Source organism: Chryseobacterium rhizosphaerae, from assembly GCF_003385455.1.
GTDB lineage: Bacteria > Bacteroidota > Bacteroidia > Flavobacteriales > Weeksellaceae > Chryseobacterium > Chryseobacterium rhizosphaerae.
This window is the reverse complement of record NZ_QNUF01000019.1, coordinates 1-57671: the sequence shown is the minus strand read 5'-3', so window position 1 is coordinate 57671 and position 57671 is coordinate 1. Positions and strand designations below refer to the sequence as shown.

Genomic DNA, 57671 nt, shown 5'->3' with positions numbered 1-57671 from the left:
GGCAGACATGGATCATGATGGGGATAATGATGTTGTATTTATGGGAGAGGCAGATCCTTCCATTACTTATAGGTATGCCTGGCTTGAAAACGATGGAGCAGGAAACTTTGCGATTGAGCATCCGATTGTCAATCTGGGAATGGAGCCCACCTATAGGAATACAATAGGTGATTTCAATGGAGATGGCAAAAAAGATATTGCTTTCATGGCCTCTTCTACTAAGCTGAAAGTTGCATTTAATACAGGAAACGGAAATTTTTCAGCCCCTCAGGAATTTTTAAATCCTGCTATAGGCTCCGTTGGGATACTACAGAATGAAGATGTGGATGGAGACGGTGATCAGGATATTATTATTACTAATGATGGGAAAATTAAATGGTACGAAAATACAGACGGTTTAGGTAATTTTACAGCAGAACATGTGGTAGCAAGTTCTTCCAATGGTTTTACAAAACTTTATTTTGCTGATCTGGATGGAGACGGAGACCGTGATATTTCCTTTGTGAATGCTAACGGAAATAAAATAGGATGGTTTGAAAATATAAACGCACAAGGATCGTTCGGACCTGAAAAAGTGATTAGTACCGGGACCGCAGTGTCTCCTTATGCTATTGTAGCTATGGATATTGATGGAGACGGGCGCAAAGATATTGTCACCAATTCCCAAACCCAACCCAAATTAAGATGGTATAAGAACAACGGAAACGGAGTTTTTGATGCGACTCCTCAATTGATTACCAATAATACGGGAAGTGTCGTATCTTTATTAAGTGCCGATTTAAATGGAGATGGAATTCCAGAACTCATTTCTGGGTCCACTTACATTGATAATTATAAAGAAGATATGATCTCCTGGTTTGGAACCACAGAATCATTTCAAAACAAAACAAAAGGAAAAATAAAGTTAGACATTGATAATAACGGGTGTGATGCCAATGATACCTCTGCATCTATGATGATGGTTTCTACACAAAATTCAGCCGGTAAATTCTCTACGTTTACAGATGCAAGCGGAAACTATTCCATATTATCAGGACAGGGGCAGCATACTACTTTTATAGATGCTTCTCTTCCCAATTATACGGTGAATCCTCAGAATCATACTTTTAATTTTGCTTCTGCAGGTGTAACTGATACCGCAGATTTCTGTATTGCACCTAATCAGGTGTATAAAGACCTTGACGTAAGTATCTATCCGGTTCTGACTGCAAGACCGGGCTTTGATACCAAATACAGAATGGTTGTCCGCAATACAGGAACTCAAAAACTAAGTGGGGAAATTTCATTTACGTACAACGGGTCAAAGATGAATTTTCTGCAGGCTTCTTCCCCGGTTGTATCCCAAACCAACGGAAATATACGTTTCAATTATCAGGATTTTGCTCCCCTGCAGACTAAAACCATCGATTTAAAATTCAATGTCCTCCCAATGCCGGTAAACAGTATTGGCGGACAACTTAGCATTAATGGAATCGCAAATGTTGCCGGTGATGCCACCCCTTCAGATAACGAGTTTGCTTTAAACCATACTATTGTAGGTTCTTATGATCCGAATGATATCACGGTATTGGAAGGTTCTCAGATTCTTTTACAGGATGCAGACGAATACCTGCATTATATCATCCGTTTCCAGAACACAGGAAATCATTTTGCTGAAAAAGTAAGGATTCATAATGTCTTAGACAGTAAACTGGATTGGTCTACATTGAGTTTAGAATCTTACAGCCATCCCAGCGAAGTGAAAGTTGCCAATGGAAATGATGTAACATTTAATTTTAATGCGATCTACCTTCCGGGAAGCAGTGATGAACCCAATTCTCACGGATTCATAGCATATAAAATTAAGCCTAAAGCCAATGTCCAGATGAATGATATTGTGAATAATGTGGCGGATATTTATTTTGATTATAATCCGGCAGTACATACCAATACTGTTTCTACGAAGATTGTTGATCAGTTTTTAGGAACAAAAGAACAGGTAAAAGCTACGGTACATATTTATCCTAATCCCACTACGGGAATTATTTATCTGAATGCTCAGTCAGTTCCTGAAAAAGTAGAGGTATATAATGCTTTGGGACAAAAAATAAGAACATCTCAAAATGTAAGTAGAATTGATATTTCTGATTTGGCCACCGGAACCTATATTTTGAATATAACTTCAAAAGCAGAAGGTGTGAGCACATTTAAAGTGATCAAGAAATAAAACTGATATCCGGTAAAAAAAATGCACCTCCTTACATGATAAGGAGGTGTCTTTTTTTATGGTATTGCATACCCCGTTATTTTTTCTTGTAGGGATACGCCGCTAAAATTGCAATTCCTACCAAAACGAAGGTGATGATTGAAATGGTTTCCATTGAAATTCCGCTTTTATTTTCTGATGTATGTTCTGGGGAACACGAAAAAAGAAGAGATACTGTGATTAACAGATATCCCAATAAGGTCTTTTCATTCATAAGTGTATTTCTTTGAGTATTAGTGTTTTGGAATCAACAATTGTACCGGATTTGTGCTGTTTGAAAATTGATTTATTTTAATTGTATAATGGTTTTTTTTATATTTATATGTAAGAAAATAACCATAATAATTTCGTTAAAATATTCCTTATTAAGTTGAATTTTAATGCTGCTTTTTTCAAATAGAAATGCTGCCATACTCTGGATTCCGGCTCAAGATATCATTACTGCTATGACAACAATAAAGCACCTGTCTGTTTTGAGAGGTGCCCTTAAGGTATTGTAGTCTGTTATGTAATTATCTTCTTCTATAGCTGTATGCAACTAATATAGCAACACCCATAGTAAGGCAGGTTATGATTGAAATAGTTTCAATTGAGATTTCACTTTTCATCTGTGTGTTTTCCTTTTCACATGAAAAAAAGAATAATACTGTCATCAGCAGACAGCCCGAGAGTAATTTTTTAATCATAAATGCATTTGTTTGGTTATTAATGTTTTATGAATCAAAAAGTATACCGAATTTGTAGACTTTAAAAACCTTTTGTTTTAAAGCTTTTTTGCACATATTGATTGGTTGGCGAGAAATGATTTAGCGTATACAATTAAGACAAATAGTTAATCTCATGCGTGATTTCTTTTATCAATCCTTGACTTCCAAAATAACAAAACAAATGATTGACGATAAGTCCAAAAAGAGGAAGCAGTTTTCCAAATAAACCTTCAAAATAAATTAGCGTAATAATAAGAAATGCAAGAGCAAATAAGTTAAATTTCCATAGTTTAACTTTATAAGTCAATACTTTGCTTTTTTCATTATACGTGAATTTTCCATCATCAATGAAAGATAAATAGTCCCAATTGGATCTTTCTTTCAAAAAACCTTCATTGAAAGAAACAAATCCCGGCCCGTAAAGAATATTTTTAATTTTTTTCTCTCTCAATATTTCACGAGCTGTATAAATTACATTCTCAGATGTTTTATCGTTAATAATTTCTCTTTCAAAAGTATAAGTAAATGGGAACATATAATTTTAAGCTTTATTATTTGTTTTTCCTTAATTCCAATAATAGCTGTCCGGATAGATTCTGGCTCCAAAAACAGCCGTTCCTACACGCACAATTGTAGCACCTTCTTCAATGGCTGTTTCCAAATCTCCGCTCATGCCCATAGACAGTTCCTTCATTTCCACATGGGGAATGTTTTCCCTTATGATTTCCTGTTGCAGGTTTTTGAGTATTTTAAAACACGTTCTTATTTTTTCTGTCTCGGCACTGAACAGACCTATGGTCATTAAACCTTTGATTTTTAAAGTGGAAAATTCAGAAACTTTGGTAACCAGTTCAATGGCTTTATCGGGAGGAATACCAAATTTACTTTCCTCATGGGAGGTGTTCACCTGGATCAGTACCTCAATGGTTTTATTTTCTGCTGAAAACTTTTGATGAAGTTTTTCTGCCAGTTCCAAACGGTCAAGAGATTGAATGCAGGTGACCCCGAGTTTGAGGATCTCTTTAATTTTATTGGTCTGAAGATGCCCGATAAAATGATTCTCGTGTGGGGTAGCTTTCAAATCTTCATATTTCTCCTTCAGTTCCTGTACTTTGTTTTCTCCAATTAAGTGGTATCCGTTTTCCAAAGCTACTTTGATGTGTTCCGGGGAAACCGTTTTTGTAGCCAGTAAAAGCTTTACTTCATCGGGATTTCTTCCTGATTTTTCACAGGCATCTTTTATCCTTTTATTGATGATACTGAGGTTGTGGAGAATATCTTCTTTCATGACTGAAGGGTTTCTTTGGCTTCCAGTTTTTTGATTAATGCAGACTTTACAGCGGTGAGGGCATGGTCTTTGGCTTCAGCAAAAGAAATTCCGTATTTTCGCTCAATATGATTCAGATCTTCAGGAAATGAAGCCAGCAACTGATCATAGAACGTATCCAGAAATTCTGCAGAAGGCATTTCATAATTGATCTTCAGCTGAAAACGCCGCAATATGGCAGTATCTATTATTTCAGGATGGTTCGTTGCGCAAAGAAGCAGTGCATTTTCAGGATAATAGTCAATCAGCTGGATGAGGGTGTTTACAAGTCTTCTCATCTCGCCGACATCTTTGTCATCGCTACCTCTTGCTTTTCCGATCTGATCCAGTTCATCAAGAAAAAGGACAGACCTTTCCCTTGCGGCTTTATCAAATATCATTTTAATATTTTGGGAAGTTTCCCCGATACGTGACGAAACGATATTACTCAGGTTTAAAATAATAATGTTTTTACCTAAAGCATGGGCTATTGCTTTTGCCGTCATTGTTTTCCCGCATCCTGAACTTCCCTGGAGCAGGATCTTATTATTCACAGGAAGGCCATACTCCTGTAACTCTTTTACATAGGTGTTTTCCTTGATGAGCTGTATCAATAAGCCTTTATTGGTTTCATTGAGGAATACATCATTGAGATTTATTTGTTCTTTGTCCTGAATAATAAGGTTGTACAGATTCATGATGGCAATTCAAATAGTTAATGCTTAAGGAGTACAAAGATAAAACTTTATTGAATGAAGTTTCATCCTGAAAAAGAATAAATAGATAGGCCAGGAGTATCGGAATGTTTCAGATAAAAGCAACCGGGGTCTGCAAGATGTATGAATCCGGTAAAGTTCTGGTATCCTCTAAAACAAAGAAAAGCCAAACATACGTTCAGCTTTTCTTTTGGATATTAAAATGTGTTATGAAACTAAGATCTTTTTGTTATGTTTTTGGGCCCTTTTACCCTGTTGAGTAAAAGAGCGAGGCCTGATTTTCAGACTAAAAACATAAAACAATATAATTAGTATAGATATTCTATAGGCTTACTGTGTTTTTAGAATTAGTTTCTTTCTCTTCTTACTGTCATAAAATATGATGTGAACACTACTAAACATGTTGCGATACCGATATAAGTTACCATTTTGTATTATTTTTAATTATTTGACTTTTTTTTATCAATCTTTCAATTGCAATATTACAGTTTTCAAATCACGTGCCAAAGTAAAACATTATGATGTATATCAGTGTATTACGGAGGTTTTTGTTCATCTATTGGTTAATTTTTGTTTACAAAAAATTAATGCGTTATTGAGAATTTATTAATACATTTATTGTTCTCTCTGTAAAATTATGTGAAAGTGTTAAGCGTTTAAAGCTTTCTATATTGGACTTGATAAAACAAATAATAAATAATGCAATGCATAATATCGTGTGTTTGCTCTCTTTTTGAATGTGAAATTTGTGTGTAAAAAAGATTTATGTGTTAAGAAAAATTATTTTTACCGTTGATTTTTGTGTAGTGATTTTTTGTCAGCTGTCAGGTTTTATGACACCTTAGACTATGTTTTTATGTCAATGAGGAGAGAAATAATATGACATCATAAATCTTTATCAGTAGAATTATTATAAAATCAACCTTGCTTTTCGATGCAGTAAAATGCTTCATTCTAGCTGCTTATCAAAAGGTATTGAAGCCTGTCGGCGGAATTATCCTGGCAGAAATTATTGCTTGCATTCTTTCATAGGAGCAACATATTTGATTGAGGGCTTGGCTAATCTTTATATAGTAAGGCTTTCTCTTGCGAAAGAAGTTGAAAGAATACCTATCAGTTTTTATTACATTTGTATAAAGAACAATGATGGGACGAAGTTATATTTTTCTTGCATTAGCAATTGTATTTGAGATCATAGCCACTACTTTTCTGAAAAAATCAGAAGAATTTTCCAAACTATGGCCTTCCGTTGTCACGGTAATAGGGTATGCTTCTGCTTTTTACTGCCTGAGCCTTACCCTTCGTGAGATTCCTGTAGGAATTACCTATGCTATCTGGTCGGGAGTGGGGATTGTGTTTATCACCATGATTGGAGTCATTGCCTTTAAACAGGTACCGGATCTTCCTGCTATTATTGGGATTGTGCTTATTGTACTGGGAGTTATTATTATCAATGTATTTTCAAAAATGGGAACACATTGAGTTTTATATCCTGAAGCTCTTCCGGATTTGCCGGAAACCGGAGGTTATTTTACTCTGGGTTTTCCAAAAGGATTATAAGATACTCCGACATTGAAATAGAAGGACGGTTTATAGCTGGCTTCAAAAATGTAATCTTTAAAAGATTCCTCTTTATCAAAAGCTCTCGCTTGTGGAACGGCCCTGATTCCGGTTTTAAATGTCCCTGTTAAATTATGGCCGAGGTTGTGTTCGTAAATAACCCCTGAATTGATCTCCAGCTGGCGAAACTCATAGGTTTTGCTGTTCTTATACATATAAAAGGAAGTATTATCCATTTCCGTTCCCAAAGAAAGTCTTCCATTGGCAAGGATGTTTTTTCGGACCAATACTTTTTTGGGAAGAAGAATATCCAGTACCCAGCCGTTGTTGAATTTGTTTTCATAAGTGAATATCGGAAGTATGGGGATCTGAGAACTGGGATCAATGATACCTGCAAGGCCTATCAGCATCTTTGTTTTGGGAGTGGCCTTTAAAACAACTGAGGCCGTCAGCATTCCTCTGACTCTTTCAAAATGCTGATCACTTCCATCCACAGAAGCTGTGGCTGTATATATTGCCACTTTATTAAACAGTTTGGAAAAATAGTTGAAATTGAGTGCTTCAGAGTGATAATGATAATGATTTTGTCTGTCCGCTCCCAAGATAACAGGTTCTTCCGTATTCATTGAAGTGTAGCGATAATTAAGTGCCGTACTTAATAGCCATTTTTTCTTTTTAACAAAATAAATATTAGCTTCAGCTCTTACCTGCTGAAAGTTTTTCACCTTATTCTCCGGGAGGTCTGCTCCCTGAAGCTTGGAAGAAAATGAGTAAGGTGTGGTTTGGGTAAATTCAATATTAAGGTCACGGGTCTGGGGAATTTTATCGGCAAAAAATGCACGCACTTTCAACGGAATACTGTCTTTTTTTTGAGCGTAAATACTATTGTTAAATGGCAGCAGGGCGAGTGGCAACAATGCTCTTCTCAATGTTTTCATGGTTTTATTTTAAAGGATGAATAATAGATTGAAAGAAATTGAATAAGAAAATCTTTTCATAGAAAATATCCAGGCTGTTTTCGATGATGAGATCGGTATGGGTAGCCGTTTCAAGGCAGAACTCTTCTTCTACAAATACAAACCAGAGCGCTGACAGGTTATGTCTTCTTCTAAACGCTTCAGAATCGTTACAGTCTGGCAGTGATGAACGCTTCATATCATAAAATAAGATGCCTATAGTAAGGTCATCTTGCTTTACAATATTGATAGGGTGGCGAAGGTAGCTGACAACCTCCAGTTTCATAGGGGAACACTCTATAAAATGATGAAGATCGATGAGCTGTATTACTTTTTCTTCCTGCTGGGATGGGGTCATAAAAAAACATTCTGATGTTATTTCCTGGGTGAGTTCATGAAAAGTGGTAAGTTCCATACATAGTAAATTAAACAGGACAAAGAAATGAAGAAAGGGATTTCGTAAATTTGTTTTTATACAAAACAGCTGGTATTTTATACGAAATCCGAAGCGGTAATTGGTATAATAAAATGAAGGTTTTGTATAATATTGCAAGGATACATTGTGGTATTACCTATTTTTGTTACCATTAAAAATGGTCAGGTTGCTATGAAATACAGCTCGTTAAAATTTAAAGAAAGCTTTGTCATGGATTTTCTGATAGAAAGTCGATACAAATTTCGCAGGCATCTGTTGTTTCTCATCTTCTTTTTCTTACTTCTGTACAGTTCCAGTTTCTGGCATTCATACTCAGGAATATATCAGTATTATGCTTTGCTTTTTGTGTATGTCATCTTGATTTCGATGGTGTATATCAATATCTATGTTCTGGTACCCCGGTTTTTCTTTAAAACAAAATACATCAGCTACTTGATTCTACTGGTTCTTATGGGAATCATCGGACTGAATATTATTGGCTATAGTTTCAATTCATTTCTTGCAGATTTCAAAGTCAAAAATTTTCACAGAAATGGAGAGAAGGGAGGAATTTATGAGGGAATCCTGATGAGTATTCCTATTATTCTGACTACAACTACCGTAAAGCTTCTGCAGAAATGGATCAATGATAATAAAAGGATCAATGAACTGAACAATCTGACATTAAATATGGAACTTAATGAGCTCAGAAACCAGATCAATCCTCATTTTTTATTCAATATGCTGAATAATGTAAAAGCACTGATCAGGACAGACCCTGAGAAAGCCTCGGTAGTGATTGTAAAGTTTTCGGAATTTTTAAGATATCAGCTTTACGAAAGCGGTGAGGAAAAAACCTTGCTGACCTCTGAAATTGATTTTCTGTCCAATTTTTTAAATCTCGAAAAAATAAGGCGTGAAAATTTTTCATTCGATATTCAGACTGAGGGGGATAAAAGAGTAATAGGTACAAGTTTTATTCCTCCCAATCTATTCACAACTTTTGTAGAAAATGCAGTAAAACACAGCATAGATATTACCGGCAAGGAATCTTACATTAAAATATATATTGGTGTTGAAAACAAAGAACTTTATTTTAGATGTATCAACACCCGAAATCTAAACTATTCTGTTCAGAATAAAAAGAACAGCGGACTGGGACTTGCCAATATTACCCGAAGGCTGGAACTTCTTTACAATACTACTTTTAATTTGAAAATAGAACCCGAAGATCGGGAGTATACCGTACATTTAAAAATTCCTATATCATGAATTGCATCATAGTGGATGACGAACCTCTGGCAAGGGCAGAAATGAGGTCTCTGATCAGCGAAACATCAAAGATCGAAATCCTTGGTGAGTTTTCCAATGCCCTTTCTGCATTGGATTTTCTTAAAAACAATGATATAGACCTTATTTTTCTGGATATTGAGATGCCTATGGTAACGGGGCTGGAGTTTGCTGAGATGCTGCCTCAAAGGTCTTTGATTATTTTTACTACTGCTTACGCCCAATACGCATTGAAAAGCTATGAACTGGAGGCCGTAGATTACCTGTTGAAACCTATTGATCCCGAAAGACTGAAAAAAGCCATTGATAAAGCAGTACTGTATACCGAGCTTCTGTCTAAAGAAACGGTTAAAAATACAGTGGAATCTAATACCGCAGACTTTTTATTTATAAAGGCAGACCGGCGCTTTTACAAAATAAGCTTTTCAGAGATTAAATTTATAGAAGGATTGAAGGATTATGTGGTTATTCACACCAGGCAAAAGAAACTTATTACAGCCATGAATCTGAAAACCATCCATCAGAAAATCTCAGGGGAAACTTTTATAAGGGTCAGTAAATCATATGTTGTTAATATAGATTATATTGACTCCTTTGATAATCATAATATATACATTGATGTTTCTGAAATTCCGATAGGGGAAGTATACAGGAGTGAATTTTTCACAAAATATGCCGGTGGATTTTTAAATTCTGATTAATGGTTAATCATACAGTTTTTGGTCTTTTTCGCAATAGAAACTTCGTCTTTTGCCTAATCCGGTTTGTTTCCTGATCAATTTTAACCCACATATGGGGCATACTGTTTTTGTATGGACCAGCCAGTGTTTCTTCAGCGTAAATTCTCTTTTCCATTCCAGAAAATCGAAGCTGTAATTCCTGGCTTCTGCAATAAGTTCTTTTAACTTTTTGTCTGGGAGACTTCCAAGTAAACTTTCGGGCTGAACTCCTATTCTGAAAAGCACTTCATTCTTAATAATATTGCCCACCCCCGAAAATATATTCTGATCCATCAGGGCATCGCAAACCATCATTCCAGGGTTTGACTTCAGTTTCTTTTTTGTTTTTGCAGGATTCCAGCGGTCACTCAGTACATCGGCTTCCCAGTCGATTGAATAAAGATGCTCCATCTCAACAGATTTTACAGAACAGGTGTAAAAGTACATTCCACCTGTTGAAAACAATAAAGCTAAACGTAAGCTTTTGTCCGGTTTTGTCTGCTCGTCAATACTGTAAGAACCAAACATCAGCAAGTGGATGCGAATAGCTGCTTTCTCAAAAACCAGATAAGTCTGTTTTCCAAAAGTGCGGATTTCAAGAAGGGACTGACCCACAAATGGTTCTTTGTCAAATTTTGCATTACCTGAAGCTTCTGTTACTTTTTGACCAACAAACTGCAGCAGGTTTTCTTTCATTAGAATTATAGATGGACCTTCAGGCATAACTTTCTTTTTTATGGAAAGTCCAAATCCTGTTCCGTTTGTTGATCCGTAATTGTCTTATACAAGACTGAGACAGGTCAGAATGTCGGTTGGATATTCTGACCTGTAGTTATAATTATTGTTTCCTTCCCACAAACCTGATCACAGAGCCGGTTCCGTTATGAAATAAACCTTCTTTAAGTTCTATTTCAGTTTCTGTCAGTTCCACAATATCATATCCCGGAAAATCAGCTTTGATTTCATCAATAGAGAATAAAGATTCTATATCCTTCGGACCTCCTACATTGGGGTTTCTTGCGATATAGTCCAGATGATTCTTACTGAAAGCTTCGAAAATAATGAAGCCTCCTTTGCGGAGATATGCGTTAAGCATTCTATGGATTGATGATTTTATTTCAGCAGGAAAATGAGCATAGATAAGAGCAATGGCATCGAACTGCTCCTCCCGGTAGCCTAAAGTTGACAATTCACCTACCTGATAATCAATACTAATCCGGTGCTGTTCTGCGAGCTGTAGTGCTTTCTTTTGCCCTTCAGTACTGATGTCAAATGCTGATGATTCCCATCCCTGAAGTGCGGCGTACACCGAATTCCTTCCCTCACCGTCGGCAGGGAAGAGGATAGAACCGGGCTTCAGCTGTTTCAATTGTGCTTGTAAGTAAAGATTAGGATCCGTTCCGTATACAAATTCCTCATTCGTATATCTTTCATCCCATTTCTGAAGCCATGTGTTATTTTCCATTTTTAAAATTTTTGTATTGAATTTTTAGGTTATTAGCGGTTAAAACCTGGTTTCTTTTAGTCTTCTCAAATGTAAAACGTTTTAGGCTGTTTCTTTCAATGGAAAAAACAGTGCTTGTTATAGATTTTTCTAATGGGATTTTTTTGGAGGAGTGAACCTGTTTATTGTATCTGTTCCACAAGTTCCAGTCTTTTTACAATACTGTTGCCGGAGAGTATGGTTCCTGGTGATAAGACTGCATTCGCCCCAATTTTAGAATCATCACCTACTAAAGAACCGAATTTATGAGTACCGGTTTTAATAACTTCAGCATTAAAAAGAACAGAGATTTCTTTATCTTTTCTTTCATTGTAATGATTGGCACAAATGGAGCCTGCCTCAAAATTTACCCTGCTTCCAATAATACTGTTTCCTATATAATTAAAATGGGCAACGGCGGTTTCACTACAGATAATACTTTGTTTTACTTCACTTCCGGGACCTATCTTCACCTGCTTCCCAATATAAACGGGACCTCTTACGTAGGCATTAGCTCCAATAAAAGCATCAGCTTCAACAATGACTCTTCCTTTAAATACTACATTTTGTTCCACAACGGCTGTTTTATGGATAGCACAGGAACCAGTTATTATATAATCATCATGTAAGTTTTTAGACTTTTTGTCCAATATATCTTCCAGCCTGTTAATAATTTCCCATGGGAGATTATTTTCGTTTAAATCAGGGAAAGGAAAATCTTTGATAAAATGGAAAATGCTGATCATTTGAGAATATATAAAGTTGCTGTGCATTTCAAATTTATATAAAAAGCAGCTTTAATAAAAATCTAAATAGTATTCCGTAAAACTAAAATTTGAAGTAATTTTGAAAAATGATGAATTTAAACCAGATTTTCACCAATCAACGTACAGGAAATAATCCGCATACCAAAGCTTCAAGGACTGATTTTCAAAGGGATTTCGATAGAATTATCTTCTCTTCTGCCTTCAGAAGGCTGCAGAATAAAACCCAGGTTTTCCCTCTTCCCGGAAGTGTTTTTGTACATAACAGGCTTACGCACTCCTTAGAAGTCTCGTCGGTAGGACGAAGCTTAGGAAGTATTATTGGTGAATTTATTGCTGAAGATTTTAAAAATGAACTTAGTGAAGATTCGAAGAATTTTTATCTCTATAATTTAGGAAATGTAATTGCTGCCGGATGTTTGTGTCATGATGTAGGAAACCCTGCTTTTGGTCACTCCGGTGAAGATGCTATTGCAAGTTATTTTGAAAGGAATGAGAAAGATCTGAAATCAAAATTTAATGAAAAGGAATGGGCAGATCTGGTTAATTTTGAAGGAAATGCAAATGCTATAAGGGTATTGGCTCAGCAGCAGCAGGGAAAAGATGCCGGAGGTATTCAGCTTACTTTTTCCACACTGGCAAGTATCGCCAAGTACCCATGTGAAGCGGTTGCTAAGAAAAAAGGGGTCATCCACAGAAAGAAATTCGGATTTTTCCAGAATGAAAAAGATATATTCCTGGAGATTGCGAAAGGAACTCATCTGATTCCTGAAAGTGAGGAGCCTTATATTTTCAAAAGACACCCATTTGTATGGCTGGTAGAGGCTGCTGATGACATCTGCTATAATATTATCGATATGGAAGATGCTCACAGGCTGGGAATTGTATCAACTGCCGAGTGTGAGAACCTGTTTTTTGAACTGGTGAAGTCTGAAAGTAATGATATCAACAAAGTGAAAGATAAGCTGGTTACCATTTCTAATGAAAATGAAAAAATCTCTTACCTGAGAGCAAAAGCAATCAATGCATTGATCAATAAATCACTTGAAATCTATAAACAGAATTTTGAAACGATCCTTAAGGGCGGACTGGATAACGGATTGCTGGATATTTACAAATCTGAAAATAAAGCTTTACAGGATATAGAATCCTTCTCTATAGAAAAGATCTACAATCATAAAGCAGTGGTAGAAATTGAAAATGCAGGATATAATGTAATGTATGAATTGCTGGACCATTTTATTCCTTCTATCCTGAAATCTGAGGACGAAAGAAAATCATATGATAAAAAAGCATTGAAGCTACTTCCAAGGCAGTTTGTATATGAAACCGGAACAGATTATCAGAAAGTTCTTGGAATTATTGATTTCGTTTCAGGAATGACAGATAATTACGCTACGGATCTCTATAGAAAGATTAAAGGAATCGACATCGGAATGACCGTTTAGTTTGAAAATAAGTAGTATATTTATAGGAGGTGTTTACAGTTGTTGAAAAAACAATCACAACGTTTTCTGATATGGGCTGGCCTGAAAGTAATCTCATTCTGAAAAATCAAAAATAAATTTTAGTGATTTCTTTAACAAAACATCAATTATTACTACTTATTATAAAAACTTAAACTATGGGTATTTATCTTGCACCCGTTATTTTCTTCGGGCTTATTATTTTATTTGCATCTTTTTTTGTTGTTAAACAGGAAACCGCTGCAATTATAGAACGTTTTGGAAAATTCCAGGCAGTAAAACATTCAGGGCTTCACCTTAAGCTTCCTATCATTGATCAGATTGCTAAAAGACTTAATCTTAGAATTCAGCAGCTGGATGTTATGATTGACACAAAAACACTGGACAATGTATTTATCAAAATGAAAATCTCTGTCCAGTATCAGGTTATCAGAAATCAGGTAGGAGACGCTTATTATCGTTTGGAAAATCCTGAAAACCAAATTACTTCTTTTGTTTTTGACGTGGTACGTGCTGAGGTACCCAAAATGAAACTGGATGATGTCTTTGTAAGAAAAGACGACATTGCAGTAGCTGTAAAAGGAGAGCTTCAGGAAGCTATGAACAGTTATGGATATGATATTATCAAAGCTTTGGTAACGGATATAGATCCTGATGAACAGGTGAAACATGCCATGAACAGGATTAATGCCGCAGAAAGAGAGAAAACAGCTGCCGAATATGAGTCAGAAGCACAGAGAATACGAATTGTAGCCGTAGCAAAAGCTGAAGCTGAATCTAAAAAACTACAGGGGCAGGGGATTGCAGATCAAAGAAGAGAAATTGCAAAAGGTCTTGAAGAATCTGTAAGAATGCTGAACAATGTAGAGATTAATTCACATGAGGCATCTGCTCTGATCGTGGTAACCCAACACTATGATACGTTACATTCTATAGGAGCCAGCAACCGTAGTAACCTTGTCCTTCTTCCCAATTCACCTACTGCAGCAAGCAGCATGCTGAATGATCTGGTGGTGGCTATGACAACAGCAAATACTGTAGGAGAGGCCAGTAAAGGTAAGTATCCGGAGCCTCCTCAAAAAGAATCAGGATATTAAAAACAGAAGCTAAGTATTGATTTCTCTTTTGAAAAGATAATCAAATAGATAACCGCAAAGTAATTATGTTATAGAAGCTTTCAAGCTGCTTGACAATAAAAAACTCCCGAATTTTTCGGGAGTTTTTTATTATTATTTCTTCGTTTTAGAAACCTGCTTGATCAATGTGTACTTTATAGAAGACGCATCTGCCGGTGGGTTATCTATTTTTTCAGTTTTTACTTTTAATACATATTCATACCCCGGTTCATACGTAAACCCTTCAATATTGCTGTAGAAATTTGTCCAGCTTTCAGAAGCATTTTCTTTTACCTGTAAACACTTCATACGTCCTGCACCTGCTGAACAGTCTACAGTCTGTGCTCCTATTATAAGTGTTTTTTCGTTTGCTGCCACTGCTTCTTTTTTTGTTTTAGAAACTTGTTTCACCAATGTGTATTTTACGGAAGATCCGTCAGCTGGTGGATTGGCAATTTTTTCAGTTTTTACTTTTAATACATATTCATACCCCGGTTCATACGTAAACCCTTCAATATTGCTGTAGAAATTTGTCCAGCTTTCAGAAGTTTTTTCTTTTACCTGCAGACATTTCATAGGAGCCACTCCTGTACAATCTGCTGTTTGTGGTCCTACGATGAATGTTTTTTCATCAGCTGCGGATGCACCTGCGGTGGTTGTACATTGTGTCATTGCGAATAATGCTAACGCGGGAACTGCCCCTTTTAGAATTGTTGCTATACTTTTCATAAAACTTGATTTTACAACCTTACTCGCAATTACCATGCCGAAATTCCAGCCTGAATTGTCGCAGTTCTTCTATTGTTTTTTGTTTTTTTAATCATTTAATTTGAACTTCATAATAATTACACCCAAAAACAGAATTATTAAATAGAAATATGGATAATCAAATGCAAGTTGAAAATTATAAGATTCAAAAACCTGAAGTGTGGGCAGGAAATATTGGAGACCAGGAAATCATAGACAGAATCAAGGACTCTGAATTTTCCAGGAAACAAATTGAAGAGGGTAAAGATTACTGCTATTTTTTAGATAAAAAATATTATACAAGCAATAACGAAAACAGTGAATATGTCTGCATGGCTTATACACTGAATGAGCCCGGAAATTTAGAACGAGCCTCAGTTTCTGATGTTGTGGTAGAAGAAAATGAAGTCTATCAGATTCATAGAATCAGTGTTTTAAGAGATGGTGTTTTGATAGACAAAATTCCTGATACCAGGATTAAAGTATTGGATAGTGAAAACCAGAGCAGTGGAGGAGTGCTGAGCAGCAATAAAAAAATCAATATTACGATCAAAGATCTGAGGCTATATGATGTATTGGTCCTGGAAGATTCACGGATTAAAGAATTTACAGACCGTGATTTCCTGAGAAAGGAATTTTCAAAATATGTGTGGGTAAGTCCCGATAATTACTGGGCTTACGGTCATTTTAAATTTACCTTTATCAATGCCCGTGAGCAGACTATAGCGTATAAAAAAACCTTCTTCCGGAATGAAAAGGGGGAAGTGCTGGAGCCAGAAATCAAATTCCTGAAACAGGGGCAATGCTTTGTGATTGAGGAACCCAATTATATCAACACTGTAGATTCAGGACGTGAAATTTTTCCTTATGTAGATTTTGCAACGGAAAGCAGCTGGAAAGATCTTTCCAATTATATTGCTCCCCTTTATGAGGAAGTTTCTAATAAAGCTTCTTTACAAGACTTTGCTCCCAATCTTATTGAAAAACTGGAGGCTATTGCAGATCAGGGCGAAAAAATTCAGTTGGCCATAGAATATGTTCAGAATCATATTTACTATATTTTCGATGCAGATGAAATGAATGGTCATAAACCCCAGGAACCATCAGTAACCTATGAAAATAAGCAAGGGGACTGCAAAGCGAAATCACTTTTATTAAAAGTAATTCTTGAATATATTGGAGTGGAAGCATCCGTAGTATTGGTGAATTTTAATACGGATTATTATATTAAATACTACCTGCCTTCCTTATTAAGTTTCAATCATGCAGTCGTGAAAATCAAGTACAAAGGGGAAGAATATTTTGTAGATGCTACTACACGTGATGAGTTTGGACTGATTGAAAACAGAGGGTTTATGTATTTTATACATTATCTGGAGACAAAGAAAGACCAGGAATTGCAAGTCAGAAAGCCGCATAAATTCCCCTATTACTGTGTGGATGAAAAGGTAGATTTCAATGTAAAAGGCAATATTGGAAAGCTTAATCTGGTTACTACCTATAAAGGGAATCGGGCAAATGCCATGAGGAGGTATTTTAAAAGTACCCATAAAAGAGAGATTATAGACAGCTGGAACAGCTTCCTTTTTTATGGTTTCAATTATTCCAATGACAGAAACGGAACAGATATCAGAAATGTATTCAAAGATGCGGAAATTGATGTGGTAAGTGATGATAAAAAATTGAATGAAATGAAAATTCAATATACTGCGACAGTAGACAATCCTTATTATGTAGACCCACAGAATAACCGTTTTCTGATGTATTTTGACCGGAATGTAATAAAGGCCAGTGCACGGGATTTTATGCATAAAGATCTCCCTTTCTGGCATAGTTTCGACAGTGAAAAATATGAAGTCAATTTGTATACAGATCAGAAAATCGATACCGGAGAAAAATATACCGTTCAGGAAAGTACGATAAAAAACCCTTATTTCGAATATAGCAGCCGTAAGAAAGTGACTAAAAATGGAGCAAGTGTCTATATTGAATCCAATCCTTTAGTGAATATTGAAATTCCACAAAAAGACTTTGAACAGTTTAGAACGGATCACCATACGGTTGCGGACAGTAATTTCGGACTGGGGATTGATATCATAGAACCCGGATTAATGAACAGTCTTAAATTCAGTTTTAAGAAAAGATTTAAATAGAGATGTAAATTTCTTGGGGCAGCAAAGCTGCCCCAAGAAACCATTTTCAGGATTCTTTTATTTCAATTATTGTATCTTCGTTGAGATAACACAAACCTATTCTTTCAATGATTGATAAACTATTGCCGGTTGCTTTTCTTATGGCAGCCTATTTATCTGTAAACGCCCAAAAATTAGCAAAAGAAAATGTGATTGGATTCTGGAAGTTAAAAGAAGCCGGATTTTATGAAAATAAAGAGAAAACAGTGAAAGACTTTGATAACTGTCGTCTCATGAGGAATTATGCAATAAGGGAAGATGGCTTTGCTGTTTACAATTATACGGAAGGTAGCGTAGGAGATTGTATGCCCTCCGAACCCAGGCTTTCATTTTGGAGAATTGTAGAAAACAGAATTCAGTTTTATGTGGATGATAAAAATATCCTGGAAGAAGTAACTGTCACTTTGAATAAAGATAAAACAATGACTTTTTCAAGCTATATACCTGAACAGATCAAAGTGAAAGGAGATCCTGCAACTGAGAAAATCATCAATATCATTCATTATGATATTCTTGAGAAACAATACTGATAGCAAGCTTTAGATTTTACGTACGGATTAGCGATTCAGTTCAATCCAATATAGATCCTGTATTTATTGGTAAAGAATCAATGAATATACTCCCTTATAATGGTAAGGCAGTCCATATAATGTTATAGTGTTTCTAAAGAAAACCTGATTTTAAAGTGAGCCTTCCGGGTGTTGAGATTCTTTCGGCTGAACAGGAGTTATAAATTTTTGTTTTCCAATCAGCAATTCAAAGAATAGTCTGAAATCCGAGATCAAAGACCATAAAGGATACTTAAAAGTTGCAGGCTTATTTCTTTCGATCACCGCATGGCTGAACCACGCAAAACCATATCCGAAAATCGGAATATACCATAGAAATCTTTCTTTTCCCGAATTGATCACATATGCAATCACTGCAAAGACGAGTAGGGTTCCTATGAAGTGGAAGATCCGCGTCCCTGTTTTACTATGCTCGGTAAGGTAAAACTGATAAAATTCTCTGTATGTTTTTATTCTCTCAGACATGGCAGATTAGTTTGATGGTTCTGTTAAAATGATAGCAATAATGCTGCCGATTTTTAAAAGATATTGAAACTAAGGTAGTGAAAGGCAAAAAGTTAAACAATAAAAAAAGGCGAACGTGCAGTGTTGCCCGTTCGCCTTTATATATATTAATTATTCATTATTTTTTCCTTAACTCTTTTCCAAGTTTACTGTTCTTGTAGCCGTAGCAGAAATAAATAACCATTCCTACAAGGAACCACATTCCGAACCAGAACCAGTTTTCATGGCTCATACCGGTAAGAAGGTAGAGGCAAGAACTTAGACCCACTAATGGAATGAGCGAGAGATTCTTCACAAAAGTCAAAATACATAACGCTATATTAATCAGAATGAAGAAGAAGATAGAAGCTCTGAATTCCCCTTCTTTAGGATCTTTCCAGTCCATTAAAGTCTGGAAAAATTCTGGCTGCCAGTAGTAGAATGCAATCAGCCCACCTATGAAAACAATAGGGAAGATGATTTTACCATTAATATAAGGGAGATGGAATCTTCCCTTTATTTTTTCCTTAGCCGGAAGCATAAGAACCCCTGCACAAACTAATACGAAGGCGAAGATAGTACCGATACTGGTAAAGTCCAGGATAAATGTTTTATCTGTAAATAAAATAGGAATCCCTACGACAATTCCGGTAACAACAGTTGCATAAGAAGGTGTTTTATATTTAGGGTGTACCTTTTGAAATCTTTGAGGCATTAATCCGTCACGGCTCATCGCATACCAGATTCTTGGCTGTCCCATCTGGAAAACCAATAATACGGTTGTAATAGCAACGATAGCAACAAAAGAAACAACAAGTTCCATCCATGCGACATTAGCATTGGTTTTTTCAAAGATAAACGATAGCGGATCACCAACACCGTCAAACTTTTTATAGTCTACCATACCTGTTAATACTAATGTAAGGGCAATATAAATTACCGTACATAAAACAAGCGAGATGATCATTCCTTTTGGTAAGGTTTTTTGCGGATCTTTAGTTTCCTCCGAAAGAACACTTAAAGCATCAAACCCGATATAGGCAAAGAATACTCCCGATACGGCACTCATTACTCCTGCAAAACCATTAGGCATGAAGGAAGGGCTTCCTGTTACCGGGCTTATGGGAGTCCAGTTATCTGTATTGATATAGGAAAAACCAACCAGAATTACCAATATAATTACACCCAGTTTTAAAATAACAAGGGAGTTATTGAAGTTTTTACTTTCTTTTACTCCTACATAACAAAGCCAGGTGATCAAACCGTTAATCACCAGTGCAGGAATATCTACGATAAATTTTAAACTTCCAAGTAATGGAGCTGTTTTCCATGCATTCAGTAATTCTTTATTTTCTGAGCCGTTTTTAAAGGCTTTGCTGGCCTCTGTATAACTGCAGGTAAGATAATCAGGAATATGCATTCCGAGACGGCCTAAAAAGCTGGTGAAATAATCCGACCAGGAGAAAGCAACATAAATGTTTCCAAAGGAATATTCCATAATCAGTGCCCATCCGATAATCCAGGCAATTAATTCTCCAAAACTGGCATAGGCATACGTGTAAGCAGAGCCTGCCGTAGGTATTCTGCTGGCAAATTCAGCATAACATAAAGCGGTAAACCCACAGGCAAACCCACAAATCAAATATAGAAGAATAACACCGGGACCGCCTCTGAAAACGGCTTCTCCTAAACTGCTGAAACTTCCGGCTCCAATAATGGCTGCTATCCCAAAAAATACAATGTCCCATACACCTAAGACCCTTAAAAGCCCCGTTGAAGTATCTGTATCTGAATAGATTTTTCTTCTAAAAAGTTGACTCATTCAATAACTATATTTGATTTGAAAAAAAGCAAATGTAATGATTTTTTATTTTGATGTTAACAGTTGTTAAGAACATTTAGGTAAAAATGCTCAATCAAAAGCTGTTAGTCTTTATAAACAGGTATTTCAACATAGCTGTCATTATACCATTTTATTTCCAAAGGTTCCCCGGAATCCTTTATCGTTTCATCACTTACATCTTTTCCTGATCCATAATTGATCTGCCAGTTAGGATTTTTATTAATACCGACCAATAAAAGTAATTTGCTTCCTTTTTCTATCTTTTTACTCATAAAATAGGAATTATTAATCGGGATTTGTTCCGTTTTATTCGGTTCAAGAAGCTGTCGCTTTTCATTATTCTTTGCATAGCTGGCTCTCACAATATGAGTGGATAGTAACGAAGACTTCCCGTCCGATTGAATCTGGTACAGATAAGTATCCGTATCAAAATCTTTTTTGTTGATGGAAACATTGAAGAATCCTGAAAGATTTCCGCTGATGATCATGTCCTTATCCAATACTTCACTTTCAAAAGCAATTGAAGTAGTCATTTTTATGCTGTCTTTTTTGCTGACTTTGTAGTAAATGTCTTTCTGATCTCTGTTTTTAAAATCAACAACTTGAGTTGTGAAGCTTTTAGTCTCAGGTTTATTAAATACCGAAGAGGTGTTTTTCTTGTCCTGAAGATAAAATTTTAGGGTAGAAGTATGCATTTTGTCAAGATCAGCTACATGTTTCCAGGTATTGGTGTTCATTACCTGAAAATTGATTCTGTCTTTTAAAATTTCAGGTTTTTTACCGCCTTTAAGAATATAGTCAAACCATGAGAAAGCGAGATCATCAATGCTTATTCTGGCTACCGGATCAATAGGGTTTCCATTCACATAAGTAAACCCGAAACTTTGGGCTCCTCCATGATTATAAGGGCCTATCACCAGATAATGATCTGCATTTTTATTGTACAGATGATGCTGTTTAAAATAATACAGCGCACCAATCTGATCATCGTCATAATATCCTGTTGTCGTGAGAATAGGAATATTGATTTTAGAAAAATCCTCTTTGTAAGGAACCATTTTCTGCCAGTACTGATCATATCCCGGATGATCCAGCCATCGTTGAAATATTTTGCTCGGTTTACCGCTTATCGTGTCCAAAGACCTGAATGCTTTTCCGCTTTTGTACCATTTTGTATAGATAGAATCCCATTTTACTGCATTGGCGAAATCAGCCTCGTCCGTAAGTTTGTTATTGGTCACATACTGTATCCACTGAAGCATATAGCTCATGAAGATGTTATTCTGAGCAGGATAATCGATCCCGATTCCTACGGCTACCTGAGGAACAATTGTCTTTAATGCCGGATGCAGTTTTTTTACGGCTGCCCACTGACTGAAACCTAGGTAGCTTCCACCGATCATTCCCACTTTTCCATCACACCAAGGCTGTTTGCTTACCCAGTCGATTACTTCATAAATATCTTCTGATTCATGCTCAAAAGGATTATTTATATTGTTACTGTTTCTCTTACCCCGGGTATTAACAACAGCTCCTACATAATTATAAACAGCGGCTCTTTTTCCGAAGAATTCATCAAATGAACCTGCATAAATATTGCTGGTAAGAATAACAGGAAGTGGGGACGTATTCCCTTTTTTCCGAACAATAGTGATCGTTAAGGTAGCTCCGTTTTTTATGGTAAGATCTTTGGTTTCAATAATGAATCTTTCCTTGTCTTTTGAAGTCAGAAGCTGCATCACCTGAGGTTTTATACCGGAATAGGTTTTATAACTTAAATAGCTTTTACATAGAGCAAGAGCTGTTCTGTAATCAATACTGTCTTTGTCTTTTTGTTTGTCAAGTATTTTTTTCAGCTGCTTTCTGGATTCTTTTACATCACCGTCAAGAGCTAGCCTAAGTCTGGGAATCAATTTTTCCGGAAGACTTCTGTATTTTTGATTAAACACTTTCTGAAGTGCATTGGAAAATGAAGTGTTGCTTTCTTTTTGTGCTATTTTCGAAAGGCTGTACATTTCAAATCCAATATATCTGTACCCTCCCATATTGTTATCAGCGAACAGATTACGGTTTTCAGAAAGAGAAACCAGTGAATTTTTATAATCCTGAGCCACCATCTGTAAACGGAAAAGATTGTCCATAAGGTCAACGGTGTTTTCCGGTTTGTACTTTGCTGACTGAAGGTGAGGAATCACTTGCAGAGCAAGGTTAGGGATCTGTTTTTCCATTATAACAGAGTCAGTTACAGCTGTCTTTGGAAAGTAAAATTTTTGTGCCTGCAGGAGATTTACAAAAATTAATGCTAAAAGAATCTTAAATTTCATGGAATGGTGTGTTTATGGTATGTTTTTAGCTGTTGTTGAAAAAGTATCCAATTTAAATACGTTTTTGATAACGGTTAATTAAAATTGTTTACATTTTATTAGACGAAAGTAGTAAATTTTATCATTGTATAGTGAGAAAATTTTCATGGTTATGAAATAAGAATTAACATCCATTAACGGTGTTAAAACTTGCTTAAACAATAAGTTTTTAATATTTTCGTTAACTTATTTAGACTAATTTTCTTATATCAAGAAGAATGAAATCAAAAAAAATACTTTTAGCGGCTGCTGTGATCTATTTCGGAATTGCCGATGCCCAACAGTCCCAATATTTTACACAGAAAGAAAATTATAGATTTAATCTGGCAGAAAACCTTTATCAGACCAAAATATACAACGCTTCCCAATATGAATATGCAAGACAATATTTCTACAATCAGAATTTGTCCCGTTCAAAGAAGGAAGCGGCTCAGTTTTTTGACAACGTGATTGGGGTAATTCTCCAGAAAAATCATGCTGAAGAAGGTTTAACAGCTTTTATTAAAGAATATCCTAACTCTGCGTATTTTGCCCAGGCTAATCTTCCTTTAGCGGATTATTATCTGGCAAAAAAAGATTTTGACAAAGCATTGGAAACTTTGAAAAAAGTAAACCAGTACCAGCTTTCAAAAGAGGAAAATACCCAGTATATTCTAAAACTGGGCTATGCCAAATTCATGACCGGAGATTCTAAAGGGGCTACCGATGCATTGGAAGAAGCTTATAAGTCGGCTGATCAGTCTCAAAAAGGGGATATTGCATATATGCTGGGGCATTTGTATTACAGCAACAGGCAAAATGATAAAGCTTTCCAATATTTTGATTCTATAAAAGATCAGGATAAATTCTCAAAACTGGTACGTCCTTATTATGTACAGCTGTATTATAATGATAAGAATTATGACCAGGCAATTTCTGAAGGGAATGCCTTACTGAATGAAAATATTTCAGATTCCTATAAAGCAGAGGTTCATAAGATCATTGGGGAAAGTTATTTCATGAAAAATGATTACACGTCTGCCTATCCGCACTTAAAAGACTATCTGAACGTACAGCAGAATCCATCTGAAAATGATTTGTATGAAATGGGATTCGTAGCTGCTCAGCTTAAAAAATATGATGAGGCAGTTTCTTATTACAATCAGCTTGTTAACAGTAATTCAGCACTGGCGCAGAATGCTTATTACCAGTTAGGAAATGCTTATCTGGCAGTAGATAAAAAGCAGGAAGCACTTTCGGCATTCCGTTCTTCTTATCAGATGGATTATGATGCAAAAGTGAAAAAGCTGGCTCATGAACAGTATGCTAAATTAAGTTATGATATCGGGAACCCGTTTGAAAGTCCTTCAGGAGTAATCCAAAGTTATATCAACGAGAATCAGAACGCCGCCAATGCCTCAGAGATGAGATCGTTATTGGTAAAATCTTATCTGTATTCGGGTAACTATAAAGAGACCCTGAATGCTATTGACAGATTACAAAGCTCAACCCCGGAAATCAATAAAGTAGACCAGGAGGTTTCTTATTTGTTGGGAACAGAAGAGTTTAATAAAGGGAATTATGATGAGGCTGAAAAGTATTTTCTGAGGAGTCTTGGATTTAATATCAATAAAGAATTTAACAGTAGAGCTTTATATTGGCTGGCTCAGGTATATTACCAGAAAGGAAATTACCCGTCTGCTATAGCCCGTTATGAAAAACTTCTTACCGAGAGCTTTCCTGAAAAACAACAGCTGCCTTATGATTTAGGATATGCTTATTTTAAATCTAAGAAATTTGATCAGGCAGCAACTTATTTCAAACAGTATCTGACGAATCCTAAACCTGAGTTTAAAAATGATGCAGAACTTCGTCTGGCAGATATTCATTACGCGAATAATGACCTGAACGAAGCTATTGCCATTTATGATAAAAATGAAGATGCTACGGATTATACCGTATATCAGAAAGCAATGGCTTTAGGATTTAAGGGAGATACGCAGGCAAAAATCAATAATTTAAAAACGCTATTATCGAAATATCCAAATTCTGAATATTACGATGATGCACAATACGAAATAGGAACGGCTTATGCCGCTCAGGATGACTTTACGAATTCCAATGATTATTTTGGAAAGGTGATTAAAACCTCTTCAGACAAAGATCTGATTGCGAATGCTTCTATTTACAGGGCACAGAATTATATTGATCAGAATCAGAATGACAAAGCTCTTTCTGAACTGAAGTCTCTGGGTGAGCAGTATAAAAATACAGCATATGCCCAAAAGATCGTTCAGGCAGCAAAACCTATTTTCACGAAGAACGGAGATGTTTCCGGATATGAAAACTTTGCCAGGACGATTGGAGTCAATGTGGATGCTTCTGAAATTGATGAGATCAACTTATCTACAGGAAAACAGTATTTCTCTAAGAAAGACTATAAAAATGCCATTTCTTATTACGAGAAATATCTAACACAGAATCCAACAGGTGAGGGGCTTTATCAAGCGAAATACGAGCTTGGGGAAAGCTATTACCAAACAAATAATTCAACAAAAGCACTGCTTGTTCTTCAGGAAGTTGCTGGAGTTCAGAACGACTATCAGGATGATGCTCAAACCCGTTTAGCGCAGATCTCCCTGGCACAAGGGAATACTGCTGAGGCTAAAAAATATCTTGAAGGGATTAAGAATTCTTCAGATATCAGCATTAAAAACTACGCAAATGTTGAGCTGATGAAGCTTTATGCTGATGAAAAGAACTTCTCTGAAGCTGAAAAACTAGCAAATGCTGTTATTGCCAATTCTAAAAACTCGGCCGCTGTCATTGAAACAGCTAAAGTAATTAAGGCGAGAAGTCTGATGAACTCAGGAAAAGATAAAGACGCTCAGTCTGCCTATACTGCTCTTGAGAAATCATCCAATACTTCCGTAGCTGCGGAAGCACTGTATGCAAAAGCTTATTATCAGAATAAAGGTAAAGCATTCAAATCTTCCAATGAGGCAGTCTTTAAGCTTGCCAACAACTATTCATCAGAAGAGTACTGGGGAGCAAAAGCATTGGTATTGATGGCGAAAAACTATATCGGTCTGAAAGATAATTATCAGGCAAGCTATACCTGTGATCAGATCATTGCCAATTATAAAGATTTCCCGGAAATTGTTGCAGAAGCAAAAGAAGTAAAAAAACAGATTAAAAAATAAGAATTAAAGATGTTTAAAATAACAGCATATTCTTTTTTAATTTCTGCTTCCCTTTGGAGTTGCATTCCTGCATACAGCGCTTATCCTAAAGAATACAGAAAAGCTAAAGCTGATTTTCCGAAGCAAAAAGCTTTTGTAGTGAATAAAGATCTTAAAAGAGAGTTTGATATTTTAAAACATGCTGGTATTTATGAAATTGTGGAAGACAGTACCCATGCAGCTAAAATAACCCTGCATCCGATGCTGACCCGTACTCCTTCATGTGGAAACGCTATGATTGGAAGTATGATTACAGTAGGATTACTACCCTCAGGTTTCCCATACAATATTACTTATAGTTATGATGTAGCCGAGAACAGTACAACGAAGAATTATCAATATAATTTAGAAGTTTATCAGAGCCTTTGGCTGTTTAATATATTCAGACTAGGCAGAACTTTTTCAAAACAGTCAGGGAAAGCTTTGTTGGGAAATTATATTGCTTCCAGTAAATAGATCCCATTATATTTTTCAAATAAAGAAAATATGAACAGAAAAATTCAATTATTATCCATATTATTTTTAGGGGCTTCGCAGTTTGCGTTTTCCCAAATCAAGGAGGAAAAACTGGTTCTTAATAAAAAAAGAGAGCCGGAAGTGAAGAAGATCGAAAAGAAGAAGACTTCTGTGGAAACCATTAAAAATTATCCACCGGAAGAGAAGTCCCAGAATCCTGTGAAATATACCATCACGGATGTTCCTGCGGTTTCAGATTTTAAAACTTCAACGATTCAGGGGGAAGATGTAGCTCCGAAATTTGATGGAACGGCCCAGAATAATTATTTCCAGTTCGGAATGGGTAATTATGGTAAAATACTGGCGGATGGAAATATTTCCAAAACTCTTGAGAACAAAATTGAAGTAGGTGGAGATCTGCATGTACTTTCTACAAATGGTCTTAAAAAAGATTATGACTGGAATTCAAAGCAGACATCAGCCAACTTTGCGGCTTTCCTTAATTCTTACGGAGATAAAGGAAAATTCAATATCAACGCTGAATATGGGTTGAATAACTATAATTATTATGGGATTTATGCCCTGCAGCCTTCTGCTGATGTTGATCTGAAGCAAAAGGTTAATCAGTTTAAGGTAAATGGATACTACGATTTCTACTCCAATGAAATTTTAAATGACGTAAGGGTAAAATCATCATTTCTGAAAGATCATTTTGATGCTCAGGAAAATCAGGTTTCCATTTTGGCCAATTTCTCTAAACATGCTGTTGAGCTGGGGAAATCCGGAATTAATCTGAATGCAGATTTAGGAGTAGGAATAGATGCGGTAAAAACAGATTTTGCCATCCGCGACAAAAATTCAGCTAATTTTTTCAATACTAATCTGACTCCTAAAGTAACGTTCAGAAAAGGGGATTCTTATTTAATGTTAGGTTCGTCATTCTCTTTCCTGAATGCTAAAAATTCAAATGATCTGATGGCGGAGCGCTTGAAAACCAATAAAACGTATTGGTTTCCACAGGCAGAATTCCAGTTTGCTGCAGCTAAAGAATTTAAATTCTACGGTGGGGTAGATGGAGGACTGAAGTTGAATACGTATGCTGATCTGTTACAGGCCAACCCATTCCTGGTTTCTGACCAGTATTTAAAGCCAACAGAGACGCAATATCATTTTTATGTAGGATTGAGAGGGGACATCGATGAAACGTTGAAATACGACTTCTCAGCAGGGTATGGAAAAATGAAAGATATTATGTTCTTTAAAGCGAATGGACTTTTTGATAATGATTTTACGCTGAACCGTTCATCTTATAATTTTGCCAATACATTCTCTACGGTATATGACGATGGAAATGTAAGCGATATCAAAGGAAGTGTACAGTATTTCCCATTGGCAAACCTGGTATTGGATGGAGAATTAAGGTTTACAAAGTATAATCTGAAGAATTATAATGACATTTATAACGTTCCTTTGTTTAATGCAAGCATCGGAGCTAAATATACAATGCTTGACAAGAAATTATTGTTAGGCTTCAAAGGAATCTTTGCAAGTGACAGAACTACAAACTCTTATATGATCGAAGGTGTAGCTAATCCGAACATGGTTTTTCAGTCTACAGAGAATACCAATGATAAAGTTGGAGGGTATGCTGATTTAAATCTTTCCGCAGAGTATAAAATTCACAAAAATTTTAGTATTTTCGCACTTGGAAATAATCTTCTAAGCTCAAAATACCAGACGTACAAAGGATATAAAGTCCTGGGTGCTCAGATTCTGGGAGGGGTGAAGATTACATTCTAATCATCAGTAATAGAACAGTGAATGATAAGTAATTCTGGAATTACTCATTACTTATCATTCATTATTTATGAATATGGCTTCGTAGTTCAACTGGATAGAATATCGGATTTCGGCTCCGAGGGTTGGGGGTTCGAACCCCTCCGAAGTCACAAAAGCTCCTTTTTTAGGGGCTTTTTTTATATATTATCCCTAATCCTCCGATAATAATATTTTTTTGAATAATTGTTCGCGAAAACTGTTTAATTGAAAGAAAATAATGTTATGTCTGTAAACGGAAATCAATCATTATTCATTCAGAAAACAACCATGGAGAAAGTGAAAATAAAAGACGTGGGTAAGATGCAAGAGAAAATCAAGAAAGAGATGCCAGATCCAGCAAAAATAGCAGTACCAGAATAATACACAAGCCTTCTTTTTCAGGGGGCTTTTTGTTATATTTGCGGGAAAACTAATAATTATGTCTATACCAAAGATTCCATCTAAAATGTCTACAAAACATTTAACAGTAGTATTATAACGTTCACTCTAAAAAAACAATGGACGATCATTTAAACAATGATAGAAGATTGGTTTTTGTTAAAAGATTCTGTTTCGGCATTTCCGCCGTTGTCAATATGAAATTAAAAAATAACTATGAAATTAATTTTAAAAATATTTAAGTTTTTTGGTAAACTTATAATAGGAATTCTAGTATTATTATTGTTCTTGGGGCTGTGTTATAAATTATTTAGTCCAAAACCAGTTCCACCAGGTAAATTAGTTAATGTAAACGGAACCAATATTCATGTAAGAGTAGAGGGTGAAAAGAAATCTTTACCAACAATTATTATGGAAGCTGGCGCACACGGCAATACAGATATGCTTCATTGGATTGCGGAAGGGTTAAAAGATAAAACGAGAGTTATACGCTATGATAGAGATGGAAAATGGTTTAGTGAATCGAGTAATAGTGATGGTAGAGCTCCTGAGTTTTATGCCCATCAGCTTCATGAATTATTAGAAAAAATTGGCGAAAAACCGCCTTATATTTTGGTTGGTCATTCTATGGGAGGACCTTATAGTAGGATTTTCAGGGATCTTTATCCAAACGAAGTTGAAGGAATCGTTTTCATAGACTCAAGCCATCCTGAACAGTGGAATCGATTAGCACAAAAAGAACTGGTACCCAAAGGGCAGGCAAAATTATTAAAAATTGGATCTATATTAGCGGATTTAGGTATTTTGGGTATTTATAACAAAGTAATCAGTAAACCTCCGTATCAGGGTGATGGTTTACCTAAAGAAGTGTATGGGCGCTCACAATTACTAATCTATAATTCTGGTGATGTTTATAATATGTTTTTAAGAGAGAATAAGCTTACTAATGATGTACTGAAACGTGCAGGTACGGCAAAGAAATTAGATTCATTACCTGTTCTTGTATTTACCGCTACAGAACAGTATAAAGAATCTCAAAAAGATAGATACAGAAAAGAGGGAATTGATCCTGAAAAACAGACTAAATTATGGTTTGATATGCAGAAAGAAATCAAAGAACTTTCTTCTAATGGTAAACAAATTATTATGAATGCAAGCCATGGTAGTATCATTACAAAAAAAGAAAATGCTGATATAATAAATAAGGAGATTCTTTTACTATCTGAAAAGATTGGAAAGAAATATTAAGCAGGCTCTCACAAAGTGCAGAAGTCAATGAAATACTATTTAAAGCCCCGACTAAGGGGCTTTACTCTTTAAATAGATTATATAAAAGAATACGTTTCCGCTATGCTAAATCTCCAGCCTTTGAGGCTTTAGAGTTATTCTGTTTTTTACTAATTATAAGCAAGAAAAATCAACCCTGATTTCATGGAAGACAGGCTAATGGTGTTTTTTGAAGAATTCTCTACAAAATTGATTGATCTTGAGTAGACAATATGTATTTCTGTAAATGCAAATCAGCCATTATTCAAACGAAAAGCAACAATGGGAAAAGTTTTTGCTAAATTTGGAATATCAGTTTCATAAAGAAGTTTTGTGGTGAAAATCTAACCACATTACGAATTTCGAAAAGATAACTGCTAATAACTCCAAAAGAAAACATATTTTCAACTAATGAATATTGACAATCAAATATTATTTTTTTTAAGCGCTATAGGTGTTTTTAATAGTGTTATTTTGGGGTTCTATTTTCTATTCTTTAAGAAAAATAAAGCGATATCCGATTTATTTTTAGGGCTTTTGTTGTTAGCTTTAAGTACAAGGATCGGAAAATCTGTATTTTATAATTTTAATCCCCAGTTATCAAAAACGTATCTACAAATAGGCTTGTCAGCTTGTTTTTTAATTGGTCCTCTGTTGTATTTTTTTGTTAAATCAATACTGCAAAATCTTAATTATTCTTTTGCAAAATATAGTCTCATTTTTATCCTTATAACGATAAGCGTTTTTGGTTTTATCTTTCCATACAAGGAAAATCCTGAGATATGGAGACGGATAATTTATTATTCTATAAATATTCAATGGTTTATTTTTATTGTATTATCCATTTATGAGGCTAGATCAATTTTTAGAAAATTAGTAACCCATCGCAACCAAATTAGCTATCAGGAAACCTGGATATTATCAATTGTTTGTGGTGTTTTTGCCATTTGGCTTTCCTATTCTTTATCCAGATATACTTCCTATATTTCCGGAGCTTTGACTTTTTCCTTCAGTTTTTACATTTCTTTCCTTCTGATTTATTATGCAAAAAACAAAACGTCAATTTCTGTGATTAGTAAAGAAAAATACATCAACAAAATAGATGAAAAGCTGGTAAAGGAAATCCAAGAAAAAATTAATTTACTTTTTGAAACCAGAAAAATTTATACTAATCCTGATCTCACCTTATCCATTTTAGCCAAAGAATTAAATATTCGCCCTCAATTACTATCACAATTTATTAATGATAATTTGAATAAAAGTTTTGCTCAATTCATCAATGAATATCGAATTGAGGAAGCAAAACGGCTTTTAAAGGAAAGTGCTCAGTTGAAAATAGATGCTGTGGGTTTTGAATCCGGATTTAATTCAAGCAGTACATTTTATAGTTCGTTTAAAAAAATCACTGGAATGACGCCTTCCAATTACCAAAAAACATAATTTTTACTCCTAAAATATACATTCGTACTTCATGATGATAAACTTGGAATGATTTAAAAGGGAAGCAATATATTTTTGCGGAACGTTTTTTAAATCATTAAAATCCAAAGTTTATGGAAAAAATCTTTTTCGCAATTTTATTGGTACTCCTATCAAATGGGTGCTTTGCACAATCGGAACAATCTCTCATTGAGAATTGTATTCAAAACTATATTAATGGTACATCTTATAATGAGCCAGACCGTATTAGTGAGGCTTTTTATGCTGAAGCCAATCTTTTTCTAAGTCACAAAGAAAAACCTTTATGGATTGTTCCCGTTTCAGAATATGTTAACTGGTTTCAAAAAGGAAAAAAAGGAGAATTTAACGGGCGTATAGGGAAAATTATCTCTATAGAATACTTTAATGATATTGCTGTTGCAAAAGCCGAGATTCTTATTCCTGAAAAAAAACAGGAATTTATGGATATGTTCTTGTTAAAGAAAATTGACGGTAAATGGAAAATAATCAGCAAATCAGCAAGCAGTAAAGCCAGCAATAAAACCGGTAAAAAAATACTATTCATTGTTTCCAATGCTCATTATTACGGAAAATCTGCAATTTCAACGGGAAATAGCTTTGCCGAAATCGTAAACGCTTATGATACTTTTGTCAATTCAGGGTATACTGTTGATTTTGTAAGTCCGAAAGGCGGTGATATTCCTTTAGCTTATATCAATACCTCCGATAGTTTGCAAAAACAATATTTATATAATCAAGACTTTATGTACTCCATAAAATATACGTTGAACCCTAAACAAATTGATTATAAAAACTACAAAGCAGTCCATTATATTGGCGGTGGAAGTGCTATGTATGATGTTCCTGAAAATTCAGAGATCCAACGTATTGCGATGCAGGTATATGAAGATAACAAGGGTATTATCTCTTCGGTATGTCACGGAACAGCGGGTATTGTCAACTTAAGAACTAAAAATGGTAAATTCTTAGTTCAGGGAAAGACAATAAGTGGTTATCCTGATTCTTTTGAAAAACAAGATGGTGAATATTTTAAGCATTTTCCATTCTTAATCCAGAAGACAATAGAACAAAGAGGAGGAACTTTTAAATTTTCAAAAGGAAATGTATCTCATGTTGAACACGATGGCCGAATTATTACCGGACAAAATTTTCAATCATCAAATGGTGTTGCTCTCAAAATTATTGAATGGCTTGAGAAAAATAAATAAAATTTCTCATCGGCTAATAGAGGTTTACAGTATTGCTTTTTTTGACAAAATCTAAAGTTTGTTTTATTTATCTCTGAGAAATTGACTTTAATATTTTTTTAACACAAAAATTATTTTTTAGGCATGAAGATTGTTTATTTATATACCAATTACTAAAATATTATATTATGAATAATTCAGAGTACAACAAAGCGGAAAATGCAGTAGACCAAACAAAAAATTCTTTAAAAAATGCAGCTGATGATGCAAAATGGAAGATCAATGAGTTAGCAGACAAAGCCAAAGATTATATCAATGAAAAAAGAGCTAATGATCAGGAAGCAACTCAGGAAGATTGGCTGGAAAGAGTAAAATCAAATTTTTCAGATGCATGGGAAGATATAAAAGATAAAGCCGATGACGCTTGGGAAAAGACCAAAGATGCTGCGGAAGATGTGAAAGCAGAATGGAGAAAGAAAACAAATTAAAGTTAGTTTAATAATGCCCGGGACTAGAAGTTCCGGGCATTTATTGTTTTAGGATGATATTTAGTTTATTTATATCTTAATTTGATAGAACTTATTGATTATACATTTCTATTCATATAATTTTCTTCCCTCTATATTCATTCTTTTTTTTACTCATACTTATTGAATCAATTTAATATTGTATAAATTTAGTTCATTAATGTTCTTTTTAATTTGTTTATTAGTATATTTGTGTTTCAATTACAGAAAACAAATATCTATATTTTTTAAACAGATAAAACCATGAATAAAGTGAATGTTTTTTGGTTCAGAAGAGATCTCAGACTGGAAGATAATATAGGGCTTTACCATGCGCTTAATTCAGGATTAAAGGTTATTCCGGTATTTATTTTTGATACTGATATACTGAATCAACTTGAGGATAGAAAAGACAAAAGGGTAGATTATATCCATCAGGCTTTACAGGCGATTCATAAAGATCTGAAAAAATATAACAGTGGACTTTATGTTTACTATGGTACTCCCATAGAGGTCTTTAAAAAAATAATCCAGGATTTCAATATTGACACTGTCTTTAGCAACAGGGATTATGAGCCGGAAGCTATACAAAGAGACCGGCAGATAGCTGATTTATTGTTAAAGCAACATATCCAATTCCGGAATTTTAAAGATCAAGTCATTTTTGAGAAAAATAATATTCTGAAAAATGACCTTTCTCCATATACTGTTTTCACTCCCTACTCAAAGAAGTGGAAGGAGAATCTGAAAAATATAGAAATTGTTCCGGTTAACAGGGAAGGTTTTGCAAATTATGAAGGACCTTAAGCAATCATTTCATTGAAAGATATTGGATTTGAGAAAACGGATCTTGATTATGCTGAACCCAAACTGCACAAGGATATAATAGACTTTTACGGTGAGTACCGGGATTTTCCTGCAATGGATCGTACTACCCACCTTGGGATTGCACTTCGTTTTGGTACCATTTCGATCCGGGAATGTGTACAATATGCTGTTAAACATAATGAAGTCTGGCTTAACGAACTTATCTGGAGAGAATTTTTCATGCAGATCCTGTATCATTTCCCGAGTGTTGTCCATCACTGTTTTAAAAAGAAATATGAGAATATTGTTTGGAGGAATGATGAAAAAGAATTTAAGGCGTGGTGTGAAGGTAAAACTGGATATCCGATTGTAGATGCCGGAATGAGGCAGCTCAATGAAACCGGATTTATGCATAACAGGGTAAGAATGATCACGGCAAGTTTCCTTACTAAGCATCTGCTTATTGATTGGCGGTGGGGAGAGGCTTATTTTGCTGGAAAATTGCTGGACTATGACCTGGCTGCCAATAATGGAAACTGGCAGTGGGCCGCGGGATGTGGTTGTGATGCAGCGCCTTATTTCAGGATATTCAATCCCTATGAACAAACAAAAAAATTTGATAAAGATACTCAGTATATCAGAAAGTGGCTTCCGGAAGACTATAGGGAAGAACCCATCGTGGAACATACAAAAGCCAGAGAAAGAGCATTAAAGGCTTACAAAGAAGCACTGGCAGAATAATCGGTAATATAACTATTCACTAATAAATAAATAACATTGGCTAAAAAAGGAATTTTATTAATCAATCTTGGCTCTCCGAGATCTACTGCGGTAGAAGATGTAAAGGAATATCTGGATGAATTTTTAATGGATGAAAAGGTAATTGACTACCGCTGGATCTTTCGGGCACTTCTTGTTCAGGGAATTATCCTGAAAACAAGACCTGCAAAATCTGCCGAAGCCTATAAAACGGTGTGGACAGATGAAGGTTCACCATTGATCGTTATCACAGAAAAGATTAGGAAAAAGCTTCAAAAACGAATAGACGTGCCTGTGGAAATAGGAATGAGATATGCAGAACCAAGTATTGAGACAGGTATCAGGAATCTTGTTGAAAAAGGAATCACGGAAATTGTACTGTTTCCCCTTTATCCACAATATGCAATGAGTACCACTGAAACTGTTATTGAAAAAGCAGAAGAGATCAGAAAGAAAAAATTTCCAGGTGTAAGAATCAACTACGTACAGCCTTTTTATAACCGGGATTTATATACAGACTGTTTGGCAGAAAGTATCAGGGAGAAACTTCCGGAAGATTTTGATGCTTTATTATTTTCTTACCATGGTGTTCCCGAACGGCATATATACAAAACAGATTCCACAAAGACGTGTAATATGAATGATTGCTGTTATAAAGATACAAATCCAAGTCATTCATTTTGTTATCGCCACCAGTGTTTTAATACCACCGATCGGGTGATCAGAAAGCTTGAATTGTCAAAAGATAAAGTTATTGTTTCTTTTCAGTCCAGATTAGGAAAAGACAAATGGATAGAGCCTTATACGGATCATACATTAGAAACTATTCCACAAAAAGGAATTAAAAATCTTGCCATTGTTTGTCCTGCATTTGTTTCAGACTGCCTGGAAACTCTGGAAGAAATTTCCGTTGAAGGAAAAGAGCAGTTTCTGGAAGCGGGTGGTGAAAAATTCACCTATATACCTTGTCTGAATGATGAGGACCGCTGGATTGAAGTCATCCGTGTATTATGTGAAGAGCAGCTTAATCAATTCTATTTAATATAGTTTTGATCATATATTGCAAAACTCTTTAAGGAATTAGGTATTTTTGTAAACTATTTAACGGATATGAATTATACACTTATTAAAGATTTTATAGACTTACTGCAGGAGTTTGAAACCGAAGTCCAGGCTTGTCCTGATTTGTATCCGGGAACTATTCAAGGTTTTAAAGCATGGATTTCTGATAAGGATAATAATAAGCAACAAGATCATTCCGAAGAACCTTATTGGGAAGGGAAGGAAAATGGAAGAACGCCGGAAAGTGCCATAAGTACATTGCTTGTTCATCTTAACCGATATGCGAAAACCTACTCAAAATCTGCAATCTCAGATTCAGAATTCTCTACCCAGGAAGACTTTATTTATCTGATTAATCTAAAGGCTTTTGGTGAGATGAGTAAGATGGCGCTTATTAAGAAAAATATTCATGATAAGCCTGTGGGTATGCTAATTATTGCCAGACTATTACGTCAGGGGCTTATTGAACAGACAGATTCTGATTTGGATAAACGCAGTAAGTTAATCCGGATTACTGAAAGAGGATTATTGATCCTGGAAAATCAAATGGAAAAGATTCGTCAGGCCACCCATATCGTAGCTGGAAATCTCAATTATCATGAAAAGATGGAGCTTATACGTATTTTAAATAAACTGGATCGCTTTCATTATCCTATTTTTTCACGAAATATCAATTCTGATCAGCTGATCAATACAGTGTATGATGAATATACATTTAAGGATTCTTAGTATGTACATCAAAAATCAACAGATGATCAAACATCCTATTTTTTACGAAAATCCTTCAATTCATTTCGTTTAGTGGTATTGGCTGAAAGTTTGGTCAAATCCTTGACAAGGTGTTCGAAAAGTATACCTTCTGCAGTCATAATATTAAAATCAAAAGCATAAGCAAATTAAAGAAGCAAAAGTGAAAAATGTGGAGTACTGAACGTGCAGGTATTTCATAAAGCTTTTGAAAATTAATATAGTATTAATCCAGGATGAATTTATTATGGATACTTTTGGGGTGCTATTTTTATAGGACGCACAATGGCGCAATTCAAAAAAATATATTCTGAATATAAACATAAAGTTTATTTCTTCGTAAGAAAATACGTCCAGAGAGATGAGGATGTAGAAGATATTATGCAGGATATATTTGTGCATGTCTGGAAACATATGCACAAAACGACAGATTCTTCAGCAATAGAAGCTATTATTTTCAAAACAAGTAAACAGGAAGTTGCCAATTTTTACCGTAAAAATAAAATGGTATTGATTTCTTCCGGTCAAAATGAGATTCCAGACACTGAAGATGAGATTTTGGAGGAAGCCTTTATGGAAGAACAGATATCCAAAATTGAAGCTCTGCTGGATAAACTGCCTGAGAAAACCAAAGAACTGTTTATTCAGCACAAAATTGAAAAGCTCAGCTATTCTCATTTAGCCAAAGAAAATAAAATTTCCAAAGTCGCCATTGGAAAACATATCAATAAAGCGATCAGCTTTTTGAAAATTAATCTTCACTAATCTTTTCCGTCTTCTAATATGAACTATTTGTTAAATCTTAAAAAATAAGGTTTACGATTTTCTATTCCTGCGTATTTATTGGTAAATACCCTTTACAAACGAGAATAGATATCCCATGAGTGTAGAAGAAGAATTTGAAAAAACCTGGAAATCAGCTTCCGAAACGCAGGATACAATGGATGATCTTACAGACCGTAAGATCTGGACAGGAATTGAAGCGAAGATTGAAAAGAAAAACTCTGTTAAAAAATTCTATTGGGCCGCTGCTGTGCTGGTTCCTTTCTTTGCTTTTTTCATCGTTTTTAAAACAGCCAGTCAGACTTCAGCAAATGGAGCGGAGAGGAAGTATGTCTATGAAACATCAGCAAGTAGAAAATCATTTGAACTGCCCGATGGAAGTAAAGTAGAACTGAACCCTTACAGCAGACTTGTTTTAGATAAAGATTTTGGTAAAAAAGACCGGAAAATGGTTTTTATGGGACAGGGAAGGTTCAATGTAGCTAAGGATAAGAAGAGACCTTTCAGAATTAATGCCGGTGAGTTTGATGTTCAGGTTTTGGGGACTCAGTTCTTTTTGGATCAGAAATCAGCACAAAAAAAGGTGGAATTATTTGAGGGAAAAGTAAAAATAGCGCACGGAAGCACTATCACTTATCTGTTGCCTGAAGAAATCTGGATCAATGATGCGCAGAGAAAAGATTATCATTATTACCATCCTGAAAAACAAAAGCACTTTACTTTTGACCATTCAGCCTATTCTGAGGCGGTGGATCAGCTGGAGAATACCTATAATATCAGTATATCATATCCTTCTCAGTTTAGAAATAAAAAAGTAAGCGGAGCATTCACAGGAAACTTAAATGAAGTACTTTCTGTGATCAGCTTTCCGTTCAATCTTAAACCTGAAAAAATCAATGACAAAGAGATTATATTAAAATAGAAAAGCACCGATATTGGCGTATCGATGCTGATTATTCAATTTAAAAACCGGTAAAAGTTTAAAAATTAACATTTGCGAATTTATGAAAAAAACAGCAATTAGTATTGCCGTGCTGGGATTTTTGTGCACATCACAATTATCCTATGCCCATGGAATCCCCCCTTTTTTACATTCTTCCTGTGCTGCAGCAGAACTGCCCATTACAAAAGTCCTGGAAAAGCTCAGCAAAACAACAAAAACGCAGGTATTCTATTCCGTTTCCGATCTGGAGGATATTTTGGTGGATGACCGGAAGATCGATTACACATCCTTACAGAAAACACTGGATTATCTACAGAAAAACTATCCGGTAGAGTTCAGTATTCAGAATAAGGTCATTACAGTAAGACGAACTTCTGCTAAACCTGTGACACAAAACAAAACGGATAAAATCCGTATTTCAAAAAATGATACGATTCCTGACCAGGAAAAAAAGATTGAGGAAGTCGTATTGATTGGATATGGAAAGCAAAATAAAAAGGATATTTCCGGATCTATTGCTTCTATAGGAGAAAAGGATCTGAAAGGAGTGGCTTCCGGCAACTTTGGCGATATGATTGCGGGAAAAGCTACAGGAATTCAGATCACTCAGTCGAATGCCAATCCCGGAGCTTCACCGAATATCAGAATTCGGGGAATCGGGACTCTGACGGCGGGTGCTAATCCTTTAATCGTTGTGGATGGATTTCCATTAACAGAAGGTACGAATCTGAATTCCATTGATCCCAACTCCATTGCCACCATTGATATTTTGAAGGACGCTGCATCTACGGCCATTTATGGTTCAAGGGGTGCAAATGGTGTGGTTCTCATTCAAACGAAAGAAGGAAAAAAAGGAAAACTGGAATATACACTGGACTCTTACTACGGAATTCAAACCAGAAGTGATAACGAAAAGTTTGTTAATGCCTATGATATGGCAACTTTTATGAAAGAAGCCAGAGATAACAACTATCTTTCGAAAGGGGCCAACAGAAGTGCTGCTGATGACAATGCCACAAGGGTTTCCAAAGGAGCTACTTTAAGAGAGCTGATCCCCGGTTATCTTACCCCGTATTTAAACAAAGAAAAAGGTCTGACAGACACCGATTGGTACTCAACGGTCCTGAAGCCTGCACCGATGAGTAATATCTCATTAAATGTGCTGGGCGGAAATGATAAAACGAAATACTCCTTTACCGGAAGTTACCTGAATCAAAAAGGAATACTGATCGGAACAGACTACGAAAAATATTCCGGGAATATCAATCTCGTGACCCAAATGTCGGATAAGCTGAAATTCGGTGTTTCCATGACCCCATCTTTTGCTCAGGGAAGTCTTTTTGATATGGTAAATGGGGGACGTACCTACAACCTTCTTCAGATGGCAACAACGATGTATCCTTTCTTTGCTCCCCGGGATGCCAACGGAAACCTCCTTATTTCCCAACAGATAAAAGCCAATACACCTACTGACGGTGCTTTGGTGGAAAACCCTGTTGCTATAGCAGAAATGACAAAAAGAAGATATTCATTATTCAAAACATTCGGGAATATATTCGGAGAATGGAATTTTCTGAAAGACTTCAAATATAAAGTTTCCGCAGGTGGAGATTATACCAGCTATGAATACAATTTCTTTGACCCTTCAACGGTTGGGAGTTACAGAACGGCGGCTCCGGATGTAACCACAGCAAGCAGGACAGAATATATTACGAAAAATTATCTGATCGAAAACCTGCTGACCTATGATAAGAAGGTAGGTGACCATTCGTTCAATGTGATTGCAGGGCAGTCTTATCAGCAGGAGGAATCTAATAAGGTGACTAATCTGGCTGCTGGATTTCCTGATAACAGCATCACTAATATTGGGGGTGGAACTTCTTTTAAAGTAGATGCAGATCAGTATAAATGGACTCTTACTTCTTATTTTTCAAGGTTCAACTATTCCTATCAGGGAAAATACAGCTTTATGGCATCTTACAGAAGAGATGGTTCTTCGCGTTTCGGAGTTAATACAAAATGGGGAGATTTCTATGCTGTCTCATTGGGTTGGACGGTAAGTAAAGAAAATTTCTTTCCTAAAAACAATATTCTGGATCCTCTGAAATTCAGATTCAGCGTTGGAAGCAATGGAAACAATCAGATCCCAAATTTTGGAGCCCTTTCACTCATGGCTCAGGAAAACTATGTATTTGGTGGAATTCTGGCACCGGGTTACCGTTCTTCCACAGCCCCCAATCCTAATATTTCATGGGAAAAATCTGAATCTAAAAATGTTGGAATTGATTTCGGACTTTTTAATAAATATCTCAATGTGTCGGCAGATTATTATGTGCTGAACAGGGATGGATTATTGTTGGATGTGCCGGTTCCGCAGCAGTCAGGATACAGCACATCGTTACAGAATATTGGAAAGCTGAGAAATAATGGACTGGAAATACAGGTGTCCTTAAAACCTCTTCATATAGGCGAAAGCTTTGAGTATTCAAATAATCTGAGCTTTTCAATGAATAAAAATAAAGTATTGGCCCTGGCTGGTGGACAAACTCAGATTGTAGCAGGAGCCAATAATTTTGCCATTACCAAAGTAGGTGAGTCCATTGCTGAAATGTACGGCTATAATATTTTGGGAGTGTATAAATCCCAGACTGAAATTGATAACTCGCCTCATATTTCCGGAACTATGGTAGGAGATTACATCATGGAAGATCTGAATAAAGATGGGAAGATTGATACGAACGACAAAAAAAGCTTTGGTTCCGGAATTCCCAAATATGTCTTAGGATTAACCAATTCTTTCAGGTATGAAAATTTTGAACTGAATTTTACTTTATACAGTGAATTAGGCCGGAAAATATATAACGGAGATATGGTGAGTATTTCAGAATCCGGAGAAGGATTTGGAGTTCCGTCACAGTATTATTTTGATAACAGATATAATCCTGTAACCAATCCCAATGGGATCTACGCTATGCCGAATATGAACTTTTCCAATAACAGAAAGGAAGCGAGAACATCCAATATTTTCTTTAAAAACGGAGATTATGTGCGGCTGCGCTCAGTAAAGCTGGCTTATAATCTTCCGGACCAGCTGGTATCCAAGTTGAAAGTGAAGTCTATACAGCTGTATTTTGTGGGTAATAACCTTTTAACATTTACATCCTACCGGGGGCAGAATCTGGATGCCAATTCGGACAGCATCCTTACCCAGGGCTATGACAGCGGATATTATCCGATTGCAAAAGTCTATTCTTTTGGGATGAATATGAAATTTTAATCCCTATTTCAATGAATAAATTTAAAAAAATGAAAAGAATATATATACCGTTATTAGGATTGTTTTTATTGCAGTCCTGCTCTTCAGATCTGTTGAATACATCTCCGGAAAGCACAAAAGTAACTGCTAATTTTTATAAAGATGAAGCGCAGCTTGAACAGGGAGTGAATGCAGTATATGCATCGCTGCAATACAACGGTCAGTATCAGCTGGCTATGCAGGCTATTGGGGAAATTCCATCCGATAATACGTTTGATGAGGTTCCTGCCAATGATAGTTTTACATACGGAGAGTTTGATTTTTTCACCATTCAGCCTAATAATTCCCTGCTCGGAAGTACCTGGAAAGATCATTATGTTGGAATACAGCAAGCTAATATTGTCTTAAACAGGATAGGAGGGATAGCTATGGATCAGACCCTGAAAAATACCAGAACCGGAGAAATGAAATTTCTTAGAGCCTTAATGTATTTCAATTTGGTAAGAATTTTCGGCGATGTTCCTCTGGTCACCAAAGAAACGACAGATGTAAATGAATATTTTGGGCAGGGAAGAACTCCGGTAGAAACCGTCTATGATTTTATTGAAATCGAACTTAAAGCATCCATTGATCTGTTACCCGCCACTGCTTCTCAAAAGGGAAGGGTAACCCAAGGAGCGGCACTTGGGGTATTGGGGAAAGTGCTGATGACGAGAAACAGATATTCGGAAGCTCTGCCTTATTTACAAAAGATAGAGCCCTTGGGATACAGTCTGCTTACGGATGTGACCAAAATATTTGATCCCTCCAATAAAAACAATGCTGAAATCATTTTTGATGTTCAGTTTACTTCAGGTTTAAACGGAAATACGGAGGGAAGCCAGGCATATCAGATGTTCAGTCCTTCAGGGTTTATATCGGGAGCAAAGGGACATAATCTGCCAACAAAAGAAGTGTATGCTGTTTTTTCGTCGGGAGACTTGAGGAGGAATGCTTTTGTAGGACTGACTCCGAGTGGAGTGCCATACAGCAAAAAATTAGTTAAAACATCCGATGCTATCGTTGATGGCGGAAGTAATACGGTTGTACTTCGTCTGGCAGATGTCTTTCTTTTAATGGCGGAATGTTATGCAAAAACAAATAATTTCACCATTTCCAATCTCTATTTAAATAAGATTAAAACCAGAGCAGGATTAAACCCTGTAAACTTGTCCGGGGAACAACAGTTGCTGGATGAGATTGCGCTGGAAAGAAGAAAAGAGCTGGTAGGAGAAGGTCATCGGTGGTTTGATCTTGTTCGGACCGGAAAAGCTATTTCTATAATGACCGCTCATTTCCAGAATACTCCCGGATATAATACGGCGGTAATTAAAAGCTATAATCTTCTGATGCCCGTTCCTCAGAGTCAGATTAATACAGATCCGGCCATTAAACAAAATCCGGGATATTAATTTCAAATACAATAAAAAATGAATCATTATACATTACAAAATATAAAAAAAACAAGCTTTTTGCTGGGGTTGTTGATCGTTCAAATGGCTCTTTCACAGACCAATTATTTCAAACAGAGAATTCCGGAAAATAAAATCCTGGTCGTTGCCCATAGAGGAGACTGGAGGAATTACCCTGAAAACTCAGTAAAAGCCATAGAAGGAGCTATGAAACTGGGTGTTGATATTGTAGAAATAGATCTGCAGAAAACAAAAGACGGCCAACTGATTGTGATGCACGATAAAAAATTAGATCGTACAACGACTGGGAAAGGAGAAGTTTCAGAAGCTTCGCTTGCTGAGATAAAGCCTTTATTTCTTAAAAACGGCGCAGGGATGCCTACAAGAGAAAAAGTGCCTACGCTCGAAGAAGTATTGAATTTCGTTAAAGGTAAAAGAATCATGCTGAATCTGGATAAAGGCTGGGACTTTATCGAACAGGTAAGGCTACTTACTGAAAAAACGGGAACCACTGAACAAATAATTCTGAAGGGAAATAAAAAAGCCTCGGAATTAAAAAAAGAAGTTGGACAAAAACTGGATCATATCATCTATATGCCTATGGTTTGGCCGGAAGATTACAGTATTTATAAAAGAGATGAGGTGATTAATCCTACAGAATATATCCGGGATTTTTCTAAAATGTTCAGTCCTGTAGCGTATGAAGTGATTATTAAAGATGATACCCCGAAAGCTGATGAATTATTAACACTGATCCGCGATGCCCATGCCATGATCTGGATCAATGCCTTATGGCCGGAATTATGTGCGGGACATGATGATGATAAAGCGATGGATAATCCTGATGAAAACTGGGGCTGGATAATTAGAAAAGGGGCTAATATTATTCAAACTGACAGACCAGAGGAGCTGATCCGGTATTTGAAATCAAAAAACTTGAAGTATGAAAACTAAGAAATTCATTTATGCACTGTTATTCGTCTCAGGAATGGTTCTGGGGCAAAATCATATTTCTCTTTCAAAATTTCCTCATGATAAAATAATGGTGATTGCCCACCGGGCAGATTGGAGAGAGGCTCCGGAAAACTCTGTCATGGCCGTAAAAAAGGCGATTGAAAAAGGCGTTAATATGGTGGAAATAGATTTGGCTCTTACTAAAGATAGTGTACTCGTTTTGATGCATGATAATACCATAGACAGGACGACTACAGGTAAAGGAAAGCCTTCCGATTATACGTTGGAAGAAATTAAAAAATTTTATCTGAAAGATGGACTGGGCGTTCCTACACAAATGAGGATTCCTACTCTTGATGAAATATTGGATACGACACAGGGGAAAATATTCATCAATCTCGATAAGGCGTTTGATTATTTTGATCTTGTTTATCCTGTTTTAAAGAAAAGAAATCTTTTTGATGAAGTTCTTTTTAAAGGTACCGCAACTTACGAAGAATTCAATAGAAAATATAGAGCTATTAAAAATGAAATCCATTATATGCCTATTGTTCGGTTGGCCAATCATGAAGGCTGGGCCAAAATAAATGATTACATGAACCATTATAAAGTCTATGGTTTTGAATTGACTTTAGGTTCAGATGAAAGTCACATGATCAATTTTAAAGAGATTCAGAAAAGCGGAGCCCGGGTTTGGGTGAATTCTCTGTGGCCACAACAAAGTGCAGGACATCACGATGATCTCGTGCTTGAAAACCCGGATGCTTACGAATGGTTTGTAAAAAATAATATCAACAGTATTCAAACCGACCGCCCCAAAGAACTGATTGATTTTCTGAAAAGGAAAAAGCTGTATTCTCCGGTAAAATAAACCGTGATCTCTGAAGGAACAAAGCTATTGTGCTGGATTTAAAAACTATTTATGGATCATGAAATTCAGTAGTTTTGTTTAAACCTCCTGTCAAAATGTTCGGAAATTACACCTTGCAGTCACAAATCGCCCTATGAGTAGGGCGATTTTTATTTTGGTGAAACTTATTTTAATGCTATTGAATTAATCTTTGTGTTGAGAAAAAAATTGAATACATAAAAAATAATAACAGTAAAGTTTATAGTCTGTATCCTATATATAATAAAGAAAAGCACTATTCGGTAATAATGCTTTTCTTGTTATTTTGAATGATGTATAAGATAAATATACCTTGTATAATCAGAGGTGTACAAATCTTTAGCTTTTTGGATATACTGTAGCAATAAATTGCTTATCTGTAGCTGATAAAACTGTGTTATTACCAACACTAAATCCGTTTGTAGTCAAATTTGAACTGATGCTATAGTGCATAATTGACAATTTATCATAAGCACTATATTGTGTCTGAGTGGTTGAATATTTTGCAAACAGATTATTATCTACCTGAGCTTGGGTCCAATAATTGGGAGCACCTGCATAATAGGCATATACCTTAGGTTTATCCCACGGGATAGCAGCCAAAGGATGTTGGTGTTCATGAATCATGCCAAGTGCATGTCCAAATTCATGAATGGTTGTTCTGCTGAACTCCGTATCAGTTGTTGAATCATTAAACCAACCAAAGTTCATCGTTTCCTGATTAGAGGCTATACTAAGCGCGTCTTTTCCTATATATGAATAAGATCCTGCACCAGAGATAAAGGAAACACGAATCTGTGCGGTACCGCTGGTGACAAACTGAAAGGTGATGTTGGCATATTGGGACCATTGTTGCGCATATTGCATTACTTTGTTGCGAACTTTAGTAGTACCTCCGGTAAGCTTTACGGTAATCACACTTCCATTTGGCCATTTTTTACTGGAAACAACCGCTCCCTTTGAGGCGGTTCCTGGAATATAACCTTCTCCGGGAAGATAAACATCTTTACACATTTGTGTATTTGCAAAATCTGCCGACGTACCTGCATTTAATGCAGTTTGTGCTTCCGGGCTTTTTTCCTCTATATTGTCGTTGGTAGTATTACATGATACCATTGCCATCGAAATAAATGATCCAAGCAAAATTCTCTTGTGTAATTTCATAATTTTCAGTGTTTTGAGTTAATTGTTCTTTTTTAGATTGCTAAAAAGATAAAATATATTTGTTTGTGATATGGTTTTTGTTAAATTAATGTATTAATTTCAATTTTGGTGACGATCAAATGTAGAATAAAAATATATTCACACCCTTTATTTTTTTTATAAATTTAAGTTTTAACCCATACTACTTATATACTACACTTACCTTAATCGCCTTCTACTACAAGTGTATTTATTGGTTTGAAAAAACTAAAGCATGATGTGATTTTTAAGAAAAACATTATTGGAAAAACTTAAATAATATCTCTGGAGGGAGAATTGAGTGGCAAAAAATAGTTTGACAGATCTTATGTTATAATTTCCTGAACAAAATTGATTGTATAAAAAAATTTTTTGGGTGCCAAAATTCAGACAAATTGACCCAAGAAAATATCAAATTAGTTCTTTTAATTTTTTTTTAAGCTTTATTTAAGCTTCGTTTAATTTTTTTTGTTAAATAATTGAATTGATTAAATCGTTTTTAATAAATGGCAAATTTTATTCATTATTAAATTATAATTTCTCTTATGAATTGTGAATAATTAAGTTTTCAAACTTGTGTGAATCTTAAAAAAAGTTTTCATAGAATAAAAATTTAGAAGTGTTGTTTTTCTTTTGTTTTAGGCTGTTTACGTGATTTTACAGACAAGATATGTCTACTTTTTTTAACATTTTTTTTAGAATTTTAAAAAATTTGTTAATTTTTTAAAATACTAAATGCATATATGATTCAGTTTAAAGTATATAGTTATTTTTTTATTTTTTTATGAACAAAAATTGATCTATGGTATTGAATATGTAAATAATAATTTGTTACATTTGCTTTGAAAAAAAAGACACCAAATGTTGAATTAAATAAAGTTTTAATGCTTTTTAGTTCTATTTTTTTAATATGGGGAATGTTTTCAGGATCAAAGAGTTAAGGTATTTACCTAGATGGCTGGTTTTTTTTATTGATATTTCGATTTTTTCTTTTTCAATTTTAATTTCATATCTGTTCTTAAAAAACCTTCAGGTAAAGATTAATTTTATTGAATATTTCAATGAAAAGATTTTTGTGATTATTGGGATCAATATTTTCTTTATGTTTTTGTTCAAAACATATGCGGGAATTATAAGATACTCAACTTTTTTTGACTTCTTTAAAATTGTATGGGCTTCAGGTAGTACTCTTATCGTTCTGCTTGGGTTAAATTTTATATCAGAACTTATACTGGGGAAACCAGTGTACCTGTATCCTGTTCTTTTTTTGTTTTTCTTTATTTCTACTTTTCTGATGTTCTTTTTCAGAATGGTAACCAAGCAGCTTTTTAGAATGTTTAGGGATTCCAAGAAAGATCCATCTAAAATAAGAATTGCTGTTATAGGTGTAGAAGGTGAATCTGTATCATTAGCGAACGCTATTATTCATAATCCGGGTCATGCGTATCAGTTAGCGGGATTTCTTAGTGCCAGACCAGACTCTAAAAAAGCAATGTTGCTTGGACACAAGATTTATAATAAGCAGAGCCTTCTTAGAAATGATCATTGGGTAAGCCGGTTTGATGCGATTTTAATCAATGAAACAATGCCCAGACCTAAGATGGAAGATTGGACGGCTTTAGCATTAGATAAAGGATTGAAAATATTAAAGGCTCCAAATGTCAATCACACGAAAGAGGAAGGTATTATAGGGGGAATTCGTCCTCTTCAGATTGAAGATTTATTAGACCGTGCACCGATAAAAATAGAAAGTGAAGAGGTGAAAAGCCGTCATTATAATAAAAGTATTTTGGTTACCGGTGGAGCAGGGTCTATTGGAAGTGAAATTGTAAGACAGGTTGCTCAGCTGGATTCATCACTTATTGTCGTTGTGGATCAGGCAGAATCACCTTTGCATGAACTGAAGCTTGAATTGTTGGAAAGGTTTCCCAATCAAAAATTCAAGTTTGTGCTGGCGGATATTTCCAACCTTTACAGACTGGAAAAGCTATTTGAAGATTACAGTTTTTCAATAGTTTATCACGCTGCAGCATACAAGCATGTTCCTTTGATAGAAGATAATCCGCACGAAGCTATTTTTGTAAATATTGGAGGAACTAAAAACTTAGCGTTGTTATCCAGACAATATAATGTTGATCGTTTTGTGATGGTATCTACAGATAAGGCTGTGAACCCTACCAATGTAATGGGGGCTTCTAAAAGAGCTGCTGAGCTTTTTGTGCAATCTTTGCAAGATTCTTCGGATAATACAACCAAATTTATTACCACGCGTTTTGGAAATGTACTGGGTTCTAATGGTTCTGTCATCCCGCATTTCAGAAAGCAAATTGCAAAGGGAGGCCCGGTTACCATTACCCATCCGGATATTATTCGCTATTTTATGACCATTCCTGAGGCTTGTGAATTGGTGCTTCAGGCAGGAACAATGGGGAATGGAGGCGAAATTTATGTTTTTGATATGGGGAAACCTATTAAAATTCTGGATCTGGCAAAAAGGATGATCAAATTGTCAGGATATACTCCGGATGTTGATATTAAGATTGATTTTATTGGTTTAAGACCCGGTGAAAAGCTATATGAAGAGCTCTTAACGGATAACTCTACTACTATTCCTACCCATCATGAGAAAATCATGATATCAAAAGATCCGGTGATGGAGTTGGAAGACATAGAAATTTTATGTAAACAGATTATGAGGTCGGCGATAAAAAAAGATGGGTTACAGGTTGTCAAGATTTTGAAGATCATTGTGCCGGAATTTATAAGTAACAATTCAGAATTTGAAATTTTAGATAAAACACCGGAATATGAAGTCTATCAGTAACATAGTGTAAAAAATATATAAATAACAAAAAAATAAGTAATTATTTTTGCTAAATTATCTTAATCGGAACGAAAATTGCATCGAGAAGAATTAATCTAAAAACAACATAATACATTAAAAATTTTCACAAAAAAGTGAAACTAATAATCATGTATTAAAAATACGTATCACGCTCCAATTATAGTGTAAACATAGATTCTAAATAAAATTGAGCGTTAACACCAATAGACTAAAAAAATATATGAAGAGAACTATTATTACGTATCTGGTACTGTTGTCGGTTACTTTGTTATCATGTAAGCCGAAACAAAATATGGTATATATGTCAAGGCATAATATGGAAGAAGAAGTTACGAAAGCAAAATTCCAGGGATTGCACATCCAGGAAGGAGATGTTCTTCTGATTCTTGTTTCAGCGCTTGATGAGATTGCTGTAAAGCCCTTCAACCTTAATACGGCAAATAAAGTGGGGAGTGAAGGCGGAACCGGAATTAATCAATATGTACAGCCAAGTGAATACTTAGTAAATGATGAAGGGTATATATCCTTTCCGGTATTAGGAAATGTATACAGTAAAGGAATGACCCAGATACAGCTAAAGCAAGAGCTGGAATCCCGTCTAAAGAGATACCTGACAGACCCTATGGTATCCATTACTCTGAAAAATTTTAACGTAAGCATTTTGGGGGAAGTAAAAGACCCAGGGCAGAAACAAAGTGTTTCACAAAAAATTAATGTCTTTCAGGCATTAGGACTTGCGGGTGATATGACAGATTTTGGAGACCGTACGAATGTAAAACTTATCCGTACAGGGGATGATGGAGTAGATCAGGTTGTTAATGTTGACCTAACCCGATCCGACATTGTAAGCTCACCGTATTATTACATCAAGCAAAACGACATATTATATGTACAGCCGGATAAAAACAAACAGGTTCAGGCTAATACTAATCCGAACAGAGCACTTACCTTCCAGATTATAGGAGCATTATTAACGGCAGGTACTCTTATAATTGCTTTAACACGATAGAATATGCAGCAGATGGAATTTCAGGCAAAAGAAGAAAAATTAAATATAGGGCAGACTATTTCTAAATACCTTTACAAATGGCCGTGGTTTATTGCCTCTATTTTGTTATTTGTATCAGGTGCTTATATTTACCTTAGGTACAGTGTGCCTAAATATCAGTCGAAAACGACTCTTAAATTTGATAAAAAACAAAATGACCTTTCCTCAGCTTTGGCTGATCTTGATAATCTTGGAATTGGTCTCGGTAATTCTGATGAATTAAAAAGTGAAGCAGCAGTAGTGAATTCACGACCGATACTCATGCAGGTTGTTAAAAATCTTAATCTCAATATAGAATATTTCAATGCAGGAGAATTTAAGGATTCGCAGCTATTTATTAATGCTCCTATAACTGCGAAAATTCTTACTTATACTAAAGAAAAGTTTGTGTCCTCCGCTTATACCTTAACTGATATAAAGGGAGACCAGTTTACACTTCATGACCAAAAGAAAAAAGAAATTGTGGGGAAATTCAATATTCCTGTACAATTGGATTTTGGAACAGTCATATTTCAAAGAAATTCTTCTGTAGCCATTAAGTCTGAATATAAAGTTATTTTTTGGAACCCTATTGAAAAGGTAAAAAAACTTGAAAAAACAATACAGGTGAATTTGCCGGATGAAAAGGCTATGTTGATGGACATCAGCTTGATCGGATCTCTTCCCGAAAAATCAGAAGCTATTCTTAATGAAGTGACTAAACAATATAATTTGGATGGTCAGAGAGATAAGAATCTACAGGCTCAGAATACCCAAGAATTTATAGATAAAAGACTTGAGGTGATTACTAAGGATCTTTCCGGAGTAGAAAACCAGAAAGAAGATTTCCAAAACCGTAATCGTATTGTAGATTTGCAGGCACAGGCAGAATTAGCTTTGCAAAATACAAGTGAAAATACTAAGGTCCTTCTTCAACAACAGGCTCAGCTTGACCTTCTGAATTCACTTTCTACAGAAGCTGTAAAAAGCAACAACCAGCTTATGCCGTCTAATCTAGGGTTGAATCCTTCATTAGAACAATCTATTTCTCAGTATAATACACTTGTAATCAGTAGAAATAAAACCCTTAAGCAGGCGACCAATGAAAACCCAGCTGTCATAGAAATGAACAAGGAGATTGCCTCTTTAAAGGATATTATCCGTGATAATATTCGTGAACAGAAACAAAGTGTTCAGACGGGGATTGCTCAATTACAAAATCAAATAACAACCAATAAAAATGTTATAGAAAAAGTTCCAGGACAATCTAAAATTTATAGAGGAATAGAGCGTCAGCAGAATCTTAAAGAACAACTATTTTTATTTCTCCTTCAAAAAAGGGAAGAGAATGCAATTAATTTATCAGTAGAAGTACCGAAAGCAAAAATTGTAAATCCTGCCTTTACAGAAGACACTCCTGTATCTCCTAAAAAAGATATTATTTTTCCAGGTGCTTTTTTCCTTGGGCTAGTAATTCCATTTGCAATTTTCTATTTGCTATTCCTTCTGGATGACAAGATTTATAGCAGAAGTGATATAAAGGAACGTTCAGGGTTAGGGGTATTAGTTGATATTCCTTCACTGAAAAATAATGAAAATCATCTTGTACAGAAAAATGACTTTTCAGAATTGGCTGAGGCATTCAGGGTACTTGTTTCCAATCTTAAATTTGTTTTACCTACAAAAGAATCAGCTAAAGTAATTATGGTAACTTCTTCGGTAAAAGGAGAAGGGAAAACCCTAGTATCAGTTAACCTTGCTCTTACCATAGCCAATAAAAACGGAAGAGCACTCCTTATTGGTTCAGATATCCGTAATCCTCAGATTCAGAGATATGATAGTGAACCCGTGAAAAGAAAAGGGCTTACTGAATTTTTATATGATGATTCAGTGAATGTTGAGGACCTTATCCATACATCGCACACCAATCCTTCATGTGATGTCATTTATGCTGGAGCTATTCCTCCTAATCCACAGGAACTTCTTTCTAATGGAAGATACCAAAAACTTATTGATCAGATGTCTTCTCAGTATGCTTATATTATTATAGATTCTGCACCGCTTATGCTAGTTTCAGATACTCTTAGTATTGCTGATACTGCTGATGCTACCTTATACGTAGTAAGGTCTGCTATATCAAGAAATATCTTAATAGATTTTGCCAATGATTTGGTGAGAGATTCTAAACTTAGTAATGTATCTTTTATCGTTAATGATGTTTCAAAGCGTGCAGGAGGGTATGGATACAACTATAGTTATGGCTATGGTTATAGTCAGACAAAAGACAAAAAAAATTGGTTGAAGAAAATATTTAAATCATAAAAATGTATAAAATTTTAATTACAGGCGGAGCCGGTTTTATTGGTTCTAACTTAACGGAATATTTTTTAAATAAAGGATATGACGTTGTCTGCTTGGATAATTTTGCAACGGGGCACCGTCATAATATCGAGCCTTTCCTTACAAATCCAAAATATAAGCTCATTGAAGGAGATATCCGTGACTTGGACGTTTGCCACAAAGCAGTAGAAAATGTAGATTATGTATTACATCAGGCAGCACTAGGTTCTGTGCCAAGATCAATTAAAGATCCTATTACAAGTAACGATGTGAATGTTTCAGGTTTTTTAAATATGCTGGTTGCGGCGCGTGATGCCAATGTGAAACGTTTTGTATATGCTGCTTCATCATCCACATACGGTGATTCTGCATCATTACCCAAAGTGGAAGATGTAATCGGAAGACCATTATCACCATATGCTATTACTAAATATGTAAATGAATTGTATGCTGATGTATTTGGAAAAACTTACGGAATGCAGTGTATTGGGTTAAGGTATTTCAATGTATTTGGAAGAAGACAAGACCCGAACGGAGCTTATGCCGCAGTGATTCCATTATTTGTAAAACAGCTGATCAACCACGAATCCCCTACAATTAATGGTACAGGAGATTATTCACGTGATTTTACTTATATCGATAATGTGATTCAGATGAATGAACGGGCGATGCTTACAGAAAATCCGGAAGCAGTGAATACGGTTTATAATACAGCCGTAGGAGACCGCACTACATTGAATGATTTAATTGGATACCTTAAAAAATACTTAAGTGAATTCGATGAGAAAATTGCTGAAGTGGAAGTGAACTATGGTCCGAACCGTGTAGGAGATATCCCACACTCATTAGCATCAGTTGAAAAAGCAGAAAAACTATTAGGTTATCAGCCTACCCATACGATAGACAAAGGATTAAAAGAAGCTATTAGCTGGTATTGGGAGAATTTAAAGTAATATTTTTAAATCGATTTTTTTATGAATAAACAATATAAAATTGCCGTTATAGGATTGGGGTATGTTGGTTTGCCTTTAGCTCGATTATTTGCAACCCAATATCCGGTTGTAGGTTTCGATATCAACCAAAAAAGGATTGAAGAATTAAATACAGGGGTAGATACTACTTTAGAAGTAGAAAATGAAGTTTTAAAAGCAACATTAAAAGAAGAGAATCCTTTTTATAAAAATGCTGAAAAAGGCTTGTACTGCTCTGCTGATATTAAAGATATTCAGGACGCGAATATCTATATTGTTACAGTTCCAACTCCGGTAGATAAACATAATCGTCCTGATCTTACACCGCTATATAAGTCTTCAGAAACTGTAGCAAAGGTATTGTCGAAAGGAGATATTGTAATCTATGAATCTACTGTTTATCCAGGTGCTACTGAAGAAGAATGTATTCCTGTTCTTGAAAAGGTTTCAGGACTGAAGTTTAATCAGGATTTCTTTGCAGGATATTCTCCTGAGCGTATTAATCCGGGAGATAAAGAGCATACTGTAGAAAAAATATTAAAAGTTACTTCAGGTTCAACACCGGAAATAGGAAAGGTCGTAGATTCTTTATATAAATCTGTGATCGTTGCAGGTACCCATTTGGCTCCTACCATTAAGATTGCCGAAGCCGCCAAAGTCATTGAAAACTCACAGAGAGATATTAATATTGCGTTTGTGAATGAACTGGCAAAAATTTTCAACCTTTTAGAGATTGATACTCATGCAGTATTAAAAGCAGCAGGAACAAAATGGAATTTTTTACCATTCAAACCTGGACTGGTTGGCGGTCACTGTATTGGCGTTGATCCATATTACCTGGCACAGAAAGCACAGGAAAATGGATATCATCCAGAAATTATACTAGCTGGACGTCGTCTCAATGATTCTATGGGGCAGTATGTTGCTTCTCAATTGGTGAAAACCATGATAAAAAGAAATCTCAATATCAATGGAGCTAAAGTGTTAAACTTAGGAATAACATTTAAAGAGAATTGTCCGGATGTACGTAATACTAAAGCTGTAGATGTGATTCAAGGACTTGAAGATTATGCTTTACATGTTACTACTTTTGATCCATGGGCGAAGCCTGAAGAAGTAAAACATGAATATGATCTTAATGTGGTTAATGTGATTCCAGATGAAAAGTTTGATGCTATTATTCTGACAGTGGCACATAATGAGTTTATGGATATTAACCTGAATGATTATTTAAAGGAACAAGGAATCATTTATGATGTAAAAGGAGTCTTGGATCAATGTGATTCCAGACTGTAATAAATTTAAAGTTGAGAGAACAGGTGAAATTTCACTTTTTCTCTTAGCTTTTTCTGGAAGTTATTCCGTTTTTCAAATATTGAGTACCGTATTGTATAATTTTTATTTAATTAAGAAATAAACACGCCTGTTGAGCATGGAGATAAATAAATCATATAAATTAGTTTTATTCTCTTTAAGTTTTCTATTTTTCTCTATAGGTTTTTTTATCTATGGGAAAGTTAGCAATACTTTCTATCAGAATGTTTATGTTCTGCCAGTAGGATTAGGCTTTTTTACATTATTTATTTCGAACATCTTTGTAAAGCTTAAGTCATATTTCATTTTTTGGATTATTACAATTCAGCAGCTAATAAGGTATATCATAATTCCCTGTCTTTTTTTAGGAAATGACAAATTGAAGTTTGGTAGCACCACGGTTAATGAGGCCTATGCTGTTTCAATGATGATCATTGAGTTGTTATTTATATTAATTGCCTATTATATTTGTACTTTTTCAAAAAAGGTAAAATTAAAGACCAATAAATTAAATTTTTTGCAATTAAATACGGTTACTACCGGCTTGTTTTTTCTATTTATATTAATTATTGCTACCAATAAAAGCTTTTTACATAAATTAAGTTTTGTATGGGATATTTCAGCCTATTTAAGACTTAAAGTCTCCGGAGACCTGGAAAGTGTTTCTCCATTAGTGAGTATTATGTTTCCTGTAATGAGGGCATATATAGTACTTTATATCTTCTCATTTATCGATTCATTTAAGTTAAAACAGAGCACAAAACTTATCCTGTCTATCATCGTTGTATTGATCAATGCAACGATTATTGTTGGGATCAGCCGATTCAGTATTGTATATGCTTCTTTTCCTTTAATACTCTTATTAGTTTATTTTTACCCTGTTTATAGGAAAAAAATTGTAGGATATACGTCTGCTTTCTTTGGACTTATATTACTGGCCGCTTCAGTTTCCAAATTTTCAGAAAGCACGAAAAAAGCTGATGTAGGTGGACTTCTGAGCCTTCATCAATTGAACGCTTATTTTGGAGGGGTAGCCAATTATGCAATAGGATATGATTCTTATAAAAAAAATGATGTAAATCCTTTTGACAAGTACTATTACTTTATCTCTGATATCAGTCAAAATATACCCTTATTGTCAAAGTTTTCAAATGACAACTATAAGACGAACATTAAATTTAACAATCAAATATATGGATCAAGCCGTTCCAGGGATCAGATTGTCCCGATCTCTGTAGCAGGACTATATCATTTTTCAATTTATTTTTTTTACATCTATATTTTTATATTAACTATTCTGGCGTTCAAATTTGAAAAAGAAGCCTATTCTACAAATTCACCGGTTTTGTTTTTCTTATATATCATCTTAGCTTTTGGCTGTTCAACCTCTATGATGATTAATATAGGATCAATTTCTGCAACATTATTTATCAATCTGGTTGTATTTATACCATTCTTTACAATAATTAACAAATTAACTCCAACAAAATGAAAAAGCTGATATTCTTATTTTTAGTATTAATATGTTTTTTGGGTAATTGCCAATATTATGTTAGTAATCGTTTTTCAGATTATGAAGTGGTTAAAACTAAATATTTTAAAACTGCTAAGGATCTTACAGGTTATTTGCCAAAAGGATATTCTACAAAGGGTGATATTGATTATACCTCATATATCCAGAAAGGACTTAACGAGAATTCAATCCTTATGATGCCTGACTTTCCTATTCTCGTTAATGAAAATGGCCTTACATTAAAATCTAATCAGAAAATTCTTTTCCAAAAGAATTCAAAGTTGATGATGAAACCTAATGCTAAAGATCGTAATGGTATACTTAATCTATTTAATATTCAGCATGTAGATATTTATTATCCCAGTTTAACAGGTGACAGACATAAACATTTGTCGACTACCGGAGAGTGGGGAATGGGAATCTATATATTGTCTAGTAGTAATATTAATATTATCGGGTCTTATATAGAGAGTAATTGGGGAGATGGAATTTGTATAGGTGGTAGAAACGGAGTTAGTTCTTCAGATATAACCATTAAGAATGTTGTTTTAAAAGATAACCGCAGAAATGGGTTAACCGTTGGAGCAGTAACAAATATGTTATTGGAAAATGCATACATAGCGAATACATCAGGAATCAATCCTCAGGCTGGAATAGATATTGAGCCGGACAACAATTATTATGACATAAAAAATGTGAAGTTTAATAATATAGAAACTGAAAATAATGGGAATTACGGAATCATAATTTCACCCGGCAATTTGGTTGGCAAACAGCAAAAGGCCATTTCAGTTACAATAAATAATTTCAAAGATAACGGATCTAAAATTGGTTTTGGAATGGCTGTTACAAGAGACAAAGCTAACACCGGATTTTCAAAATTAAATGGAGACATAAGTATCAATAACTTTTCTTCTCAAAATAATGCAACAGCAAAGTTCAGATCATTTAAAGGAGCTCCACATCAAGTAAATATAAATATGGATTTTGGGAAACTGGGAGCAACTTCTAGAAATGCAAATGGCTATGGTCAAAAGTTTAAAAATAATGACGAAACGATTACCTTAAAATAATGATTAACAGAATAAAAAAGATTTTTAACACCAAGGATAAAAAAGCATTGTTAGAAAACTTTGTTTCATTATCTGCATTGCAGCTAGTGGGAATGTTGCTGCCATTAATTACTCTGCCTTATATATTAAGGGTAATAGGGTTTGAAAAATATGGAGTTATTGTCTTTTCAGCATCACTTATAGCTTATTTTACTGCTTTAACTGATTTTAGTTTTAGAATTACAGCTACCCGCGATGTCGCTATTTATAGAGACAGTCCCAAAAAACTAAATATTATTTACAGTAAAGTCTTAACAATTAAAACTCTTTTTTTATTAATTTCCTGGTTGATCATTGCTATAGTAGTTTGTCTGTATCCTCCGTTTTATGAAAACAAAGAGATTTATTTTTATACAAGCTTACTTTTATTAGGGTATGTATTATTTCCCGAATGGTTTTTCCAGGGTATTGAAAAAATGCGTTATATCACTTATCTGAATTTGGGAATTAAGCTTTTCTTTAC

45 protein-coding genes, 1 tRNA gene and 1 pseudogene (1 of these 47 running past the window's edge) are annotated in these 57671 nt (G+C 35.1%); 34 read left to right on the top strand and 13 right to left on the bottom strand.

Annotated features, from left to right (window positions below; genetic code table 11):
* Positions 1-2206: the 3' portion of a T9SS type A sorting domain-containing protein gene (locus DRF57_RS15530; protein WP_115919501.1), read on the top strand. Its footprint begins 1349 nt before the window's first position; the window shows 2206 of its 3555 coding nt (coding positions 1350-3555); its start codon lies beyond the left edge, outside the window; it ends in the stop codon at positions 2204-2206.
* An 858-nt stretch (positions 2207-3064) separates the two neighbouring features.
* Here DRF57_RS15530 and DRF57_RS15525 read toward each other — a convergent pair.
* The 3 genes from DRF57_RS15525 to DRF57_RS15515 are packed head-to-tail and all read right to left on the bottom strand — an operon-like array spanning position 3065 to position 4956.
* Positions 3065-3487: a hypothetical protein gene (locus DRF57_RS15525; RefSeq protein WP_115919499.1), complete on the bottom strand. Its 423-nt coding sequence runs from the start codon at positions 3485-3487 to the stop codon at positions 3065-3067.
* 30 nt (positions 3488-3517) lie between these two features.
* Positions 3518-4240 (bottom strand): YggS family pyridoxal phosphate-dependent enzyme, encoded by a 723-nt coding sequence (locus DRF57_RS15520; protein WP_115919497.1) that lies wholly within the window; start codon positions 4238-4240, stop codon positions 3518-3520.
* Positions 4237-4956 carry an AAA family ATPase gene (locus tag DRF57_RS15515; RefSeq protein ID WP_084087678.1) on the bottom strand — a complete coding sequence of 240 codons (720 nt, stop codon included), beginning with the start codon at positions 4954-4956 and terminating at the stop codon, positions 4237-4239. The genes DRF57_RS15520 and DRF57_RS15515 overlap by 4 nt, the downstream gene beginning before the upstream one ends.
* A gap of 1164 nt (positions 4957-6120) precedes the next feature.
* On the opposite strand from DRF57_RS15515, the gene DRF57_RS15510 reads away from it, so the two are divergent.
* Complete coding sequence (locus DRF57_RS15510; RefSeq protein WP_047486022.1) at positions 6121-6456, top strand: DMT family transporter; 336 nt, start codon at positions 6121-6123, stop codon at positions 6454-6456.
* A gap of 44 nt (positions 6457-6500) precedes the next feature.
* Here DRF57_RS15510 and DRF57_RS15505 read toward each other — a convergent pair whose 3' ends face one another.
* The gene (locus DRF57_RS15505; RefSeq protein ID WP_115919495.1) at positions 6501-7472 is read right to left on the bottom strand and encodes a DUF6268 family outer membrane beta-barrel protein; all 972 of its coding nucleotides are present in this window, start codon (positions 7470-7472) and stop codon (positions 6501-6503) included.
* A 4-nt stretch (positions 7473-7476) separates the two neighbouring features.
* Entirely contained in the window at positions 7477-7905 is a 429-nt protein-coding gene (locus DRF57_RS15500; RefSeq protein WP_047486019.1) for a hypothetical protein, read from the bottom strand.
* 192 nt (positions 7906-8097) lie between these two features.
* Here DRF57_RS15500 and DRF57_RS15495 point away from each other — a divergent pair, with 192 nt between their 5' ends.
* Together DRF57_RS15495 and DRF57_RS15490 are read left to right on the top strand one after the other, a co-directional pair.
* The gene (locus tag DRF57_RS15495; RefSeq protein WP_115919548.1) at positions 8098-9177 is read left to right on the top strand and encodes a sensor histidine kinase; all 1080 of its coding nucleotides are present in this window, start codon (positions 8098-8100) and stop codon (positions 9175-9177) included.
* Positions 9174-9896, top strand: coding sequence for a LytR/AlgR family response regulator transcription factor (locus DRF57_RS15490; RefSeq protein ID WP_047486017.1), 723 nt, complete (start codon positions 9174-9176; stop codon positions 9894-9896). Before DRF57_RS15495 ends, DRF57_RS15490 begins: the two co-directional genes overlap by 4 nt.
* Positions 9897-9899: 3 nt before the next feature.
* Here DRF57_RS15490 and DRF57_RS15485 read toward each other — a convergent pair whose 3' ends face one another.
* The 3 genes from DRF57_RS15485 to DRF57_RS15470 form a co-directional block, all read right to left on the bottom strand.
* A complete protein-coding gene (locus DRF57_RS15485; RefSeq protein WP_115919493.1) occupies positions 9900-10637 on the bottom strand; it encodes a DNA-formamidopyrimidine glycosylase family protein in 738 nt (245 codons plus the stop codon).
* Positions 10638-10752: 115 nt separating this feature from the next.
* On the bottom strand, positions 10753-11379 hold the full coding sequence (locus tag DRF57_RS15480) for a class I SAM-dependent methyltransferase (RefSeq protein WP_115919490.1): 627 nt from the start codon (positions 11377-11379) through the stop codon (positions 10753-10755).
* Between the two features lie 161 nt (positions 11380-11540).
* Positions 11541-12143, bottom strand: coding sequence for a DapH/DapD/GlmU-related protein (locus DRF57_RS15470; protein ID WP_115919488.1), 603 nt, complete (start codon positions 12141-12143; stop codon positions 11541-11543).
* A 110-nt stretch (positions 12144-12253) separates the two neighbouring features.
* Between DRF57_RS15470 and DRF57_RS15465 the strand changes: the two genes are divergently transcribed.
* Together DRF57_RS15465 and DRF57_RS15460 are read left to right on the top strand one after the other, a co-directional pair.
* On the top strand, positions 12254-13609 hold the full coding sequence (locus DRF57_RS15465) for a deoxyguanosinetriphosphate triphosphohydrolase (protein WP_084087667.1): 1356 nt from the start codon (positions 12254-12256) through the stop codon (positions 13607-13609).
* A gap of 176 nt (positions 13610-13785) precedes the next feature.
* On the top strand, positions 13786-14724 hold the full coding sequence (locus DRF57_RS15460) for an SPFH domain-containing protein (protein ID WP_084087665.1): 939 nt from the start codon (positions 13786-13788) through the stop codon (positions 14722-14724).
* A 132-nt stretch (positions 14725-14856) separates the two neighbouring features.
* Here the strand turns inward: DRF57_RS15460 and DRF57_RS24115 are convergent, their stop codons facing one another.
* Positions 14857-15471, bottom strand: a complete 615-nt coding sequence (locus tag DRF57_RS24115) for a DUF4377 domain-containing protein (RefSeq protein WP_241508030.1) — start codon at positions 15469-15471, stop codon at positions 14857-14859.
* 149 nt (positions 15472-15620) lie between these two features.
* Here DRF57_RS24115 and DRF57_RS15445 point away from each other — a divergent pair, with 149 nt between their 5' ends.
* Both DRF57_RS15445 and DRF57_RS15440 read left to right on the top strand, forming a co-directional pair.
* Entirely contained in the window at positions 15621-17642 is a 2022-nt protein-coding gene (locus tag DRF57_RS15445) for a DUF3857 domain-containing protein (RefSeq protein WP_115919486.1), read from the top strand.
* A 107-nt stretch (positions 17643-17749) separates the two neighbouring features.
* On the top strand, positions 17750-18211 hold the full coding sequence (locus DRF57_RS15440) for a lipocalin-like domain-containing protein (protein WP_115919484.1): 462 nt from the start codon (positions 17750-17752) through the stop codon (positions 18209-18211).
* Between the two features lie 150 nt (positions 18212-18361).
* Here the strand turns inward: DRF57_RS15440 and DRF57_RS15435 are convergent, their stop codons facing one another.
* From DRF57_RS15435 to DRF57_RS15425, 3 genes are all read right to left on the bottom strand, one after another.
* Positions 18362-18715, bottom strand: coding sequence for a DUF962 domain-containing protein (locus tag DRF57_RS15435; RefSeq protein WP_047486004.1), 354 nt, complete (start codon positions 18713-18715; stop codon positions 18362-18364).
* A gap of 157 nt (positions 18716-18872) precedes the next feature.
* Entirely contained in the window at positions 18873-20555 is a 1683-nt protein-coding gene (locus DRF57_RS15430; RefSeq protein ID WP_115919482.1) for an APC family permease, read from the bottom strand.
* Between the two features lie 104 nt (positions 20556-20659).
* Positions 20660-22900 (bottom strand): CocE/NonD family hydrolase, encoded by a 2241-nt coding sequence (locus tag DRF57_RS15425; RefSeq protein ID WP_115919480.1) that lies wholly within the window; start codon positions 22898-22900, stop codon positions 20660-20662.
* A gap of 257 nt (positions 22901-23157) precedes the next feature.
* Between DRF57_RS15425 and DRF57_RS15420 the strand changes: the two genes are divergently transcribed.
* The 18 genes and pseudogenes from DRF57_RS15420 (at position 23158) to DRF57_RS15340 (ending at position 44886) form a co-directional block, all read left to right on the top strand.
* Positions 23158-26121: a tetratricopeptide repeat protein gene (locus tag DRF57_RS15420; RefSeq protein WP_115919478.1), complete on the top strand. Its 2964-nt coding sequence runs from the start codon at positions 23158-23160 to the stop codon at positions 26119-26121.
* A gap of 9 nt (positions 26122-26130) precedes the next feature.
* Positions 26131-26616, top strand: a complete 486-nt coding sequence (locus tag DRF57_RS15415) for a hypothetical protein (RefSeq protein ID WP_047485996.1) — start codon at positions 26131-26133, stop codon at positions 26614-26616.
* A 30-nt stretch (positions 26617-26646) separates the two neighbouring features.
* Positions 26647-28416: a TonB-dependent receptor gene (locus DRF57_RS15410; protein WP_047485994.1), complete on the top strand. Its 1770-nt coding sequence runs from the start codon at positions 26647-26649 to the stop codon at positions 28414-28416.
* Between the two features lie 75 nt (positions 28417-28491).
* A tRNA-Arg gene (locus DRF57_RS15405) sits at positions 28492-28565 on the top strand.
* Positions 28566-28659: 94 nt separating this feature from the next.
* Positions 28660-28815 carry a hypothetical protein gene (locus DRF57_RS23670; protein ID WP_157969902.1) on the top strand — a complete coding sequence of 52 codons (156 nt, stop codon included), beginning with the start codon at positions 28660-28662 and terminating at the stop codon, positions 28813-28815.
* Positions 28816-29049: 234 nt separating this feature from the next.
* Entirely contained in the window at positions 29050-30081 is a 1032-nt protein-coding gene (locus DRF57_RS15400) for an alpha/beta fold hydrolase (RefSeq protein ID WP_115919476.1), read from the top strand.
* A 429-nt stretch (positions 30082-30510) separates the two neighbouring features.
* Entirely contained in the window at positions 30511-31539 is a 1029-nt protein-coding gene (locus DRF57_RS15395; RefSeq protein ID WP_115919474.1) for an AraC family transcriptional regulator, read from the top strand.
* A 113-nt stretch (positions 31540-31652) separates the two neighbouring features.
* Positions 31653-32768, top strand: a complete 1116-nt coding sequence (locus DRF57_RS15390; protein ID WP_115919472.1) for a nuclear transport factor 2 family protein — start codon at positions 31653-31655, stop codon at positions 32766-32768.
* Positions 32769-32935: 167 nt separating this feature from the next.
* On the top strand, positions 32936-33235 hold the full coding sequence (locus tag DRF57_RS15385) for a hypothetical protein (RefSeq protein ID WP_084087647.1): 300 nt from the start codon (positions 32936-32938) through the stop codon (positions 33233-33235).
* Between the two features lie 282 nt (positions 33236-33517).
* Positions 33518-34801: pseudogene (locus tag DRF57_RS15380) on the top strand (cryptochrome/photolyase family protein).
* A 36-nt stretch (positions 34802-34837) separates the two neighbouring features.
* Positions 34838-35866 carry a ferrochelatase gene (hemH, locus tag DRF57_RS15375; protein ID WP_115919470.1) on the top strand — a complete coding sequence of 343 codons (1029 nt, stop codon included), beginning with the start codon at positions 34838-34840 and terminating at the stop codon, positions 35864-35866.
* 63 nt (positions 35867-35929) lie between these two features.
* Complete coding sequence (locus DRF57_RS15370) at positions 35930-36610, top strand: MarR family winged helix-turn-helix transcriptional regulator (RefSeq protein WP_084087641.1); 681 nt, start codon at positions 35930-35932, stop codon at positions 36608-36610.
* 303 nt (positions 36611-36913) lie between these two features.
* A complete protein-coding gene (locus DRF57_RS15365) occupies positions 36914-37393 on the top strand; it encodes an RNA polymerase sigma factor (RefSeq protein WP_115919468.1) in 480 nt (159 codons plus the stop codon).
* Between the two features lie 115 nt (positions 37394-37508).
* Entirely contained in the window at positions 37509-38333 is an 825-nt protein-coding gene (locus DRF57_RS15360; RefSeq protein WP_115919466.1) for a FecR family protein, read from the top strand.
* An 82-nt stretch (positions 38334-38415) separates the two neighbouring features.
* On the top strand, positions 38416-41631 hold the full coding sequence (locus tag DRF57_RS15355) for a SusC/RagA family TonB-linked outer membrane protein (protein WP_115919465.1): 3216 nt from the start codon (positions 38416-38418) through the stop codon (positions 41629-41631).
* A gap of 29 nt (positions 41632-41660) precedes the next feature.
* Entirely contained in the window at positions 41661-43061 is a 1401-nt protein-coding gene (locus DRF57_RS15350) for a RagB/SusD family nutrient uptake outer membrane protein (protein WP_228450364.1), read from the top strand.
* An 18-nt stretch (positions 43062-43079) separates the two neighbouring features.
* Positions 43080-44015: a glycerophosphodiester phosphodiesterase family protein gene (locus tag DRF57_RS15345; RefSeq protein WP_115919461.1), complete on the top strand. Its 936-nt coding sequence runs from the start codon at positions 43080-43082 to the stop codon at positions 44013-44015.
* On the top strand, positions 44005-44886 hold the full coding sequence (locus tag DRF57_RS15340; protein WP_047485959.1) for a glycerophosphodiester phosphodiesterase family protein: 882 nt from the start codon (positions 44005-44007) through the stop codon (positions 44884-44886). Before DRF57_RS15345 ends, DRF57_RS15340 begins: the two co-directional genes overlap by 11 nt.
* Before the next feature lie 357 nt (positions 44887-45243).
* Here DRF57_RS15340 and DRF57_RS15335 read toward each other — a convergent pair whose 3' ends face one another.
* On the bottom strand, positions 45244-46068 hold the full coding sequence (locus tag DRF57_RS15335; RefSeq protein ID WP_047485956.1) for a M12 family metallopeptidase: 825 nt from the start codon (positions 46066-46068) through the stop codon (positions 45244-45246).
* A gap of 928 nt (positions 46069-46996) precedes the next feature.
* Between DRF57_RS15335 and DRF57_RS15330 the strand changes: the two genes are divergently transcribed.
* From DRF57_RS15330 to DRF57_RS15295, 8 genes are all read left to right on the top strand, one after another.
* Positions 46997-48910, top strand: coding sequence for a polysaccharide biosynthesis protein (locus DRF57_RS15330; RefSeq protein ID WP_115919459.1), 1914 nt, complete (start codon positions 46997-46999; stop codon positions 48908-48910).
* A 241-nt stretch (positions 48911-49151) separates the two neighbouring features.
* On the top strand, positions 49152-49940 hold the full coding sequence (locus tag DRF57_RS15325; RefSeq protein ID WP_115919457.1) for a polysaccharide biosynthesis/export family protein: 789 nt from the start codon (positions 49152-49154) through the stop codon (positions 49938-49940).
* A 3-nt stretch (positions 49941-49943) separates the two neighbouring features.
* On the top strand, positions 49944-52280 hold the full coding sequence (locus tag DRF57_RS15320; protein ID WP_115919455.1) for a GumC family protein: 2337 nt from the start codon (positions 49944-49946) through the stop codon (positions 52278-52280).
* Positions 52281-52282: 2 nt separating this feature from the next.
* The gene (locus DRF57_RS15315; protein ID WP_174772372.1) at positions 52283-53251 is read left to right on the top strand and encodes an SDR family oxidoreductase; all 969 of its coding nucleotides are present in this window, start codon (positions 52283-52285) and stop codon (positions 53249-53251) included.
* 21 nt (positions 53252-53272) lie between these two features.
* A complete protein-coding gene (locus DRF57_RS15310) occupies positions 53273-54565 on the top strand; it encodes a nucleotide sugar dehydrogenase (RefSeq protein WP_115919451.1) in 1293 nt (430 codons plus the stop codon).
* 535 nt (positions 54566-55100) lie between these two features.
* Positions 55101-56075, top strand: a complete 975-nt coding sequence (locus tag DRF57_RS15305) for a hypothetical protein (RefSeq protein WP_123863332.1) — start codon at positions 55101-55103, stop codon at positions 56073-56075.
* Positions 56072-57169 (top strand): right-handed parallel beta-helix repeat-containing protein, encoded by a 1098-nt coding sequence (locus DRF57_RS15300; RefSeq protein ID WP_115919447.1) that lies wholly within the window; start codon positions 56072-56074, stop codon positions 57167-57169. The genes DRF57_RS15305 and DRF57_RS15300 overlap by 4 nt, the downstream gene beginning before the upstream one ends.
* Positions 57169-57671 (top strand): oligosaccharide flippase family protein (locus tag DRF57_RS15295; protein ID WP_157969901.1); only part of this gene is annotated, 503 nt, incomplete at its 3' end. The genes DRF57_RS15300 and DRF57_RS15295, both read left to right, overlap by 1 nt.

Coding starts and splice junctions, on each gene's coding strand:
- DRF57_RS15390 (WP_115919472.1), top strand. CDS start 31,653: ATGGAAAAAATCTTTTTCGCAATTTTATTGGTACTCCTATCAAATGGG.
- DRF57_RS15460 (WP_084087665.1), top strand. CDS start 13,786: ATGGGTATTTATCTTGCACCCGTTATTTTCTTCGGGCTTATTATTTTA.
- DRF57_RS15310 (WP_115919451.1), top strand. CDS start 53,273: ATGAATAAACAATATAAAATTGCCGTTATAGGATTGGGGTATGTTGGT.
- DRF57_RS15400 (WP_115919476.1), top strand. CDS start 29,050: ATGAAATTAATTTTAAAAATATTTAAGTTTTTTGGTAAACTTATAATA.
- DRF57_RS15520 (WP_115919497.1), bottom strand. CDS start 4,240: ATGAAAGAAGATATTCTCCACAACCTCAGTATCATCAATAAAAGGATA.
- DRF57_RS15330 (WP_115919459.1), top strand. CDS start 46,997: ATGGGGAATGTTTTCAGGATCAAAGAGTTAAGGTATTTACCTAGATGG.
- DRF57_RS15480 (WP_115919490.1), bottom strand. CDS start 11,379: ATGGAAAATAACACATGGCTTCAGAAATGGGATGAAAGATATACGAAT.
- DRF57_RS15370 (WP_084087641.1), top strand. CDS start 35,930: ATGAATTATACACTTATTAAAGATTTTATAGACTTACTGCAGGAGTTT.
- DRF57_RS15440 (WP_115919484.1), top strand. CDS start 17,750: ATGATTGATAAACTATTGCCGGTTGCTTTTCTTATGGCAGCCTATTTA.
- DRF57_RS15525 (WP_115919499.1), bottom strand. CDS start 3,487: ATGTTCCCATTTACTTATACTTTTGAAAGAGAAATTATTAACGATAAA.
- DRF57_RS15395 (WP_115919474.1), top strand. CDS start 30,511: ATGAATATTGACAATCAAATATTATTTTTTTTAAGCGCTATAGGTGTT.
- DRF57_RS15355 (WP_115919465.1), top strand. CDS start 38,416: ATGAAAAAAACAGCAATTAGTATTGCCGTGCTGGGATTTTTGTGCACA.
- DRF57_RS15420 (WP_115919478.1), top strand. CDS start 23,158: ATGAAATCAAAAAAAATACTTTTAGCGGCTGCTGTGATCTATTTCGGA.
- DRF57_RS24115 (WP_241508030.1), bottom strand. CDS start 15,471: ATGAAAAGTATAGCAACAATTCTAAAAGGGGCAGTTCCCGCGTTAGCA.
- DRF57_RS15430 (WP_115919482.1), bottom strand. CDS start 20,555: ATGAGTCAACTTTTTAGAAGAAAAATCTATTCAGATACAGATACTTCA.
- DRF57_RS15325 (WP_115919457.1), top strand. CDS start 49,152: ATGAAGAGAACTATTATTACGTATCTGGTACTGTTGTCGGTTACTTTG.
- DRF57_RS15485 (WP_115919493.1), bottom strand. CDS start 10,637: ATGCCTGAAGGTCCATCTATAATTCTAATGAAAGAAAACCTGCTGCAG.
- DRF57_RS15495 (WP_115919548.1), top strand. CDS start 8,098: ATGAAATACAGCTCGTTAAAATTTAAAGAAAGCTTTGTCATGGATTTT.
- DRF57_RS15465 (WP_084087667.1), top strand. CDS start 12,254: ATGAATTTAAACCAGATTTTCACCAATCAACGTACAGGAAATAATCCG.
- DRF57_RS15335 (WP_047485956.1), bottom strand. CDS start 46,068: ATGAAATTACACAAGAGAATTTTGCTTGGATCATTTATTTCGATGGCA.
- DRF57_RS15410 (WP_047485994.1), top strand. CDS start 26,647: ATGAACAGAAAAATTCAATTATTATCCATATTATTTTTAGGGGCTTCG.
- DRF57_RS15510 (WP_047486022.1), top strand. CDS start 6,121: ATGGGACGAAGTTATATTTTTCTTGCATTAGCAATTGTATTTGAGATC.
- DRF57_RS15300 (WP_115919447.1), top strand. CDS start 56,072: ATGAAAAAGCTGATATTCTTATTTTTAGTATTAATATGTTTTTTGGGT.
- DRF57_RS15470 (WP_115919488.1), bottom strand. CDS start 12,143: ATGATCAGCATTTTCCATTTTATCAAAGATTTTCCTTTCCCTGATTTA.
- DRF57_RS15500 (WP_047486019.1), bottom strand. CDS start 7,905: ATGGAACTTACCACTTTTCATGAACTCACCCAGGAAATAACATCAGAA.
- DRF57_RS15505 (WP_115919495.1), bottom strand. CDS start 7,472: ATGAAAACATTGAGAAGAGCATTGTTGCCACTCGCCCTGCTGCCATTT.
- DRF57_RS15315 (WP_174772372.1), top strand. CDS start 52,283: ATGTATAAAATTTTAATTACAGGCGGAGCCGGTTTTATTGGTTCTAAC.
- DRF57_RS15345 (WP_115919461.1), top strand. CDS start 43,080: ATGAATCATTATACATTACAAAATATAAAAAAAACAAGCTTTTTGCTG.
- DRF57_RS15415 (WP_047485996.1), top strand. CDS start 26,131: ATGTTTAAAATAACAGCATATTCTTTTTTAATTTCTGCTTCCCTTTGG.
- DRF57_RS15360 (WP_115919466.1), top strand. CDS start 37,509: ATGAGTGTAGAAGAAGAATTTGAAAAAACCTGGAAATCAGCTTCCGAA.
- DRF57_RS15340 (WP_047485959.1), top strand. CDS start 44,005: ATGAAAACTAAGAAATTCATTTATGCACTGTTATTCGTCTCAGGAATG.
- DRF57_RS15445 (WP_115919486.1), top strand. CDS start 15,621: ATGGATAATCAAATGCAAGTTGAAAATTATAAGATTCAAAAACCTGAA.
- DRF57_RS15320 (WP_115919455.1), top strand. CDS start 49,944: ATGCAGCAGATGGAATTTCAGGCAAAAGAAGAAAAATTAAATATAGGG.
- DRF57_RS15365 (WP_115919468.1), top strand. CDS start 36,914: ATGGCGCAATTCAAAAAAATATATTCTGAATATAAACATAAAGTTTAT.
- DRF57_RS15425 (WP_115919480.1), bottom strand. CDS start 22,900: ATGAAATTTAAGATTCTTTTAGCATTAATTTTTGTAAATCTCCTGCAG.
- DRF57_RS15515 (WP_084087678.1), bottom strand. CDS start 4,956: ATGAATCTGTACAACCTTATTATTCAGGACAAAGAACAAATAAATCTC.
- DRF57_RS15490 (WP_047486017.1), top strand. CDS start 9,174: ATGAATTGCATCATAGTGGATGACGAACCTCTGGCAAGGGCAGAAATG.
- DRF57_RS15435 (WP_047486004.1), bottom strand. CDS start 18,715: ATGTCTGAGAGAATAAAAACATACAGAGAATTTTATCAGTTTTACCTT.
- DRF57_RS15350 (WP_228450364.1), top strand. CDS start 41,661: ATGAAAAGAATATATATACCGTTATTAGGATTGTTTTTATTGCAGTCC.
- DRF57_RS15385 (WP_084087647.1), top strand. CDS start 32,936: ATGAATAATTCAGAGTACAACAAAGCGGAAAATGCAGTAGACCAAACA.